General features: G+C 57.0%; 58 protein-coding genes, 1 pseudogene and 6 riboswitches (2 of these 65 only partly in view). Of the genes and pseudogenes, 29 read left to right on the top strand and 30 right to left on the bottom strand.

Translation table 11 applies throughout. The features are described 5' to 3' along the window. The 9 genes from ISS99_RS04405 to ISS99_RS04365 all read right to left on the bottom strand — a co-directional run. Nucleotides 1-948 carry the 5' portion of an SAM-dependent methyltransferase gene (locus ISS99_RS04405; RefSeq protein ID WP_425490429.1) on the bottom strand. 138 nt of this gene lie to the left of the window's left edge, so 948 of the gene's 1,086 nt are visible here — the first part of the coding sequence; the start codon lies at nucleotides 946-948; its stop codon lies beyond the left edge, outside the window. After that, on the bottom strand, nucleotides 945-1,745 hold the full coding sequence (locus ISS99_RS04400) for a DUF1295 domain-containing protein (RefSeq protein ID WP_204630373.1): 801 nt from the start codon (nucleotides 1,743-1,745) through the stop codon (nucleotides 945-947). Before ISS99_RS04400 ends, ISS99_RS04405 begins: the two co-directional genes overlap by 4 nt. After that, on the bottom strand, nucleotides 1,742-2,302 hold the full coding sequence (locus ISS99_RS04395; RefSeq protein ID WP_204630372.1) for a DUF2878 domain-containing protein: 561 nt from the start codon (nucleotides 2,300-2,302) through the stop codon (nucleotides 1,742-1,744). The genes ISS99_RS04400 and ISS99_RS04395 overlap by 4 nt, the downstream gene beginning before the upstream one ends. A gap of 12 nt (nucleotides 2,303-2,314) precedes the next feature. After that, entirely contained in the window at nucleotides 2,315-3,577 is a 1,263-nt protein-coding gene (locus tag ISS99_RS04390; protein WP_204630371.1) for an SAM-dependent methyltransferase, read from the bottom strand. Then, the gene (locus ISS99_RS04385; RefSeq protein ID WP_204630370.1) at nucleotides 3,574-4,377 is read right to left on the bottom strand and encodes a DUF1365 domain-containing protein; all 804 of its coding nucleotides are present in this window, start codon (nucleotides 4,375-4,377) and stop codon (nucleotides 3,574-3,576) included. Before ISS99_RS04385 ends, ISS99_RS04390 begins: the two co-directional genes overlap by 4 nt. Next, the gene (locus ISS99_RS04380; protein ID WP_204630490.1) at nucleotides 4,377-5,645 is read right to left on the bottom strand and encodes an NAD(P)/FAD-dependent oxidoreductase; all 1,269 of its coding nucleotides are present in this window, start codon (nucleotides 5,643-5,645) and stop codon (nucleotides 4,377-4,379) included. Before ISS99_RS04380 ends, ISS99_RS04385 begins: the two co-directional genes overlap by 1 nt. A 2-nt stretch (nucleotides 5,646-5,647) precedes the next feature. Next, nucleotides 5,648-6,610: an acyl-CoA desaturase gene (locus ISS99_RS04375; protein WP_204630369.1), complete on the bottom strand. Its 963-nt coding sequence runs from the start codon at nucleotides 6,608-6,610 to the stop codon at nucleotides 5,648-5,650. 85 nt (nucleotides 6,611-6,695) lie between these two features. Continuing rightward, a complete protein-coding gene (locus ISS99_RS04370; protein ID WP_204630368.1) occupies nucleotides 6,696-7,463 on the bottom strand; it encodes a hypothetical protein in 768 nt (255 codons plus the stop codon). A gap of 200 nt (nucleotides 7,464-7,663) precedes the next feature. Continuing rightward, the gene (locus tag ISS99_RS04365) at nucleotides 7,664-8,557 is read right to left on the bottom strand and encodes a LysR family transcriptional regulator (protein WP_204630367.1); all 894 of its coding nucleotides are present in this window, start codon (nucleotides 8,555-8,557) and stop codon (nucleotides 7,664-7,666) included. 139 nt (nucleotides 8,558-8,696) lie between these two features. On the opposite strand from ISS99_RS04365, the gene ISS99_RS04360 reads away from it, so the two are divergent. From ISS99_RS04360 to ISS99_RS04345, 4 genes are all read left to right on the top strand, one after another. Continuing rightward, nucleotides 8,697-9,572, top strand: a complete 876-nt coding sequence (locus ISS99_RS04360) for an arginase family protein (RefSeq protein WP_204630366.1) — start codon at nucleotides 8,697-8,699, stop codon at nucleotides 9,570-9,572. Nucleotides 9,573-9,866: 294 nt separating this feature from the next. After that, nucleotides 9,867-10,322, top strand: coding sequence for a BP74-related protein (locus ISS99_RS04355; RefSeq protein ID WP_204630365.1), 456 nt, complete (start codon nucleotides 9,867-9,869; stop codon nucleotides 10,320-10,322). A 566-nt stretch (nucleotides 10,323-10,888) separates the two neighbouring features. Next, entirely contained in the window at nucleotides 10,889-11,728 is an 840-nt protein-coding gene (locus tag ISS99_RS04350; RefSeq protein ID WP_204630364.1) for an AraC family transcriptional regulator, read from the top strand. Nucleotides 11,729-11,794: 66 nt separating this feature from the next. Then, nucleotides 11,795-12,736: a DMT family transporter gene (locus ISS99_RS04345; RefSeq protein WP_204630363.1), complete on the top strand. Its 942-nt coding sequence runs from the start codon at nucleotides 11,795-11,797 to the stop codon at nucleotides 12,734-12,736. Between the two features lie 409 nt (nucleotides 12,737-13,145). On the opposite strand, the gene ISS99_RS04340 is transcribed toward ISS99_RS04345, so the two are convergent. Continuing rightward, nucleotides 13,146-13,244 (bottom strand): hypothetical protein, encoded by a 99-nt coding sequence (locus ISS99_RS04340; protein WP_284343808.1) that lies wholly within the window; start codon nucleotides 13,242-13,244, stop codon nucleotides 13,146-13,148. Nucleotides 13,245-13,435: 191 nt separating this feature from the next. Beyond that, nucleotides 13,436-14,242: an AraC family transcriptional regulator gene (locus tag ISS99_RS04335; RefSeq protein ID WP_204630362.1), complete on the bottom strand. Its 807-nt coding sequence runs from the start codon at nucleotides 14,240-14,242 to the stop codon at nucleotides 13,436-13,438. 194 nt (nucleotides 14,243-14,436) lie between these two features. Between ISS99_RS04335 and ISS99_RS04330 the strand changes: the two genes are divergently transcribed. Next, nucleotides 14,437-15,180 carry an SDR family oxidoreductase gene (locus ISS99_RS04330; RefSeq protein ID WP_204630361.1) on the top strand — a complete coding sequence of 248 codons (744 nt, stop codon included), beginning with the start codon at nucleotides 14,437-14,439 and terminating at the stop codon, nucleotides 15,178-15,180. Nucleotides 15,181-15,662: 482 nt separating this feature from the next. On the opposite strand, the gene ISS99_RS04325 is transcribed toward ISS99_RS04330, so the two are convergent. After that, nucleotides 15,663-16,325, bottom strand: coding sequence for a hypothetical protein (locus ISS99_RS04325; protein WP_204630360.1), 663 nt, complete (start codon nucleotides 16,323-16,325; stop codon nucleotides 15,663-15,665). A 49-nt stretch (nucleotides 16,326-16,374) separates the two neighbouring features. Continuing rightward, nucleotides 16,375-16,441, top strand: a riboswitch (Fluoride riboswitch). A 459-nt stretch (nucleotides 16,442-16,900) separates the two neighbouring features. Here ISS99_RS04325 and crcB point away from each other — a divergent pair. Next, the gene (gene crcB / locus ISS99_RS04320; RefSeq protein ID WP_204630359.1) at nucleotides 16,901-17,332 is read left to right on the top strand and encodes a fluoride efflux transporter CrcB; all 432 of its coding nucleotides are present in this window, start codon (nucleotides 16,901-16,903) and stop codon (nucleotides 17,330-17,332) included. 118 nt (nucleotides 17,333-17,450) lie between these two features. On the opposite strand, the gene ISS99_RS04315 is transcribed toward crcB, so the two are convergent. The 5 genes from ISS99_RS04315 to ISS99_RS04295 are packed head-to-tail and all read right to left on the bottom strand — an operon-like array spanning nucleotide 17,451 to nucleotide 21,767. Beyond that, nucleotides 17,451-18,911 (bottom strand): DUF2971 domain-containing protein, encoded by a 1,461-nt coding sequence (locus ISS99_RS04315; protein WP_204630358.1) that lies wholly within the window; start codon nucleotides 18,909-18,911, stop codon nucleotides 17,451-17,453. Between the two features lie 53 nt (nucleotides 18,912-18,964). Continuing rightward, nucleotides 18,965-19,627 carry a hypothetical protein gene (locus ISS99_RS04310; protein ID WP_204630357.1) on the bottom strand — a complete coding sequence of 221 codons (663 nt, stop codon included), beginning with the start codon at nucleotides 19,625-19,627 and terminating at the stop codon, nucleotides 18,965-18,967. A 38-nt stretch (nucleotides 19,628-19,665) separates the two neighbouring features. Continuing rightward, nucleotides 19,666-19,923 carry a hypothetical protein gene (locus ISS99_RS04305; protein ID WP_204630356.1) on the bottom strand — a complete coding sequence of 86 codons (258 nt, stop codon included), beginning with the start codon at nucleotides 19,921-19,923 and terminating at the stop codon, nucleotides 19,666-19,668. 26 nt (nucleotides 19,924-19,949) lie between these two features. Further along, nucleotides 19,950-20,684 (bottom strand): YoaK family protein, encoded by a 735-nt coding sequence (locus tag ISS99_RS04300; protein WP_204630355.1) that lies wholly within the window; start codon nucleotides 20,682-20,684, stop codon nucleotides 19,950-19,952. A gap of 42 nt (nucleotides 20,685-20,726) precedes the next feature. Beyond that, nucleotides 20,727-21,767 (bottom strand): DNA-binding protein, encoded by a 1,041-nt coding sequence (locus ISS99_RS04295; protein ID WP_204630354.1) that lies wholly within the window; start codon nucleotides 21,765-21,767, stop codon nucleotides 20,727-20,729. Between the two features lie 305 nt (nucleotides 21,768-22,072). On the opposite strand from ISS99_RS04295, the gene ISS99_RS04290 reads away from it, so the two are divergent. Further along, entirely contained in the window at nucleotides 22,073-22,948 is an 876-nt protein-coding gene (locus tag ISS99_RS04290) for an SMODS domain-containing nucleotidyltransferase (RefSeq protein ID WP_204630353.1), read from the top strand. A 19-nt stretch (nucleotides 22,949-22,967) separates the two neighbouring features. After that, a complete protein-coding gene (locus ISS99_RS04285) occupies nucleotides 22,968-23,507 on the top strand; it encodes an SLATT domain-containing protein (protein WP_284343807.1) in 540 nt (179 codons plus the stop codon). 132 nt (nucleotides 23,508-23,639) lie between these two features. Here ISS99_RS04285 and ISS99_RS04280 read toward each other — a convergent pair whose 3' ends face one another. The 8 genes from ISS99_RS04280 to ISS99_RS04245 all read right to left on the bottom strand — a co-directional run bounded on the left by ISS99_RS04280 (nucleotide 23,640) and on the right by ISS99_RS04245 (nucleotide 29,018). Next, nucleotides 23,640-24,344 carry a hypothetical protein gene (locus tag ISS99_RS04280; protein ID WP_204630351.1) on the bottom strand — a complete coding sequence of 235 codons (705 nt, stop codon included), beginning with the start codon at nucleotides 24,342-24,344 and terminating at the stop codon, nucleotides 23,640-23,642. Further along, nucleotides 24,341-25,003 (bottom strand): hypothetical protein, encoded by a 663-nt coding sequence (locus tag ISS99_RS04275; RefSeq protein ID WP_204630350.1) that lies wholly within the window; start codon nucleotides 25,001-25,003, stop codon nucleotides 24,341-24,343. Before ISS99_RS04275 ends, ISS99_RS04280 begins: the two co-directional genes overlap by 4 nt. Before the next feature lie 41 nt (nucleotides 25,004-25,044). After that, nucleotides 25,045-25,392: a hypothetical protein gene (locus ISS99_RS04270; RefSeq protein WP_204630349.1), complete on the bottom strand. Its 348-nt coding sequence runs from the start codon at nucleotides 25,390-25,392 to the stop codon at nucleotides 25,045-25,047. Between the two features lie 74 nt (nucleotides 25,393-25,466). Beyond that, a complete protein-coding gene (locus ISS99_RS04265) occupies nucleotides 25,467-26,207 on the bottom strand; it encodes a DUF6602 domain-containing protein (protein ID WP_204630348.1) in 741 nt (246 codons plus the stop codon). 21 nt (nucleotides 26,208-26,228) lie between these two features. Then, on the bottom strand, nucleotides 26,229-27,131 hold the full coding sequence (locus ISS99_RS04260; RefSeq protein WP_204630347.1) for a CBASS oligonucleotide cyclase: 903 nt from the start codon (nucleotides 27,129-27,131) through the stop codon (nucleotides 26,229-26,231). A 2-nt stretch (nucleotides 27,132-27,133) separates the two neighbouring features. Beyond that, nucleotides 27,134-27,637 (bottom strand): HORMA domain containing protein, encoded by a 504-nt coding sequence (locus tag ISS99_RS04255; protein WP_204630346.1) that lies wholly within the window; start codon nucleotides 27,635-27,637, stop codon nucleotides 27,134-27,136. Then, complete coding sequence (locus ISS99_RS04250; RefSeq protein ID WP_204630345.1) at nucleotides 27,634-28,107, bottom strand: hypothetical protein; 474 nt, start codon at nucleotides 28,105-28,107, stop codon at nucleotides 27,634-27,636. Before ISS99_RS04250 ends, ISS99_RS04255 begins: the two co-directional genes overlap by 4 nt. After that, the gene (locus tag ISS99_RS04245) at nucleotides 28,104-29,018 is read right to left on the bottom strand and encodes an AAA family ATPase (protein ID WP_204630344.1); all 915 of its coding nucleotides are present in this window, start codon (nucleotides 29,016-29,018) and stop codon (nucleotides 28,104-28,106) included. Before ISS99_RS04245 ends, ISS99_RS04250 begins: the two co-directional genes overlap by 4 nt. 329 nt (nucleotides 29,019-29,347) lie before the next feature. Continuing rightward, a riboswitch (Fluoride riboswitch) is annotated at nucleotides 29,348-29,413 on the top strand. 82 nt (nucleotides 29,414-29,495) lie between these two features. Between ISS99_RS04245 and ISS99_RS04240 the strand changes: the two genes are divergently transcribed. The 4 genes from ISS99_RS04240 to ISS99_RS04225 all read left to right on the top strand — a co-directional run bounded on the left by ISS99_RS04240 (nucleotide 29,496) and on the right by ISS99_RS04225 (nucleotide 32,984). Continuing rightward, nucleotides 29,496-30,803, top strand: a complete 1,308-nt coding sequence (locus tag ISS99_RS04240) for a voltage-gated chloride channel family protein (RefSeq protein ID WP_204630343.1) — start codon at nucleotides 29,496-29,498, stop codon at nucleotides 30,801-30,803. Between the two features lie 21 nt (nucleotides 30,804-30,824). Continuing rightward, entirely contained in the window at nucleotides 30,825-31,175 is a 351-nt protein-coding gene (locus ISS99_RS04235) for a DUF190 domain-containing protein (protein ID WP_204630342.1), read from the top strand. Between the two features lie 183 nt (nucleotides 31,176-31,358). Then, nucleotides 31,359-31,592, top strand: coding sequence for a CrcB family protein (locus tag ISS99_RS04230; RefSeq protein ID WP_204630341.1), 234 nt, complete (start codon nucleotides 31,359-31,361; stop codon nucleotides 31,590-31,592). Nucleotides 31,593-31,733: 141 nt separating this feature from the next. Then, a riboswitch (Fluoride riboswitch) is annotated at nucleotides 31,734-31,799 on the top strand. Nucleotides 31,800-31,856: 57 nt separating this feature from the next. Further along, nucleotides 31,857-32,984: a PilT/PilU family type 4a pilus ATPase gene (locus ISS99_RS04225; RefSeq protein ID WP_204630488.1), complete on the top strand. Its 1,128-nt coding sequence runs from the start codon at nucleotides 31,857-31,859 to the stop codon at nucleotides 32,982-32,984. Nucleotides 32,985-32,997: 13 nt separating this feature from the next. Here ISS99_RS04225 and ISS99_RS04220 read toward each other — a convergent pair whose 3' ends face one another. Next, nucleotides 32,998-34,746, bottom strand: a complete 1,749-nt coding sequence (locus ISS99_RS04220) for a dynamin family protein (RefSeq protein ID WP_204630340.1) — start codon at nucleotides 34,744-34,746, stop codon at nucleotides 32,998-33,000. Nucleotides 34,747-34,755: 9 nt separating this feature from the next. Continuing rightward, nucleotides 34,756-35,640: a prenyltransferase/squalene oxidase repeat-containing protein gene (locus tag ISS99_RS04215; RefSeq protein WP_204630339.1), complete on the bottom strand. Its 885-nt coding sequence runs from the start codon at nucleotides 35,638-35,640 to the stop codon at nucleotides 34,756-34,758. A gap of 97 nt (nucleotides 35,641-35,737) precedes the next feature. Continuing rightward, a riboswitch (Fluoride riboswitch) is annotated at nucleotides 35,738-35,799 on the bottom strand. A gap of 236 nt (nucleotides 35,800-36,035) precedes the next feature. On the opposite strand from ISS99_RS04215, the pseudogene ISS99_RS04210 reads away from it, so the two are divergent. The 4 genes and pseudogenes from ISS99_RS04210 to ISS99_RS04195 all read left to right on the top strand — a co-directional run. Continuing rightward, nucleotides 36,036-36,164: pseudogene (locus tag ISS99_RS04210) on the top strand (IS5/IS1182 family transposase); the annotation flags it as partial. Beyond that, a complete protein-coding gene (locus ISS99_RS04205) occupies nucleotides 36,142-36,510 on the top strand; it encodes an SDR family NAD(P)-dependent oxidoreductase (protein WP_204630338.1) in 369 nt (122 codons plus the stop codon). The pseudogene ISS99_RS04210 and the gene ISS99_RS04205, both read left to right, overlap by 23 nt. 233 nt (nucleotides 36,511-36,743) lie before the next feature. After that, nucleotides 36,744-37,175 carry a hypothetical protein gene (locus ISS99_RS04200; RefSeq protein WP_204630337.1) on the top strand — a complete coding sequence of 144 codons (432 nt, stop codon included), beginning with the start codon at nucleotides 36,744-36,746 and terminating at the stop codon, nucleotides 37,173-37,175. A gap of 564 nt (nucleotides 37,176-37,739) precedes the next feature. Beyond that, the gene (locus ISS99_RS04195) at nucleotides 37,740-37,886 is read left to right on the top strand and encodes a hypothetical protein (protein WP_204630336.1); all 147 of its coding nucleotides are present in this window, start codon (nucleotides 37,740-37,742) and stop codon (nucleotides 37,884-37,886) included. 825 nt (nucleotides 37,887-38,711) lie between these two features. Here the strand turns inward: ISS99_RS04195 and ISS99_RS04190 are convergent. Next, nucleotides 38,712-39,185 (bottom strand): DUF1203 domain-containing protein, encoded by a 474-nt coding sequence (locus ISS99_RS04190; RefSeq protein ID WP_204630335.1) that lies wholly within the window; start codon nucleotides 39,183-39,185, stop codon nucleotides 38,712-38,714. A 275-nt stretch (nucleotides 39,186-39,460) separates the two neighbouring features. On the opposite strand from ISS99_RS04190, the gene ISS99_RS04185 reads away from it, so the two are divergent. The 5 genes from ISS99_RS04185 (at nucleotide 39,461) to ISS99_RS04165 (ending at nucleotide 44,603) form a co-directional block, all read left to right on the top strand. Continuing rightward, nucleotides 39,461-41,056, top strand: a complete 1,596-nt coding sequence (locus tag ISS99_RS04185) for an ATP-binding protein (RefSeq protein ID WP_204630334.1) — start codon at nucleotides 39,461-39,463, stop codon at nucleotides 41,054-41,056. Continuing rightward, nucleotides 41,053-41,742: a response regulator transcription factor gene (locus ISS99_RS04180; protein ID WP_204630333.1), complete on the top strand. Its 690-nt coding sequence runs from the start codon at nucleotides 41,053-41,055 to the stop codon at nucleotides 41,740-41,742. The genes ISS99_RS04185 and ISS99_RS04180 overlap by 4 nt, the downstream gene beginning before the upstream one ends. Nucleotides 41,743-41,891: 149 nt before the next feature. Continuing rightward, entirely contained in the window at nucleotides 41,892-42,107 is a 216-nt protein-coding gene (locus tag ISS99_RS04175; protein ID WP_204630332.1) for a hypothetical protein, read from the top strand. 223 nt (nucleotides 42,108-42,330) lie between these two features. Further along, nucleotides 42,331-43,074, top strand: a complete 744-nt coding sequence (locus ISS99_RS04170) for a DUF4336 domain-containing protein (protein ID WP_204630331.1) — start codon at nucleotides 42,331-42,333, stop codon at nucleotides 43,072-43,074. A gap of 83 nt (nucleotides 43,075-43,157) precedes the next feature. Beyond that, nucleotides 43,158-44,603, top strand: coding sequence for a chloride channel protein (locus ISS99_RS04165; RefSeq protein ID WP_204630330.1), 1,446 nt, complete (start codon nucleotides 43,158-43,160; stop codon nucleotides 44,601-44,603). A gap of 207 nt (nucleotides 44,604-44,810) precedes the next feature. Here ISS99_RS04165 and ISS99_RS04160 read toward each other — a convergent pair whose 3' ends face one another. Continuing rightward, nucleotides 44,811-45,767 (bottom strand): tyrosine-type recombinase/integrase, encoded by a 957-nt coding sequence (locus ISS99_RS04160; protein ID WP_284343805.1) that lies wholly within the window; start codon nucleotides 45,765-45,767, stop codon nucleotides 44,811-44,813. On the opposite strand from ISS99_RS04160, the gene ISS99_RS23760 reads away from it, so the two are divergent. From ISS99_RS23760 to ISS99_RS04140, 4 genes are all read left to right on the top strand, one after another. Further along, on the top strand, nucleotides 45,718-45,963 hold the full coding sequence (locus tag ISS99_RS23760) for a phage virion morphogenesis family protein (RefSeq protein WP_369418050.1): 246 nt from the start codon (nucleotides 45,718-45,720) through the stop codon (nucleotides 45,961-45,963). The genes ISS99_RS04160 and ISS99_RS23760 overlap by 50 nt on opposite strands. Nucleotides 45,964-46,026: 63 nt before the next feature. Beyond that, nucleotides 46,027-46,272: a hypothetical protein gene (locus ISS99_RS04150; RefSeq protein WP_204630328.1), complete on the top strand. Its 246-nt coding sequence runs from the start codon at nucleotides 46,027-46,029 to the stop codon at nucleotides 46,270-46,272. A gap of 9 nt (nucleotides 46,273-46,281) precedes the next feature. Further along, nucleotides 46,282-46,527 carry a hypothetical protein gene (locus ISS99_RS04145; protein ID WP_204630327.1) on the top strand — a complete coding sequence of 82 codons (246 nt, stop codon included), beginning with the start codon at nucleotides 46,282-46,284 and terminating at the stop codon, nucleotides 46,525-46,527. A gap of 85 nt (nucleotides 46,528-46,612) precedes the next feature. Further along, a complete protein-coding gene (locus ISS99_RS04140; RefSeq protein ID WP_204630326.1) occupies nucleotides 46,613-47,092 on the top strand; it encodes an SIR2 family protein in 480 nt (159 codons plus the stop codon). 27 nt (nucleotides 47,093-47,119) lie between these two features. Here ISS99_RS04140 and ISS99_RS04135 read toward each other — a convergent pair whose 3' ends face one another. After that, nucleotides 47,120-48,469, bottom strand: coding sequence for an Hsp70 family protein (locus ISS99_RS04135; RefSeq protein ID WP_204630325.1), 1,350 nt, complete (start codon nucleotides 48,467-48,469; stop codon nucleotides 47,120-47,122). A 114-nt stretch (nucleotides 48,470-48,583) separates the two neighbouring features. Continuing rightward, a riboswitch (Fluoride riboswitch) is annotated at nucleotides 48,584-48,653 on the top strand. Between the two features lie 170 nt (nucleotides 48,654-48,823). Between ISS99_RS04135 and msbA the strand changes: the two genes are divergently transcribed. The 4 genes from msbA to eno form a co-directional block, all read left to right on the top strand. Further along, nucleotides 48,824-50,596 (top strand): lipid A export permease/ATP-binding protein MsbA, encoded by a 1,773-nt coding sequence (gene msbA / locus ISS99_RS04130; RefSeq protein ID WP_204630486.1) that lies wholly within the window; start codon nucleotides 48,824-48,826, stop codon nucleotides 50,594-50,596. 48 nt (nucleotides 50,597-50,644) lie between these two features. After that, a riboswitch (Fluoride riboswitch) is annotated at nucleotides 50,645-50,714 on the top strand. A gap of 194 nt (nucleotides 50,715-50,908) precedes the next feature. Then, on the top strand, nucleotides 50,909-51,298 hold the full coding sequence (locus tag ISS99_RS04125) for a universal stress protein (RefSeq protein WP_204630324.1): 390 nt from the start codon (nucleotides 50,909-50,911) through the stop codon (nucleotides 51,296-51,298). After that, nucleotides 51,295-54,660, top strand: coding sequence for a DEAD/DEAH box helicase (locus ISS99_RS04120; protein WP_204630323.1), 3,366 nt, complete (start codon nucleotides 51,295-51,297; stop codon nucleotides 54,658-54,660). The genes ISS99_RS04125 and ISS99_RS04120 overlap by 4 nt, the downstream gene beginning before the upstream one ends. 30 nt (nucleotides 54,661-54,690) lie before the next feature. Continuing rightward, nucleotides 54,691-55,780, top strand: the 5' portion of a protein-coding gene (gene eno, locus ISS99_RS04115) for a phosphopyruvate hydratase (protein WP_204630322.1). Its footprint extends 188 nt past the window's final position; 1,090 of the gene's 1,278 nt are visible here — the first part of the coding sequence; its start codon is at nucleotides 54,691-54,693; its stop codon lies off the right edge, out of view.

Genomic DNA, 55,780 nt, shown 5'->3' with positions numbered 1-55,780 from the left:
GACCAGGGAGCGCATCACTTCGGTTTTGTTGGCGTCCTGGTTGGCCAGCCAGCCGTTGGCCGTGCGCTGGTAATGGCGGCCGTCCACCTTCCAGCGTTTTTCCAGGCTCAGGTCGCGCTGGAACCACAGCAAGGTATCCACCGATGGCATCAGGCCGCCGGTAAAGAAGTGACGGCCCATCCAATTGGTGTCGCCCTCCGTCTCGAACGGGTAGAGCAGGGTCCGGTGCGCAAAGATGTGTACGAACAACTTGCCACCCGGTCGCAGCCAGCTCGCAATACGGGCCAGCAAGGTTTCGTAGTTGCGCACGTGCTCGAACATTTCGATCGAAACACAGCGGTCGAAAGCTTCGACATCGATCGCCAGCGTGTTCACGTCGGCAGTGATGACCGTGACGTTGGAAAGACCGCGCGCGGCGCATACCGTCTGAATGTGCGTGCGTTGGGAATGCGAGTTGGATACCGCGGTGATGCGCGCGCGTGGATAGCGCTCGGCCATCCATAGCGTCAGCGAGCCCCAGCCACAGCCCAGTTCCAGAATGTCCTGTCCGTCACGCAGTTCAGCGCGTTCGCCATACAGTTCCAGCATCGCTTCTTCCGCCTGTGCCGGCGTCTCGTTGCCGGTGGGGTAGTAGCACGACGAGTATTTCATGCGCGGTCCCAGGCATGCCTGGAAGAACGCGGCGGGCAATTCGTAGTGCTGCGCATTGGCCGCGTCGGTGTGGATAGCTATCGGGCTGTGGCGCAGCAAGTCGATGCGCTGCTGATACTGCGCCGACTCCGCGGTCGAGCCCTGCGCAGATTCGTCGCGCAGCCGTTGCGCACAAAGTCGGCGGATGCCCAGGCGCACCACGGCATCCGGCAGCAGCCGGCGCTCAGCCAGGCCCAGCAAGCCTGCTGCCGCCTGTTCGGGACGCGGCATGTCTTGGACTGCGGCGGTGGTGGTCATGAGGCCTCCTTGGAAGAAGTAGGGGATCTGGGAAACCACGGCATGAACATCGGCGTGGTGCGTTGATAGTCGCGGTAGTCGTCACCCCGTTTGCGCAGGGCCTGGGCTTCCGTAAAGGTCACGCCGCTGATCCAGCGCAGAAACACATACGTGACGATCGGCCCCGACCATGCCAGCCACGCCAGCGGCGATCCCCACGCCAGCGCGACATAGGCGAACCAGTGCAGCCATTCAAAAAAGTAATTGGGATGCCGCGAATAGCGCCACCAGCCTTCGCGACAGGTCTTGCCGCTGTGCATGGGGTTGCTGCGGAATCGGGCCAGCTGCCGGTCGGCGCTGGTTTCGCCGGCAACAGCGATGATCCAGATGATTACGCCCAGGATCAGTGGGGGCGTCACGGCGTTTATGGGATTGCGTGCAACCGCGGTAAACGGCAAGGCGAACAGCACCACCAGTACGGCCTGGCCTTCGAAGAATAAAAAGAACTTCCCTTGATGGCTTTGCCAGTGCGAGCGCAGATGGCGATAACGCCCGTCCTCTGCTTCATGCAGCACGCGGCGCGCCAGATGCCAGGCGAGCCGTGCCGCCCACGCAGCACCGAGCAGCGCCATCGTGTATCGCGGCCATGGTTCGCCCGCACCACTCCATGCCATCCACACAGCGCCGAAACCGACGCCGATCGACCACAGCACATCCACGATGCCTGCATTGCTATGGCGCTTTTGCCAGCGCCATCCAAACGCCATGACGATCACCATGACGGCAAGCAGTACGCTTAGTTGCAGCGAGATGCTCATCGATGATGGGCTCCGGCAGAAATATGTGCGTTGCGAGTGGCCAAGGAAAATCGGCGAGCGCAGAGACCTAGTGACGGCAAGGCGATCGCCCAGCACACGCTCAACCAGATCAGTCCGCGCCACGCGGGATGCGGGAAATCGACGGCGCGCCATCCACGCTGCGCTCCCAGATATGCCAGCGGTGCGCCGATCGCGCCGAAGGCTAATGCCAGCCACCACCGATCACGAAGATAGGCCAGGCTTTGGTTGATGGTCATCGCAAAAGATAACCACAACACCAGAATCCACATCGGCGCACCGTGTGCAGGAATGGAGGGTGACGGCGTGGCGTAACATACCCAGTCCATGCGCACCGCAACGCCATCGATCAGCATGCCAAAGATCAGCGCCATGCCGAGAAGGCGCCATTCCGTTGAGCGCTTAGGCGCCAAAACCAACTGTGATGCCACAAAGGCCACTCCGACCAGCAAAGCAGGCCATATCCGGTCATGGGCGGCGCCGATAACGGCAACGAACCACACAAGCTGATAACCGATGATGTTAATCCAGCGCATCATGCGAGCGACCTGTCAGGTCCAACGCGGCTGCGAAGGCCGCGCCTGGGGTCGCGCCAACAGAAGGTGCGATACGCCGATCGAACGTTCGCGAAAACCACCCTCGCAATACGCCAGGTAAAACTCCCACAGGCGGATAAACCGTTCGTCGAAGCCCTGTGCACGAACGCGATTCAAGGATCGCCGGAAGCGTTCTTGCCATGCATGCAGGGTATGCGCGTACGAGAGACCGAAATCTTCCTGATGGACCAGCGCCAGGTCGCTGGCCTTGGTCTTGGCTTCCAGCATGGCCGCGATGGAAGGGATAAAGCTGCCGGGAAACACGTGCCGCTTGATGAAATCCACCGCTTTGAGCGCTTGCCGGTAGCGATGGTCTTCGATAGTGATGGCCTGGATCAGCGCCAAGCCATCGGGCTTGAGCAGTTGGGCGAGCTTGGAAAAGTAGGTGGTGAGGTACGGCGCACCGATCGCCTCGATCATCTCAATGGATACGAGGCGGTCGTAGCGGCCTTGCAGGTCGCGGTAGTCCTCCAGCAGTAGTGTGACCCGCTCGCTCAGCCCGGCTTCGCGTACACGCCCGGCCGCGTACGCATGCTGCTCGCGGGAAATCGTGGTAGTGGTGACGCGGCAGCCGTAGTGCCTGGCGGCGTGAATGGCGAAGCCGCCCCAGCCGGTGCCGATTTCCACAACGTGCATGCCTGGTTGCAAGCCGAGTTTGCGGCAGACGACATCGAGCTTGCGGGTCGACGCCTGCTCCAGCGTATCGCTGGCGCCCGCCCACAACGCAGACGAATACATCATGTCGGACGAAAGAAAGCACCGGAAAAAGTCATTACCGAGATCGTAGTGTTGCGCGATGTTGCGGCGGCTTCCGGCATGGGTATTGCGCCGCTTTGCATGCCATAGCTTGAGCACCGCGCTGCCCAGGCGAGCCAGGCCACTTTCCATGCCGTCCAGCAGATCGCGATTGCGTACGAGCAGGCGCACCAGCCCGACCAGGTCATCGCAGTGCCAGAGGCCGTCACCGTAGGCATCGCCTGCGCCCACGCTGCCTTGCATAGCCACGGCGCGGTAGAACGTGGCGTCGCTGACCGTTACGTGCACGGTCAGCGGATCATCGGATGTGTTGCCAAGGTCTACGTCGCCCCACGCATCGTGCAGGACGAGTCGGCCATGGCGAAGGCCCTGCAGGCTGGCGACGAGACGGTCGCGCAGAAAGCGGCCCTGTGCTGGTGCGGTGGTGGATGAGCGAAGTGCGGAAGACGCGATCTCATTCATGGGAGATCCCTGAGCTTGGAAGGGGTGTTAAGTGCTGCGGTGTGAGCGGGATGGTCGTAAACCGGATTGCGTTTCAGCCAAAGCCGCAGCGCCTGCCAGTGGATAGCGCCGATAACTTGCGCGGTCATTAGCGGAAAACGCCACAACACGCGTGCGAGCGAAGCGCTGTCCAGCGGACGGCGCGTCAAGGCCAGCGTGGCGTCGAAATCCGGCCCTTCATCGGCTAACACTTTCATGTGTACGCGAAGATCGTCGGCGGGTGGTGTAAAGCGCCAGTCGTAGCGACGCTTCATCGCCATGAAGGGCGACACGTGGAAGTCTTTGTTGAAACGCCAGTGCAGTGCGCGGCCGTGTTTATCGGCCTCGTCCATCGGCAATACATAGGCGTACCGTTCATGCCATGGCGTATTGGTGATTTCCGCCACGATGCCATCCAGCGTGATGCCATCGCTGGCATAGCAGTAGTAGAACGCGACCGGGTTAAAGGCGTAGCCTGCGTATCGCAGATGGGCAAGCATGCGTACCGGACCACCCGGCCTCTTTCCAGTACGCTCGGCGAACCGCTGCCTGACTGCTTCGGCAAGGGGCAGGTCGGTCGGTCCCAGATAATCGCTGCGCCGCCACTCGGCGAGATTGGGACGATCCGACGACCACAGGCGATGCCCTTCGAACACGTGATCCAGTTCGTCCAGATCCAGGTAGAGCTGTGCCATGCGATAGGTGAAAGCATGGGCATGCGGTCGATGGCGCCGATGCGTCACCTGGCCTTCGTATACGGCACTGGCGAGTGTCGAGGTCATCACGCGGCCGCCTGCACCTGAGCAGCAGCACCCATGCGCTGTATCTCGGCTACGGCATCCGCCGCACTGCGCATGCCGTCTTCATGGAATCCCCAGCCCCAGTAAGCACCCGCAAACCAGGTCCGGCGCCGGCCCTGAATCTCCGATTTGCGCCGTTGCGCGGCGACCGCAGCTGCGTCGTAGACAGGGTGGTGATACGTCATCCGGTGCAGGATGCACGTTGGATCGATGGCCTCGGTGCGGTTGAGCGTGACGACAAACGGGCGGGGTGACGAAATGCCTTGCAGCAGATTCATGCAATAGCTGACCGTGCAAGCCTGATCTTTGCCCGCTGGCACATACGCATTCCACGCCGCCCAGGCATTGCGACGGCGAGGCAGCAGGGAGGCATCGGTGTGCAGCACCGTATCATTAGCCTGATAGCGGATCGCGCCGAGCACATCGCGCTCGGCCGGACTGGCATCGGCGAGCAGCGCAAGCGCCTGGTCGCTGTGGCAGGCGAGCACGATGTGATCGAACGATTCGGTTCCGTAAGGTGTGGCGACATCCACCACATCGTCGCGGCGTCGTATGGAAGTAACTGGACACGCAAGGCGTTCGTGCACACGCCAGCGTTTTCGCATCGCGGTGACATAGGTGTTCGAACCGTCTTGCACGACGCGCCATGGTGGCCGCTCGGCGATCTGCAACATCTGGTGATTGGCCATGAACTGCACCAAGTAGAGCACCGGAAACGACAGAATCTGTGCGGAAGGCGACGACCACAGCGCCGAGGCCATTGGCACCAGATGATCGTCACGGAAGGCCTCGCCATAGCGATGTTCGGCGAGGTAATCGCCCAGAGTCTGGCTTGATCGCACCTGCTCCAGCAATGCCGGCGCTTCGCGATAAAAACGCATCAGGTCCCGCACCATGCCGAGGAAGCGTGGCGACCACAGATTGCGCCGCTGGCAGAACAACTGGTCGAGAGTGCCGGCGTTGTATTCCAGGCCGGTAGCAGCGTTCTGGACGGAGAAGCTCATTGTGGTGGGCTGGCTTTCCACGCGCAGTTCGTCGAAAAGCTGGCTCAGCAGCGGGTAGTGTGCGCGATTGAAGACGATAAAGCCGGTATCGATGCGATAGGCTTGCCCGTCCTGCTGCACGTCGTGCGTGTGGGTGTGCCCACCCAGATAGTCGTTGGCTTCGAACAGGGTGACGTCCTGCGAGCGCGACAACATGTAAGCACTGGCCAGCCCGGCGATGCCAGATCCGATCACGGCGATACGCATGCTCAGTACCTCGCCTTGCGCGCGATCCAGGCAGGCACTGGCTTCAGGTTCCATACCAGCCCGATTGCGGCGAGCAGCCGCAAGCCGTACCAGGTGAGATCGATTTCCCACCAGCGGAAGCCTTGTCGTGCGGAGCCCGGATAGAAGTGATGGTTGTTGTGCCAACCTTCGCCGAACGTGATCAGCGCGAGCCACACGTTATTGCGGCTGTTATCGCGCGTCGCAAAGCGGCGTCTGCCGAAGCGGTGCGCCAAGGAGTTGATCGTCACCGTTGCGTGAAACAGCACCACGGTGGAGATAAAGAATCCCCACGTCAGCATCTGTCCACCGCTGGTGCCCAGCATCGGCGCGTAGCGATGCAGCAGGGTACCGACGAGATATAGCAGCACGGCGAGTGCAACGGGTACGGCGGTATCGTAGCGATCCAGCCAGCGCAGTTCGGGGTAACGGCTCAGGTCGGGAACGCGGGCAAGGTCGGTGTGGAAGGCGCGTGGCGTCAGGAACCAGCCCATGTGGCTCCAGAGAAACCCGAACACCGTGGGCGAGTGAGGGTCCAGTTGCGTATCGGCGTGGCGATGATGGTTGCGGTGATGCGCGGCCCACCAGAGCGGCCCTCGCTGTACGCAGGCCGCGCCGATCACTGCAAAAGTGAATTGCACCGCACGCGAGGTCTGAAAGGCGCGATGCGAAAAGTAGCGGTGATAAAAGCCGGTCAGGGCGAACATGCGTAGCGCATACAGCGCGGCGGCCACCGCCAATGCAACCGGCGATACGCCCACCCAGAACACCGCCAGACAGGCCAGATGAAGGATCACGAACGGCGTGGCACGCAGCCAGTCGATGCGTGAGCCCAGTGCGCCGGCCTGATCCGGACTGCCTTGCGTGTCGAACCAGTTGAGCAGGGATGCAAGCGTGCTGGGCGATGGCCGATCCACCGGGCGGGCAGGGAGCTCAGACCGTTGCATGAGGGTGTCCAGAAAAGGGGGGCTCACAGAGATATACGGAGCAAAGCGCCGGACGGATGCAAAAAACTTTTGCGGCGGCGTGGGGTCAGGGCGGGCAGCGATTCACCAGGGGAAGGTCGGCGGCCTGCCGTATGTCCTGCACCGTGGGTGCAGGCTGTTCCGCCGAGGCCGGAAACTCGATCCGCACGGTCTGACTACCACCGTTTGCATCGTGGATATTGCTGATGCCTTTGAATTGCATCAGCCGCCGGTCGGCCGTGTCATAGATCAGGTCGATCGAGGGCGCGGCAAAGCTGTACCAGGCATCGAGACTCAGGCGGATGCGACGCGTGCCAGCATCGGACGATGTATCGGCGAGGCGCAGGCCCAGATAACCCAGCCGGCTTGGCACCAGAAAGGCTAGGCGGACCTGTGGGTCGAGGCTGTCGAAGTGTTCGCGTACATAGGCATCAAAACCTGCATCGATGACCGCGTTAACAGGCATATCCAACGGCGCCGATCGCATCGGCGAATGGTCGTTTTCCTGGACGTAGACCTTGCGTGCCCCAGGCGGGCCGGATACCCCTTCGCGGTAGCCAGTACGCGCGTCAATCAGGTCGAAGTCGGGAGCGGATGCCGACGACACATCCCGCACCCATTTGCGTGCAAACGGCTGACCGGACGGACAACGATAAAGAACCAGCCGCGTGCGCTGATCGTTTTGGTCGAACACGAAGTGCTCTTCCAGATACAGTTTTTGACCGCCGTGGGCGTCGTATGCAATACCAAGATAATGCAGATTATCATTTGCAGTGGCTACCCATGAAAAGGCAGCAAAGATGGCGATCCAGGCTCCGCGTAGATAATTCCGCATGGCTGGCCGTACTCCGACAGGGGCTATATCTACCTATACGGAGCGGTGATTGCTTTGGATGCACCAGGGGAGGGGGGCTATCGTTGCCGGCCACGGAGGCGATGAGGGGGTTTAATCGCTTTCAGCTTTGCTGCGAAGAGGCGTCGTGACGCTCCGATGGTTAGGGGTGGTTATCGCGCGTAGTGCATGGCCGTCTTGAGCTAGCCGATCTTCTCCAACTCCGACATGACGACTTGCAAGACCGGAGAAGTGGCGACGGCGGTTCGCAGCACCGCGTAGATGTGCCGTCGAAGTGGCATGCCACGGACGGTATGGATCGTCACGGCTTTTGTATTGCTGAAGCGAAGTCCCAGGGTAGGTACAAACCCCACGCCAAGACCCGCAGCAACCATGCGAAGAAGCAGATCGTAGTCGTCTACCGTGTGGGCCATTTTAGGTGCGAAGCCGGCAGCAGCACATGCTCGCTCAGCCAAAACAAGATCATCGGTTTGGCGGCTGCCGACGATCCATTCTTTATCTGCAAGACTTTTCAAGTCGAGAGGACCAGGCTTCGTCTGCCAGCACTTGGGCAAAGCTAGAACGACGGGTTCATCCGCAAGTTTGCGTGATGTCATACCCGAAAGGTCGGGTCGAGGGACCAGGTCGTAGGTGAACTGCACCGCAATATCACACCGACCCTCACGCAAGGCCTCGATGGCATCGGGTGTTTCGAGTTCGTGAATGCAAATCCGCAATTCGGGAAAACGCATCTTGAGACGGGACGCCACCGGAACAAGGTGTGCTTTCGCGAAACTCGAAAAGCAGGCGATAACGCATTCGCCATAGGGTTTTCCATGAGCTGTCTGAAGATCGTGCTCCGCCACTTCGACCGCTTGAAGAATAGTTTCGGCATGCAAAGCAAGCCGCGCGCCGGCGTCAGTCAATTGCACGCGTCGTCCGATGCGATCCAGCAGGATCGTTCCCGTCTCTCGCTCTAGCGTTGCGAGTTGTTGTGATACCGCGGACGACGTCATCCCGAAAGCATCGGCCACGGCAGTCATCGTGCCACGGTAAGTGAGTTCACGAAGTAGACGAAGGCGGGTCAAATCAATCATAAAGATATTCTTACATATTATCTAAGTTATATGAAGTAGACCTAATTAATTTGGCGACATATGCTCGAACTCAAGCTCAAATTGCGCACTGGAGTCGCGCGAAGGGCTATCCGATAATTCGACAAGACGAGACACAAATATGACCGCCATCTCTCTGTTAGGCATTCCTCATGACGCCAACTCTTCTTTCATGCGGGGATCCGCTAGTGCGCCCGCATACATACGGCGTGAGTTGTTTAGCGATGTGTATAGCTCATGGAGCGAAACGGGCGTAAACCTCGGTGCGCCAGGCAGATTGGTGGATCGCGCCGATATCATCTTCGATGAAAAGTCCGACCCTTGGGATCTCATCGAGCACGCGGTAGCTCAAATAATGGAGTTGGATGGTCCATTGATCTGCCTTGGTGGTGACCATGCCATCACTCACCCAATCATGCGGGGTGTTCGCCGGCACCACCCTAAGTTGACGATACTGCACATCGACGCACACCCTGATATCTACGATTGCTATCAAGGCAACCCGCGGTCTCATACTTCTTCTTTCGCACGCATCATGGAGGAGCGTCTTGCGGATCGCTTGATACAGGTAGGTTTGCGCACCATTAACGATCATCATCGTGCGCAGTTTGAGCGCTTTGGTGTCGAAGTGATCGAGGCAGGGCGCTGCCACGACGATTTGCGACTTGATATTGCTACTCCGATCTACTTGTCGATAGATATCGATGGGCTCGATCCCGCTTACGCGCCAGGCGTCGCGCACAGAGAGCCGGGCGGCCTATCTCCGCGCCAGGTCATCAACCTCATTCATCGCTTGACGTCGCCCATCGTGGGTGCCGACATTGTTGAGTACAATCCCAGTTGCGACATCGCCAACATCACTGCCACCGTAGCTGCGAAGCTGGTCAAAGAAATCGGCGGAATGATGATAATGAACGCAAATGCACAACTCACTCCCAAAGCGAACGTCGCGGAGACAGCAACCGATGGCGTTTCGGTGCTGGGGGAGGAGGGTTAGCAATTGTTATCGAGGGTAGGGCAACGGAGGTTTACCGCGGGTCTGGGCAGAAAGTCACGGCCAGAGGCGGCAAAATCCCAAATGAAGCCGGCGATCTGGATTGTCACGCGCGAGCCACACGTGACGTGAAATCCGCGTTGAAGTGACACCCCAAAAACCAGGGATTCCCGATGGCCTGCGGATCGCCATAATCGTGCCAACTCGCGTACGCCGGACCTTTCACTTCAGGGTGGATCACGTTCCGTGAAGCATGGCTGCGATTCGAGTCGACCAAACAACCGAATGGGGAAGCTCATGAACAAGCTACGTATGATCTGTGCTTTGGCAGTGGTTGTTTCAACCGTATCGATGGGGGCGCAAGCGCAGGAGCGTTACTTCCGCATGTCTGATGGACATCCAGCGAACGATTTTATTTTTATGCTCAAGGATCCTGCAAAAATCAAACAGGCAGAATCCATTATCGCTTGCTCCAAAGATCCCGCTTGCAGGAGCAAAGGCTTGCCGCACGTCAGCGGCACCATCGTCATATCCAGTGCTCCGTACAATTCGCGCTGGGGCTTTCATTACGAGCCAAAGACGATTGCTTTCCCAGATTTTTCCGTAGAAGTCTGCGACGCCAATACTTCATATGTGCAGGAGCATCTTGCCGAGGTTGGCGGCCATTTTCTTCCAGGTAATCGCTGGTGCCCCTGGGGACAGCGCGTCGTTGAAGACGTGACGGCGACGATATCGTCATCGGGCGGAAACTGAAAAGTGGCCCAGGGCAAATGGCAGGATTGACCAAGACTTATGGCGGCTTCGGCCCAGATTTCTTCGTCGTAGCCCGGCCACCGTATAGCTGGCTCGGGCTATGGCGTTCCGAGCGCCATGCACCCGAGGTAGTTGCCAGGGGTCTCTACTGACAGTTCGCGCAACTGACGACCGATGAGACGGTAATCAGATGAGGGGACAGAAAGCACTTTCGCCAGGTCACCGTCGCGAGCTTCCCGAATTGCGTTGGCGACTTGAGGTTTCGTCTCGGCGATGAGGGACAGCGTCTGATCGCTAATCACGTGCCCATGTCGTCATTTTTTGCATCCGCCCGTTGGGAATGCGCGTTTTTGGCGCCCATCTGAATCGACTTTGCCATGTGGCGAGTTCAGGTGGCGCTATCGGTGAACTTTGCCAAGGAATAGACCAATATGGCTGCGCGTTCATTCCAGCGTTTGCCGCGCAGAGAGGATATTTAACTTGATTTTCCAGGTAGACACTGTTTCCTGGTATTTAACGAAGGTACGCTACTCATGCGCGGGGCTAGGGCGGAAGAGATCCGATCAATGGCTAAGGCGAATCGCTTAACGACATCCGGCATCGCCTTTCACGAAGTTGCAATCAGCGGCATCGATGCCATGACGGCGGATACGGACTGGTCGTTTGGTCGCCACACCCACGACCTTTACGGGATCGGTGTCATTGACCGCGGGGGCCACAATTCGGCCAGCGATAGACGGCGCGTGGAAGCTGGCCCCGGCGACATGATCCTGGTGAATCCGGGCGAGGTTCACGATGGGCGGCCGGTCGGCGATAACGGTCGAGCCTGGCGAATACTATACGTCGAGCCGAAGTTGATCCTTGGCATCCAGGACGATGTCACCCTCTCTAACGGCAGGGATTTTCCGTGGTTCTCACCGGTTATTACCGAGGCTGAAGCCCCTGATTTGCAGGTGGTTTTTGATGCTTTCTTCCGGCACGTGGTTGAATCGGACAAGGAAGCATCCGAAGCCAGCATGCTCGTGCTTATCGCGCGGTTGCTTGGGGGGCTTGGGCACCGCATACCGGTGATAACTTCGTCGGCTACAGGGATCCTGCGAGCGAAAGAGCTGATCCTCGATGATGTCGGCGCAGAATTGTCGCTCTCACGGCTGAGCGAGGTTACCGGTCTTAGCCGCTATCAGCTCCATCGCGGGTTTCTGCGTGAATTCGGGCTTACTCCGCATGCCTACGTGACCCAAGCGCGCATAGCGCACGCGCGGCGCCTGATTCGCGCTGGCATGCCGTTAGCCGAGGCGGCTGCGGTGGTTGGCTTTTGCGATCAAAGCCATCTGAACCGGTTGTGGGGCAGCCAATTCGGCATTCCGCCAGGTGAATACGCCAAGCGGCACTCGCCCGCACATTGATCCAAGACCTTCGCATGCGTGGCCCACGACGATCACGGCCGTACCCATTGCCGCGGATCGGCGCTCATGAATCGACAATACATAGGCCGATTGTACCTGGCCCTCGCCATGATCACGGTGGGCAGCACCACCGTCGCTAGCAAGCTTATCGGACAGGGGTTATCCCCGGTCGTGGCCACCGCGCTACGCTTCTCGCTTGCGTTCCCGATCTTTCTTGTGCTGATGCGACTGACACGCAGCAAGCTCACGATTGCGGGGTGGCGGGATGGACTGCTGCTTCTGGCGCAGGGGGCCGCCGGTAGCGTCGGCTACAGCATCCTGCTTATCGGGGGCTTGCAACACACCACCGCGACCGATGCCGGCCTGATCCTTGGGTTGTTGCCAGGCGCATCTGCGCTGTTGTCTATGACGTTCCTGCGTGAGCGGACTTCACGGCTCGTCCCTGTGGCAGCCGGCCTCGCCACGTTGGGTGTGTTGCTGGCATCCGTCGGTACCATCTCATCTGGCGCCGCTCATCGTACGCTGGAAGGCGATGTAATGGTGTTCGGCGCCGTCGTTTGCGAAAGCGCTTTTATCCTGCTCAACAAGCGGCTGCGCCAGCCCCTTGCGCCACTCGTACAATCAACGGTGATGTCAGGATTGGGGCTGTGCCTAACGCTCCCATTCGCAGCGTCGACGCTCAAACACGACGTGCAAATGGCCGGATCAGAACCTCTTCTGGGCGTTCTCTACTATGCCATCGTGCCCACAGTCGCTGGGTTTTGGTTGTGGTATGCAGGGTCGTCTCGTGTCAGCGGCTCCGAGGCGGCAGTCTTTACCGCGCTTGCACCGTTGAGTTCGGCCGCCCTGGCTTACTTGTTCCTGCACGAGCCTCCGACGCCCGCGCGTGTTGCTGGCTTAATTCTGGTTGTTTCAGCGATTCTGTTGCTTGGATTAAAAAAACCTTTTGAAAAAGACCGTCGGCAGGATCCAGCCCGCGTGCCAGGTGAGAGCGGGCGTCAATGCTGAGCACACTCGTCTTGGCGGCAGCCATGGGGTTGTGATGGGAATGCGGTGCGCCTGGGCCACTTGCAGTGAGTCCGTGCACGGAGCCGGTATGACACGTCCAGTTGGAGGGCGACGTCATCAGCGCCGAGATGTTGCACTCGCATGCAGATACCTCCGACGATAAGGCGCTTGGACCTGTGGTGTTCAAGGTGCCGGTCAACGAGGTTTTGGACCGGGCAGATTGTACGCGCAGGCCGGGGGCAGGGGCTGCGGTAACCAGGCTCAGCAGCTCGGCAGCATCCGCTACACGACTCTGTTTAATCCAGGTGCTGAATGATCGTTTTTGGCCGTGGCTAGGCGCCAAGGTGCGCGATTAGGGGCTGTTATCGGAGGTAAGGCGCGTATTAACTCCCAGCCCAAGAAAAACAAGTCAAACAATCGAACGCACCACTCCTCCATCCGCGGGCGCGGCAGCGGCGGTCGTGGCGGATGCTTGCTCTGACGCAAGATACGTACTCAGGTTGGCCACTTCTTCTACGGTCGCCAACCGCTTGATGAGTGATGTGGGGCGACAATGAAATCACGTTCGACTTCTGCTTGCGTCACGGCCTTTTTCTAAGCCACCCCGATGGCCAAGACCCTGGCTGGCAGGTCCAGACGGTTGTTGACGATGGTCTGCCGAGGCAGAACTGGCTTGAAGGGATGGGCAGGGCTTCGGCATCAAGCCGAAGGTCGCAGCAATGCCAGATCGTTGCTCGGCGCAACGCCAAAGCACTTCTTATATTCGCGACTGAACTGCGAAGCGCTCGCATACCCGGTGGCGAATGCAATCGACGTCACGTTGCTGGATCCCGATGCGAGTAGCCGGCGCGCATCCAGAAGCCGGATGTAGCGCTGATATGCCAGTGGGGCATAGCCGGTGATGGCTTTGAAGTGGCGATGGAACGAAGTGACGCTCATGCTGACGGATTCGGCCAGGCGATCAATGCGCATGGGTTGGTCGGCGTGATCTGCGATCCATTCGGCCGCTTTCCTGATTTGCCCAAGCCGCGCGCCATGGCCTCCTATTTGGCGAAGCTGAGTCCCCATGGGTCCTTGCAGGAGCCGGTAGCAAAACTCGCGCTCAAATTGCGGAGCGAGCACTGCAATGTCGGAGGGTGTGTCGAGCAGGGAAAGCAGGCGAGCCAGGGGGTCCAGCGTGCGCTCATCCGATTGCATCACCGTAATGGTTTTGGCCGGCGAGGTAGTGGGTGGATCAGGCATGTCGATCAGCAGGCTCGCGATGACCCCGGCATCGAGCCTCAGTACGAGGCCAATATAGGGTTCGTCCGCCGAGGCCTCGACAACCTCGTGCGAGAACGGCAGTCCTACCAGGGCGGCCGCGCACATCCCGGGCCGGAAGATGTGGTCCAGTCCGGCGAACGTCAGGCGCTTTTCGCCTTGAAGCAAGAGATAAAACGAGGCTTCAAAGAGGCCCGGAGCATAGGTGCCGGGCTCGCGCGCCGACCTGATCGTCAGGCTGGGCACGATCGTGGGCTTTCCTGACGAGCTGAGGTGGCGACAGGCGATCTCGGTGAGTCTGGTAAGCACGGCAACCTCGATGTCCGGGTTTACAAACTAGTCGGATTGGTAGGATCAGGCAAGCCTCTGGAGTGATGATGGATGCTGCATGAGCGGTGTCAGCCGATAGTTGTACGGGATCCCCACTCAACGAGGCTTTCATGTCTTCCAAAGAAATCGCGCTCATCACGGGCGCAAACAAAGGTATTGGCCTGGCGGCCGCTCGCCAGCTCGGCGAACAGGGCTACACCGTCTGGCTGGGGTGCCGGGATGCGGCACGTGGCGAGTCGGCGGTGTCCGAACTACGCAACACTGGGGTCGACGCGCACCTTTTGGTTCTGGATGTCGCCGACACGCAAAGCGTGGCCGCAGCCAAAGGGAAATTTCAGGAGCAAGCCGGCACGCTGGACGTGCTGATCAACAACGCAGGCATCAGCCTTGGCGGCGTGCCGGTGCGTGTTACGGAAGAAACCGTGGATGACATGCGCGCGATGTTCGAGGTGAATACGCTTGGACCGATGCGTGTCACGCAGGCGTTTTTGCCGTTGCTGCGGCGTTCAAAAGCTGCGCGCATCGTGATGGTAAGCAGCACGCTTGGATCCATTTCCGACACCATGGACACGGCAAGCCCGATATGGAGCGCCGGCTATGGTGGATATTCGGCGACCAAGAGTGCGCTCAACATGCTTACCGCGAAGCTGGCGAAAGAGTTGTTGCCCGAAGGCATCAGAGTGAACGCGGTGAATCCCGGGTACACCGCCACCGATCTCAATGACCACAAGGGCTATCGAACAGTGGAGGCGGCCGCGAAGGTGATCGTTGAACTCGCAGCCTTTAATGTCTTGGGGCCAACGGGCGGCTTCTTTCATGACGGCCACAGCCACCAGAATCGGCATCCGTGGTGAGCGTGGGGGCCTGCCGCTGAGGCGACAGGCTCACCTCTGCATGATTTTGACTTCAGCCGTTTTAAGGGTCCAAATCCAATTTTACATAATATACATTATGCGCAATTATGGAGAGATCAAAGATCGGGCTAAACGGCTTGGCGCCTGGCTTGTCAGGCTATCCGCCCTGCCGCACAGATCCTGCAAATGGCGCCTCGGCACCACCTACTGGAGGGACGGCAGGGAAACGGCCAAAATCCGGCAGTTTGACCTATAACCGCATGATTTCCTTAATTTTTTACAGTTGCAGGTCTGAGCCTTGCATCGCTGCATCCTGAAGCTGAAACGAAACCCTGGCCCGCTGAAATAGTCGTTTCGCAGGCACGCAGATAATTTGGGAGGCCGAATGTGAGTATGAGGCGACCTGCCCTTACTCAAACCAGAGTGCCTGTCCCTTAAAAATAGCTCTGACCGGTAAAGAGAAGCTCTAGCTGGCGACCATTTCAGAATGGCAGTTTGCTTGGATTGACCCAAGAGTCGAACTTCTGGGCGCCACGGGCCCAACGGTCACCCTTGCGCGCAGCCGTCTGCAATGAATCGGGCCCTTTTAGCTCCCAGCTCTCATTCTTTGCTTTACTGGGGGTGGTCCGGTCTCTGGATTCGCAATGAGCAAGGAAGCGCACCATGCGCTCCATCATGTCGTCTGCGACCTGCAGCTTTGTGCCAGGGGGATATCGGGCCTTTTCCCGGTAGCGTAGATAGTTCGGCAGTTGGACCTCACGAGGCCAGCAAATGAGTGGCATGTTAGCGATGGGCCGTCGTGTATCGCGGGGTAGATAATATGGCCCGAGATCAATTATGACATCCATGGTTTCTACCCAGAAGTGCGCGGGGACACCCGGCTTTTCGGTTTTGAAGCCATCCATTCCTGGCTGATTGTCTTGGGTATACAGGACGAAGCACGCGACGTCACCGGCAACAATGTCACTAGCAATCCCCTCCTCCTTGAGCAATAACTGCAGACCGAACGCAGCGTACATGCAGCGTTTCCAGTAATTGTCGGGAAACATTTCTCGGAGTGACTGATCAACAACGGACATGCTGAGGCGGATGTGCTCTGGAGTAGAAACCTGACGGGGACGTTGCGGCGTATGGTCCGTTGGCATGAATCAAATCCGTGTTCTATGGAAAGGGCATCGACCCTGATACGATAACCGGCAATTCGGAGATGGCATTCCTCCGCTAACCGCCGACAAGATCGGCTGATGATGCCTACGAGCGCCTGGACAAGGCGGCCGTAGGCTTTTTTATGCCTGTCGAGCCTCTCGTTCGGGTTTGATCACCTCAAACCTGGAAGACAATGAAACCAGATAGCAGCCTTAGACCAGGCCCAGGGCAGCTGTCTTGGGCAGCAGCGATGGCCATGGCCGCGCTGGTGACATTCTCCCGGCAAGTATCCATCGTAAGCATATTGGGAGGGTGTGGTTGTTTACTGTATGCGTGGTCGTTGACGTGCTATCCAGTGGCTGGCTTTCGCGCAGCTCCGCGATCCAGTAGGGGGACTCATATTCTCCGCGACATTTCGCCCTTGTTTGTAACAGGTGTGATGATGTTGGGCCTTGGGTTAATGGCAGTGTCTGTGGTCGTCATGCTCTTAATCTGACAGCCTTAAATATTCCTAACTCTACGACAGAGATCATTAGGCCGTCTCTTGGCCGAATCACCATACGGGGTAATCGAGATGAAAGGGCTGAACTTCCGGGGATTTGTTGCCGTTGGCGTCGGCGGAATCATGGGGTGCTGGCTTCGCTATATCTTATCTGCGATGTTCAATTCCCTCTCCCCTCACCTACCGCCCGGCACTCTGGCTGCGAACTGGATTGCTGCATTTTTTATCGGATGCTTGGTGGGCGTATTTCAGCGCTTCGAAACACTGCCAATAGAACTGCGCTTATTTACTACGACTGGCATCCTGGGCGGACTTTCAACTTATTCGACCTTTTCGGCTGAAGCTGTGGGCCTCCTGCTTGCAGGACACTACCGGTGGTTCGCGATACATGTGGCTAGCCACTTAATAGGTTCCCTCATGTTGACACTGTTGGGCATGTATCTCGTTCACGTGCTTCTTCGCAAGCGTTACCGCGACATGGACAATCCAGAGCCCGAGAAGTGACTATTTTCGACGCAGTAAATTCTTTAGGATCTATCCGCTACCAATACGCGCATCAGATTAAATGCATCACGCGGCCGATCGACAACGCCAATTGCTTCTACTCCTCGGCCAAAGCTAGCTAACGCGGTGGTTCCTTCAAGATTGTTTCGATGACGCACATCTCCGCGAATTTCACCTCATTGCGATTGTTCGAAAAATACGCCTGATAGAACTTAAATTCTTTCCTGCCGTGCTTGCGGCAAAGCTCTTCGATCACGCGTATAACGGCGATTTTTTGCTCAGCCAGTACGCGCACACCAAAAATGATAGCTTCGAGCGCTGAGAATTCGTAGCCTAATTTCCGATCTTCGGTACTCAAGTCGGACAACATCGAATACAGCACTAGGCGCTGCTCCTGTTCGGCCTCCCAGGTTTTCGTCTTGGTCGTTGCCGAAATTAGATACTTCTGCCAATACTTCTCCCTCCATGCGCTACGCCCTTCCTCGTCGCGGATAAGCAGAGGACTGATTTGTCCGTTTTCCCCGCTATACCACTGGGAATTTACTTGGGGGGTGGGGGCGGCGCCGAGTGATTCGAAAAAATTCATGACCGCGTGCTCGGCGCGATAAATGACGGGTTTGAAATAGTGCTTTCGCATCGAGCGAAAACTACCGCCCCCATTCCACCCTACTATCGTGTTGAGATTGATATAGGGTCCATTCTCATCCTTTTCAGCTCGGTATTTCAGGCATATGCCTTTGTGATTGTCGCCGTAATAGGACCACATTGATGGTGCGTCGCATTTTTCCATGAAACATGCAGCGTGCCAAGGCACATGCATGATCGTGTTCAGTTGTCGCACATATGCAATGCAAAAGTCATTGAATATGAAAATGCGATTCGCGTCGTTTAGGTCTAGCGCTTTGACATAGTAATTTAATAGGTCTGTGTCTTCTTGCTTGCACAAGAAATATAAATATGCTTCCTCTATTTTTTCTGGAGCATCCGCGAAACTTCTCTCGTACGCATCAAAAAGTTTGATTGAAGCTTCAATCCTCGTCAATTCAATTGCCGCGCCCGATGGAGTATCGGAGGTCGTACCAGGGTGTAGCATTTCATGGTGACGTCGGAAATTCTCATATACGAGAAACACTACGAAATAGTGTATCGATCGAAGATGTGCGGTGAGCTCAATTCGCCCGATGCGACGTTTTGAATTGATGATACGATCAATGAATAGCGCGATGGTTGGATTTTCGAAGAAATCTCTTTCGAGTTCATCGTGATTTTCGTGGCGACCAGCAATCAAAGGGTCTTTAACGGGTATGTCGCTTGGACCGATCTTTCTTTCGGTTTTAAATAGCGACCACAGTCCGAAAACAAATGCAACGCAGAAAAGGTAATTTTTAAAAAGATTTCGCCAGACTACCGGGTCACCCTGCCAGTACAAATTGATATGCCCTTCGAGTGGGTCATTAAGTTGATCAGGTGACGCAAAGAATACATATTGGTTGTACAGCTCCTTTCGCGCGCCTATCAGGTTTTCAATGGTTCTAAACCTATAGAAGAACGTTGAGTCGCTTTGCGCTTTTGCGTCCATGTTGTTCTCAAAAGGGTGGCAGCGTTGGATTAAGTATTGCCCTCAGCGATCACTTACTTGTCTGTCAAGGCGTCACAACGCCAAGCAGCCTCCTCGATTGCGTCTCTAAGGCATACACTTTGAAGTTGTCCCGTCAACGTGCCCCAATTTCCGTGGGCAAAGTTGTTCCTTACCTCACGAAAAGTTCCGATTGGAGTCAGGAGGCTCTCTGGCTCGTTGAGTTTGAGTCCTGAGTGAACAAGATAATTTAAGTGAAACTGTATATCGCTCATCGAGCGATCCGTCTTCTTGGGGACGTGACCGAATAAACTGTATGCAAGATGCTTTAGACCCCACTCCGTAAGGCTGGCAAGAAGAATCAGTGGGGCTGCCTTCGCAAAGGTTGCCACGTTGTCTTCCCATCCAGGGATGGCTTCAGAGTAATAATCCAGCGCTTCAGCGCCGACAGAAGCTTCGCCGATGACCTTCACACTTTGATGCTGAAGTTTCATCAGCGTGCCTTCCGAGGCAATCAACTGGTTGAAGCAGTAGTCGTTAAGCTGCCCAAGCTTGTCGAAGAGAATCCAGAATGGCTCCCAAAATCGCGAAGGTCGATAAAGGTAAGATCCATTAACAAGTGCTCGGCCTTGCTCGTCTTCCATCGTTGCCTGCGCCCAATACAGGTGATATTTTTGCGCGACTGCCAACTCATGATCGCCATCACATTCATCTGACATGAATCTTCACCCCCCCCCTTGAGGATTCATCTGATCAACTAAACGCGCACATACGTCCAGCTTTTCAGCCCAAAACGCTTGGCCCATTCTTTGGCCGTTGCTTTGTCACCCGCTGGAAGCAGGCGGGTACGATCGAGCTGATCGATGAAGGAGAATGGTGTCATACCCTCAGAACTGGGTTCATCAAAGAGGTAAAAGCGGATGATGTCAGTCGTTGTTGCCAAATAGTATTGGGTATTGCCGGGGGCCTTGTTTCCCGCGACATGTGTGTATGTAATGGTCCCGCGTTGTGCCATATTAGTTTTCTCCATTGACCAGTGGCTTAGCGAACCAAGAACTGCTTGGCGTGTAGGTGAGATCGAACTATTGCATTTCCCGCCATTGCAAAGAGTAGCGCGGCAGTAGCAAAAAGAAGTTTTGTGCCGACTGACTGGTAGATCACCACGCCGGCAATGCCGCCTGCTAAGAAAGATACAACCGTCTGAACGTGCAGGCGAAGCTTTGATCGATAAGGCGCTGCTTCGGCATTGAGTTCACGCCCACGAGCAATGTCGAACAGCATACTCAATTCGATGCCAATGTCTGTGGACATCCCCGAAATGTGTGTGGTGCGCACTCGCGCATCTGAAATACGCGTAACAACGGCGTTCTGGATGCCCATTAGAAAGCTAAGGCCGAGGATAAGAACGGGGCCGCGTTCAAGCGAGGGGATGAAGAGCTCGATCCCACCAAGCAACACCATTAGGATGGCCTCGGCAAGAATGCCGATGGCGTAAATGCTTCGGATGCTTCGTCGACGTCCCGCATTGATCAGCAACGTCGACACCGAGGCACCGAAAACAAATGCCATAACAATGGACAAGTAGAAAGCACTGATCCACCACTCACCGGCTGCGGCATGATCGGATAGTGAGGACACGTTTCCGGTCATATTGGCCGAGAAAAAACCTACGGCATGGAATGCTGCCGTGTTCAGTGCGCCCGCGATGGCGGCAAGTATGCAGGCAAGTCGACGATCGACGCCGTCGCTGCGAGCCTCCCCCTGTCGTAGCAGCATGGTAAGGGTGCTTGGTGATGATAGTAGGGCTAGTGTATTGCGTTATGGTCCCGACGGCGGTTTTGCACTAGGCGCAGCCATGTGCGGCGCAGTTTTAAGACTCGCCAAGAGCCCCTCAATGGCCTGCAGACGTTGGTCGTGACGTGCCTGTTCTTCGCGTTCCTGATGCCAAGCAATACGCTCCGCCTCCCAGGCAGCCTCACGGCGCTGGAATTCGCCACGGAGTTGCTCCAATTCGGTATGGGTCTCCACCCATTGTCGGGCTACAGTTTCAGCCTCTCGTTTTACGGCAGCCAGCTCCTTGACGGTGGTTACAGCCTGATCGTGGTGCCGCTGGAGTTCACGCAACGCTTTGTCGCGCTCAGCGTACTGCTCGCTGAGGCGTGCGTTTTCACGATTGAGATGCAGCACGTCCTGGCTTTTGCTCGTGAGGATATCTTGGGCTTGGCGCAGCTCCACCTGGAATGACTGCACTTGGTGCTCATGGCGGCGCAGCTCCGCCTCGCGCTGTTCTCGCGACGACTGGCGGAAATGCTCCAGGGCCTCGCGGGCCTGCTGGTGTTTGGATTCCAATGAGGCAACGTGTGTATCCCGTTCCTGCAGCCGGGCTTCCAGGCCGGCAATGCGTTCGATCAGGGTGGCTGACTGCGTGCGCTCTTGATGCAGCTCCTCTTGGGTGGCTGCGTGCGCCTCCCGCTCATCGCGCAATCGGGTTTCGATGCGTTGCAGCTGATCGCTGAGGCTCCTTCCCTCTTTGGCCTGTTCAGCCATAGCTGCTTGGGCCTGCGCGACGGTCGCATCACAGGCGGTTTGAGCTTTGGCGATGCGTTCGTCCGCTTCCGTACGGAGCTGCTCAGCAAGTTGCCCCACCAGATGCTGGAGGGCGTCACTCACGGCCTGCCCGGCAGCGCCTCCCCTTTCCTCTTCCGCTTCCAGTTCTTTCATGTGGCGATGGATGGTCGAGCGCGACCCGGTATTCCCCAGGGCGACGCGGATGGCGTCAATGGAGGGGCTTAGGCCCTGAGCCAGAAGACTATCTCGGGCTTGCTTGACCTCGGATTTATAGATGCCGCCGCGCGCCATGGGCCTCTCCTCACTATTTCGTACTGTATTACGTAATATGTATATACATACTATTTTGAATGCCGTCAAGGGCCTATCGCGGGTAAATATAAGGCGGAATAATCTTGGATTATCCCGCCTTAGGGCCAGTCAGCACGCGTTTTGCCGCAAAAACAGTACGAAAAGCGCGCGGCTGACGAGAGGGGCTTGGAAAGTCTGGCGCGGAGGCGCGCCGGATGGGCATGGCGGATGCCCCCCCCTACGGCGAGACGGGGCCGGTATGATCAGCTCAGTGCAGGTACGCCAAAAACAGGGAGCTCACCGCCATGGGCGTCGGCGAAGACTTCAAAACCTTCTGCAGCAATCTGGCGATTGCCAAGCGGGCAACGATCTCCGATCGCTATGAGCTGATCACGCGCCGATTGAACCTGGAATTTTGGAATACCGACTCGAAGACCTATCACAGCATTCAGGCCGGTTCCTACGGGCGTGGTACCGCCACCGTGAAAACCAGCGATGTCGACATGGTCTTCTGGCTTCCCTATGCGGATTACGTCCGCTTCAACGGTTACGCCGGGAATGGCCAGTCAGCCATGTTGCAAGAAGTGCGTACCGCGATCAAAAAGACCTACTCTGTTACGAACGTAGGTGGTGACGGTCAGGTCGTGGTGGTTCCTTTTGATGACGGAATTATCTTCGAGGTATTGCCGGCGTTCGAGAACGGAGACGGCGGCTTTACCTACGGGGACGCCAACGGCGGTGGAACTTGGAAGATCACTAATCCGCGCCCCGAGATTGCTGAGATCAATACTATGGATGCCACTTGCAACGGTAACCTAAAAGCGTTGGCTAAGATGGCACGGGCATGGCGGCACGTTTGGGCGGTGCCAATCAGCGGCCATCTTCTGGACACGCTGGCGTATCAATTTATTCGATCCTACGAGCACAGGAATAAGTCCTACCTCTACTACGACTTTATGAGTCGTGATTTCTTCGCGTTCCTCAGCGATCAGAGCGAAACGCAGCAATATTGGCTCTCACCAGGTGCAGGTCAGTACGTCTGGAAGAGTGGTAACTTTCAATACAAGGCCAAGCAGTGCAGAAACATTGCCATGACGGCCTGCGAATATCAGGCGGATCGTTACGGTTGGGCCGCACGACAAAAATGGCGCGAGATCTATGGCACTAAATTCCCCGGATGACTTGGACGCGCAGGCCCTCGTGGCACAGATACGCGAGTGCTACGGCCGTGTTGTCTATGCCACTAAAACCCATGAAAAGTGCGCAGATCTATGCACGCGTCGCCTTGGTCACTTGAAAATCTGGCAGATCATTTTGTCTGCAGTGACCACGAGCGGCCTGCTAGCCGCCTTGTTTGGTGGTGACAAGGTGAGTTACCCCGCCACCCTAGTCGCTGCACTTATTTCGTTATTGCTTCTGGCGCTCAATGCATATGCCAAAGACATCGATCCTGGTCAGCAGGCTGAAAAGCATAAGAAAACCGCCAGTCAGCTATGGGATGTTCGCGAATCATACCTCTCGTTACTTGCGGATCTGCATGATCAGCGCCTGACATCGGAAAAAGCCAGTGCCAAGCGAGACGAGTTGCAGGCGCGTTTAGTGGCGATTTACGGGAGCGCGCCTCGGACAAACCCCAAGGCCTACGCTGACGCGAGCAGGGGGCTGAAGGAACAGGAAGAGCTGACGTTTTCGGATGCCGAAATTGATGCTTTTCTTCCGCCAAGCCTACGCTCCAGGTAACAACTCGCGCCTCGCCTTGACGCTCATTCGTGAAAGTTTGAGGCAAGTATTCCGCATCGCTCGCGCAATAGTTGTCTATTTCACGTTATCGTATTAGTACGCGTCCTTGGCAGATTGCGTTTGGGCGGCCCGCTACAAACCCATATTGTGTTTGGCAGCCCCGAAGTTTGGCGCATAGTTCATTCGCACCGCCAGGAAGTCGGCAGCAATGTCGGATGACAGGTGGGATCCGGCCGAAACGTAGTACTCGTTCGTGTTGGACGATGCAAAGACGATGGGGGCTGTAAGTCCCGCCGTCCTGAGCTCTTGCGCGGCTTCGAGGTACGTTTCAACAACCACGCAATCCTTCATCGAGTCCTTACCTTTACGTGCCGGCGTTCGCGGTGCATTGACCCGAGCAAAAGCGCGCGCCGTGATGCCGTCGTTCCCGGGCGCAGGTTTAGCAACGGCAACCCATCGATCCAAGGCCGCCCTAGCACGCACCACGTGACCGTGCAGGTGCTGTGTTTGCAAGGCGCCGCTAGCACCGAACTCCGTAGCGATGTCATGGATACGTTGCGCCTGCACCCGAAAACGCGTGAGCTTGGTAGCCGCTTCTTGTTCGATCTCGGTCAAGTGAACGTCCAATTCGGCCATCACTTGATTGGCCACAAGCACAACAAGATCCTTGCGCGTCTCCGCTGAAGCCAGCAGCGCAAGACCCGCCTTGACGTCATGTATCTTGATGGACTCACGCGTGATATCGCGCATCACATCGAGAATCGTACAGGTGTCGACGCACAAGATGGGCGCACCCAGGCCCACGAGGTCCGTGATGTCCCCGGCTGCAAGGCTCATGACTGAAAGGCGTCATACGTTTGGAGCAACGCACTTGCAAACTCATACTCCACCGCCAGTTCGTGAGCGCTCTCCTCTGGCCAGGCATCTACCTCCCTAAGCCATCGCGCAAGATCACCGGGACTCATCCGTGCGGAGGAACGATGGGCGCGAATCAAAAATTGAAACCACCGCTCCTGATCCAAAGGGTGCGCTGCGCCTGTGGACTTATTGGCCGCTCCCGAGAAACGGCGCAACGCTGCGGCCGTTCCAGCGTCGAGCCAATCCGCGAGCGATCGTTGGGCTGAGGTCAGCTCAACACGAAAGGCACCGCTGCGCGAGGCTGGCGTGGCGATGCACGCCACAAAATCTTGGAGAATGGTGTTGTATTGCGCGATGCTAAGCTGTCCAACGCTTTCTGGCACGATGTTGGAGACGTAATAGCCATCTGCGTCCTCCCACAACACGAGGGCTGATCTATCGATGCCTTCGAACGGTTCACGCACTAGAGCAATAACATCCTTACTATGCGATCCAGCGCTTAGAAGAACCTTCTCCTTTTCCATTGCATGGCGCCACGGCGCGCGTACCTCGCCCAAGATGGCTTCGCGGACGGATGCTCCGCCGGGCAAGGTTTGCAACCTTAGATCCTGGAAGACCTCGATGCTGGTTTCTGTCATGGTGAAATTTCCAATGATCGACCTAGTGGCTATTGCACTTGTCACGCAACCCGGTCACCAATGCGCGGCGATGGCGTTGCAGTGGCACTCTCGAAGTCATGTGCGAAGTGATTGATAAAGGTTTCAATCAAGTGGCCATGATAATAGGCATAGACGTCCGCCGGAATCGATGCATTTTCAGGTTTGATGATATTGAACCGTAGTAATTCATCATCGACGGTTGCTCTAAAAAACGCTTTGCCAGCCCATTGCTGTGCGACATGCGTGTAGTAATCCAGTTTCAAGCGCCGCCAAGTAGTGATCTTGCCTTTCGCTTCGTGTTGATCGATGCGGGTATTGAACGCGTCGAGTAGCATCTGGGCTTTCTTGGTGTGGAAATAGACAGCCATAAAACCTCTCCTGGGTTGTCCGAACGCGACAAATGCGGCACGCCAACGGGCGCGGACCGCTACCGGACGAATCACTAACGATGAATGATGGCGGCATACGCCGCCCAGTCGATGGCTGGCACCGTTCCGAGCGACTGAAGCTTGGAAAGCAAGCGGAAGAGAAAATAGATCAGTGCACCTTCACTACCGACGATCTTCAGCTCCCCGTCGAACGTATCGAACGCACCATGCTCCAATGCACAGCCACAATCGAGCAACTCCAGTGCGTCGGCAGGCAGGTTCTTATGAAAGGTGCCACCCAGACCATCGGCCCAGCTGGACCTTGCGGCAACAATCCCTGAGACGATGCTGGCGTGAGGTTTCGGTGGATATGTACCGCCGGCGTGGGAAATGGCTACCGATGTACGATGAAGTTTTCGGACCGACGCCGCTTTCTGCCCCGCGTACACGAGATAATCCTTGTCGAAGTGCGGCTTGGATTCCAGCACCGCATAAACCGCTTCGGCGGGAATGTATCGATGCTTCTGCTGATCCAACAGCGTGGGCGTGTACTGGTGGTCGAAGACGACGATATCGATTTGGTCGCTATGCCCTCCCTGGCTATCGATGACGATCCCAGACGACACCTCATAACGCCTGGGTAAGTAAGCGCGAAGAATTTCGATCCAATGATCTTCGTTGACCGCGCCTTTGGTACCTGCGTGTTCAATCGACTGGAATGCGCGTTTTAACTTCAGTGCAAGTTCGGCTTGCACGTCGACGAAGGCTGATCGCATCCAATCCGTATCACTCTTCGGTTCTTGATGAGTTGGCATGGCTGACGTCCTACCTTGGGTTCACGACAACGGAAACATGGGGCCAAACAATGTCCGCCAGGCGCGGAGTGCGTCACCATTTCGCCCCTGACGAGCAAGGTTGATTGCCAGACTGGCCTCCCGGCCGGCCGCCTGCAACAGCTGCTGCGCACGTTGCTTGCGCGCGGCATCCATGTCGTTGCTAATGGCGGGACCGAGGCCGGCAGGATCGGACCACATGTCATGAATGCGGTCAGCCAAGGTGGCAAAGAACGCTTGAATTTCGCGGTCAAACGAACCACCCCAACCCCCATGGAGGCATTCCATGGCCATGACCTCAATCAAGAAGGACGGCTTGACCGGTTTGTCGGTGCCGTGCTTGGGGTTGTTGTTCCAATATTTCACCATGCGCACTAAGCCCTTCCACTCACTGGAATAGGCCTTGTGGGCTGCCACCGCTTTCTGCGCGTGGATCTCGGGATCCGTCTTGATCCATTGCCCGGACGCCGAGTCGGGAATCTCGTACTCCGTCCCCGTGTCGAACGCGGGAACCGCATCCACACTCACGACGCGGTAATCGGTTTTGTCTTCGGCATCCACTACGACGCCGAAATCGATATTCACCGAGCGTGCTTGCTTGCGAACGCAATCTTTACCGTACTTTTCAACGAGAGCCTGATAGAACGCATCCAGCACAACATTCGCCGGTTTGTCGCGGTAGTGCCTCTCCGAATCCTTCAGAACGAAGAAGATGTCGATATCCTTCAGCGGCTTCGTCTTGGTGTGTCGTGCGTAGGATCCTGTCAGGAAACTACGTGCAATACCGAACTTGGTTTCCAGGTAATCACGGACTTCGTTCTGCCGTTTCGAGGCATTAGCCTGCTCGCGGTCGTTGAGTTCCAGTCGCGATTTGAATTTTCGAAAAGCTTCGTCCAGCGTCAACATGGTTAACGTGACCTCCAGTACGCGGTTTGGCCGCCGAGACCGCTGTGTTCGACGGTCGTTCCCAAGCTTTGTCGCACCATGCTGTCCGTTGAGCGTGCGGTTACAGGCCCCCAGCCTGTAACCGTAGGCGCGTTGGGTTTGGTGTAGAGCCTTAGGTCGTAGAGTGCGCTGGACGGCAAGACGCCGCTTTTAGCAATGGCATAGCGAAGTTGGTCGGTGTCGGTCCAGAAGCTTCCGTCGCCATCTGCCGACCACGCATAAACAACCTCGATGTCCCAACGTGTAATCAGCTTGTTCGTGTTGGGGTCGTAAATTTCTAAGGTCACTTTGTCGAGATGTTCGGACTCGAGCCAGGTTTTAACCGCGCGCTGGTTGCTATCCCAGTTGGCCACGAAATGGCTGGGATTGAGGCCGCTAAGGCGAATGATGTCCTTCAGACTCTTGAGGACGTTGTCCGTGACGTAGGTGACCGAATGCGTGCGTGAGTAGGTGGCAACAGCGCTCATGATTGGCTAAACCCCGCGATGTCCAATGTCAGGGATGTTGCCGACGTCTCGGCCGCCGCCTCCGTCACGAAGCCGGCCGCCTGGTCGCGTGCGGTAATGCGCGAACTATGGCGTTCGAGTGCGGCTTGGACCCATGCCAAGTTGTCTTTCGGGCATGGCAGCGATACCGACCACTCCCCATTGAGGGGATCGAAGCCCAGGCTGTCTTCCTTGGCGTCATCACCGTCTCGCGCTTCCTCGCCATAGAGGCAATAGATACGTGTGCGCGGGCCATCGCACGTGACAACGATCGGTGCCTGGCGCGGTGCCTGATCCGCGATCAAACTTGAAGCAATACCGATCACCGCATCGAGTTCCTGGCGTGCGGTACCTTCCCTCCCCTGCGTGAGTAGCGCCACGATCAGTTGCCAGGTGTCACTGGCAGTGCGTTCTGGGGTGCTGCGAATCGTGCGGCTGACGACCGTAGTCATGCGCGTTTCCCTTGCCGAGGGCGGTTGGCTTTTGCGTCGGTGATGGCTTTCAGCAAATGATCGATCGTGACGCGGTTGGGATCGGTCGCCGTCTCGCGAGTGGCGGCCAATGCGTTTGCGACGACCTTGCGAATGGCACGGCCGTCCAATCCTTCGCATGCTTGTACGCAATCGCCAAAACGTGGCGCGTTGGTGAGCTTTCGAATGTCCGGAAAGGTGTTGGCGAGACCGTGCAAGCACGCTTCCAGAATCTGTCGACAAGCCTCCCGATTGGGCAGCGGTATTTCCATCACGAGGTCGCAGCGCGACACAAAGGCGCTGTCGATGGCTTCGGGGAAATTGCTCGTGGCGATGAAGAGCAAGTTGGGATACTTCTCGGCCAGCAGATCCAGTTGCACCAGGACTGCATCGGTCGCGCGATGAACGTCGATCGGATTGGCGTCCAGGCTCAGCTTGGAGCGGTCGACAGCGAGAGTTTCCACTTCATCCAGCAGCACGATGAGGGGTCCGGCGCTTGCTGCTTCGGAAATGGACTGGGCAAAGAGGTCCGAGACCGCTCGCTGGGTCTTGCCTAGCGACGAACTGGCTAGGGAGTGCGGCTCCACCTCCAGTAACCGCATCCGGCAGCTGGAAAAGGATTCGGCAACACGATGCGCCAAACCCCGGGCCAGTGAGGTCTTCCCCGTCCCTGGCGCCCCCACGAGCAAAATCACCCCGTGCAGAGGGAGGATGCTCCGGTTTACCCGAGGGCGCACAGTAAAGTTGACGACCGCCTGCGACAGCAGTTGGGTCTTCTGCACCTCATCCATCACGATGGACTTCCACAGTTCGCCCAATGTCGGGTTAGGAAGCGCCCATTCGCGATGAATACCCTTGGATAATGCGTTCGTTGCGATCAACGGACCGGTCATAACGTCCCTGTGTATTGGGCCAGTGGAAGAAATACAGTCCGCTGCCCCTGTTTTGGCCCCAGACCTATGACCCCTATGGGTAGTGATTTGCACATTTTCAATAGCCTGCGTCACAGATTCCAACATTTGCGGATAGTTTGCGTGCCCGCCGTCTCAATTGCCGAGACAGAAAGGATGGGCATTCCATCCCACCGATGAGCACTCGGTGCTCGCCAAAGTCAGGTCGGGCCCAACCGAGACGCGCGCGAGACCTCGAACCCTGATCAGCGGTGAATAAAAGCGCCCATTTTCTTTCGCTGTATTGCGCCGCAGCAATCATTTGTTATACTTCTGTGAACGGAGATGGCATTCCTCCGCGAACCGCCGAGCGATCGGCTGATGATGCCTACGAGTTCCCTGACAGGGAGGTCGTGGGCTTTTTTATGCCCACCATTTTCCGTCTGTCCGGGTCTGATTCATTTCACACTTGGAGACTGGATGAAGCGTGTAACAGTGCCCGAGCAAGTGGCCATGGTGCCCTTTCTCGGACGGTGGTTGATCTACTCAGCCATAACGGGCGGCTTGATTGGCTGTGCCTCCGCCCTCTTCCTGTGGTCCCTCGAATGGGCCACGCAACAGCAAACCACCCATGCGTTCATGCTGGCGTTGCTACCGGTCGCCGGCCTCGTCGTCGGTTGGGTGTACCACCGCGTTGGCAAGGACGTCGAGGGCGGCAACAACCTACTGATCGATGAGATTCACGATCCGCAAAAACTGGTGCCCAAGCGCATGGCGATCCTCGTCTTTGCTGGCACGGTCATTACGCATCTCTTTGGCGGTTCGGCGGGACGCGAAGGTACGGCTGTGCAAATGGGCGGCACCATAGCCGATCAGATCAGCCATCGCTTTGGCCTAAACAAGGACGACAGGCGCATCCTGATGATGGCGGGCATCAGTGCGGGCTTCGCGTCCGTTTTCGGCACTCCCGTGGCGGGCGCCATCTTCGGACTTGAAGTGCTCGCCATCGGCAAAGTTCGTTATGACGCGTTGCTGCCTTGCATGCTGTCTGCCGCGATCGCAGACCAAGTGACGCTGCATCTGGGTATACACCATGCCATCTACAAGGTGCCGGTGATTCCTCATATGAGCTGGCAAGGTGTGCTGTCGACCATCGTGGCCGGCATCTGCTTTGGCGTTGTCGGCATGCTCTTCGCCAACGCTACACATGCGCTGTCGGCCTTCTTCAAGCGAACGATCAAATATCCGCCGTTACGGCTCTTCGTAGGTGGCTCCATCGTGGCGGCTGCCACATACGCCATTGGTTGTCGTCAATATCTGGGATTGGGCATTCCCACTATCCAGGCCGCCTTTGCGCATCCCTTGCCGGCCTATTACTTCGGCGGCAAGTTCGCGTTCACCACTATGACGCTGGCTTCCGGGTTCAAGGGGGGCGAAGTCACGCCATTGTTTTATATCGGCGCCACATTGGGTAACGCCTTGGGTTACATCCTCCCGCTGCCTTTCCCGCTGCTCGCCGGCCTGGGCTTCGTCGCTGTTTTTGCCGGCGCCGCGAACACGCCGATTGCCTCGACCATCATGGCGGTCGAGTTATTCGGATCTGAGATTGGAACCTACGCCGGCATGGCCTGCGTGGTGGCTTACCTCTTCTCCGGCCACACGAGCATCTACCGTGCCCAACGCGTGGGCCATGCCAAGCATTTGCATTGGCCCGAAGGCATTCGTCTTGCGGACATCCCGGCACTCCGCCGTACCCGTCAGATCACCACGTCTACCAACAAATCCTAATCATCTTTCATGAGTCCAACGATGAATAAGCTAGTTGCCCTGCGTCTTTACTTCCACCACGCCGAGAAGGTTCAACACGAGCGCTTTTGGCACCATTTTACGCGCCCGAGCTTGGCCTCTCACCTCATGAAATCTGCTCACAGCAAGGGCATTGAGCAAGTGCTCATGCATCAGGTGCATGGAGGATATCTCGCTGGTGGCAAACCTCAATTGCATCATGTGGAGCACCCCCATCCTCATTTGCCGCACTGCATTGAGTTGATCGATATTGAAAGCAAGTTGCGAGCATTCTTGGATGATCATGCGCATCAATTTAAGAATGTCAGAGCACTATTCCTTCCTTGTGAACCGGTGGCGGAACCGGTCAACTAGGCGGTGACTGAAGCAAAGGATTGGAGGATTCCCGGCATCGGCCGGGAATCTCTTGCGAGGGACTTGGGCTGATGGCAATGTCTGCGCTCATGTTCTTTATCCGACAGCCTTAAATATTGCTGACTTTGTACATTGAGATCATTAGGCCTTTTCTTGACCTAACCCTCATACGGAGCAACTGCCATGGAAGCACTGAACTTACGCGGATTTTTTGCTGTGGGTGTTGGCGGAGTGCTAGGGTGCTGGCTGCGCTATATCTTGTCTGTGACATTCAATTCTCTCTTCCCTCATCTGCCGCCTGGCACGTTAGCCGCGAATTGGATTGCAGCTTTTCTTATCGGCTGCCTAATCGGCATCTTTCAACGCTTCGAAGCGCTTCCGATAGAGCTGCACCTGTTTACTACGACGGGATCCTAGGTGGCCTGTCGACTTATTCGACCTTCTCAGCAACCGGGCCTTGCTCTTTTGCGGGCCGATAAGAAGAAGCCATTACGGCGATTGTCGACGCTTCCGAGACAAAGCCCCTGCAGTTGGCGTCTGCATCGTTTCTGCGGTACTGTTTTCTCGGGAGATGGCATGCCTCCCTTCATAAAACGCCATGTGGCTGATGATGCCTACCATGTGTCCCATCCGGCTTACTTGATGGGATATCGGGCATCATCTCAAGCCGAGGGGCGAATTATGGATCTGCATACCTTTCTTCATCTCATGGTGGAAAAACGCGCTTCCGACCTTTTTCTTAGTTCCGGAGGCCGACCCAGCATAAAGATTGATGGACAGACCCATCATATCGGCGAGGTAAGACTGACCGCCGAGCAAGTGCATGCCATGGCCTTTTCGGTCATGAACGAGCGGCAGCAACGCGAATTTGAATCCATCCTGGAGATGAACTTGGCCATTAATCTGGCCGAGGTGGGCCGATTTCGTATCAACATCTATCGGCAGCGCGGTGATGTCGCCATGGTGGTGCGCTATATCACCAGCCAGATTCCGTCCATCGAAGCCCTGAATCTTCCTTCCATCCTCAAGGACCTTGTTGCGCTTCCTCGCGGACTTATCCTGGTCGTCGGCGCTACCAGCTCGGGCAAGTCCACCTGCCTTGCCTCCATGGTGGATTACCGCAACAGCACTCGAACCGGTCATATTTTGACGATCGAGGAACCCATCGAATACCTTCATTTGCACAAAGAGTCGGTGGTGGATCAACGCGAAATAGGCCTCGATACGCTCAGCTACGCCAATGCACTGAAAAACGCCATGCGTGAGGCGCCTGATGTCATCCTGATCGGGGAAATTCGCGACCGGGAAATCATGCAGCAAGCGATAGCGTATTCCGAGACCGGGCACCTGTGCCTGGCAACCCTGCACGCCAACAATGCCTCTCAAACGCTTGACCGCATCATCAATTTCTTTCCGGAAGTGGCGAGGCAGCAGTTGCTTATCGACATGTCACTGAATCTCAAAGCGGTTGTTTCCCTGCGCCTGTTGCGAGGCACCGATGGAAAGCGCATTCCGGCGGTCGAGTTGATGCTGTCCACCCCCTATGTGTCCGATCTCATTGCCAAAGGAGAAATTCATAAGCTCAGAGACGCCATCAAACAAGGGAAAGAGCAAGGAATGCAGTTGTTTGACGACGCACTTTACCAACTACACGTGGTCGGCCGTATAAATTATCAGCAAGCACTAGAGGCGGCCGATTCACAAACGGACTTAGCGCTTCGGTTTCGCCTGGATGGGCTGGCTCCCGCCGATGACTCCAGCTCGCCTCGACTCGACGATTATGTCGAGGGATTAGAGACGCCCCATTGAGTGAGCGAGTCGTTCACGCAGCCACTTTGGCGTATCCGAGTAGATGCTTTTTGACGCAGTCAATGTCTACCCTGAGTGTCGATAGCTCCGCACGGCGAATCATGACCTCGCTCTCCGTCAACGCTTTGCTTTGCATACCGGCGCGTATGGATTTTTCAATATTTGATCCAATAGACTCATAGCGGCCATCCATTTCTTGCTGAAAGCGCTTGGCATCCTTCGTTATGTGCTCTTCAAAATCATGACGAAGTCGACCGGATTGCGTTTCCACCAGCTCGTCGGCGCGCATTCGTGCATGCCGAAGCAGTATCGGATAACTAAGCACGGTCGGAAGCAACCTTAGAAAAAAGCTGCCTAGCAAGCTTAGTCCGCTGGGCTCGTACCAAAATTTATACAAGAAGTCTTTTTCACTTTTTTGCCGCGCACCTGGCTTGATAGGCGTGAGCGTCACCTCGAAGATGGACGCGGAATACTTGGCAAGTTCAGCGATGTGGTTGCACATTTGCCCCCAAAACTGCGTGTACATGGCCTCAAGCTCGACGCCGAGCACGATCCCCTCGTCCTTTCGCCATGCATCAAAGCCACCTCTCACGTCATCGACGATAAGCTCCTCAAGGCCTTTCTGAAGTGCGATGGAGCCATCCTGGCGCAACGACGCGGCCCATTTATTCAAGTGGTCATGCAATTGAAGCTGGAGACGAGCCTTGAGAGCGGCGAGGTCGGGTTCCAACCGCCCCTTGATGATTTTCTGGCAGTCACTCAGGAGCAAGCAGTCCATGTTTTCCCGCGCCTTTAAAAGCTCCGCCTTCTTCTTGGAAAACGCTGCCAGGCGAACTTCGAGCTGTTCCAGGGGCAACTCCATGGCGCGAATTTCAAGATCGTTTGACAGTTCTCGTTCCGTCAAACATTGCAGAACTTGTCGACGGATGGAGTCTATCCATACGCGTTCACTCTCATTCCTTAAAAAGTGATGAAGGGCATATTCGAAATTTACCAATCCACTCTTTTCACGCAGAGCGTGGCAATCGGACTGATAGGCCTCCAAGGCCATGCGAGCTGATATGGGAAGAATGGGAATTTCATCCCCAATAGTCTTTCGCAGCACGCCTCCAGTAAATGCAATCGACTCCTGCAATTCAGAAGACGATAGCAGATCAACCTTGTTGAGAAGGCAGAAGACCTTGCCGGCATACCCCCGTATGCAGGCAAGAAAATCCAGCTCGTTACGACTGAGCGGCTGATCGGCGGAAATGACAAAGATGACGGCATCCGATTGCGGCAGATAGTGATGCGTCACCTCACTGTTTTGCTCGTGTACGGACCCGACACCGGGCGTATCAACCAACTGCACCCCGGTGTTGAGCCAGTGACTAGGGTGATACACCGTCACGGACTTTACGTCCTTGATGTTTCCCGGATTCCCGCGCTCGGTGGCGTACTCGGGAAGTTGCGACAGAGGAGCTTGCTTACTATCGCCGTTAGCGAATTGTATGGTGATGGACGCCGACAGCCCCGACCTCACCATGGTGATAACCGATGTCAGCGGGACGACACCCATGGGGAGAACGTCATCGCCAAGCAAGGCATTGATGAATGTGCTTTTCCCTCGCTTAAATTCTCCCGCGATAACGATATTGAAGAGGTGCTCGTCTACCCTTTTTTGAAGGGCAGCAATGATATCGGCGGGTATGCCCGCGACGCCTGACGCTTCCCTGAGGATTGATGAGAGCTCCATCTGATCGGACTGATACATCGTGCTCATAGATGAACCTCACGCGTGACAGTCCAATTCCTTGAGGCTTTGGTAATGCGGCAAATCCCCCAGGTGCACTATCAATGTCGTGAGTGCCATGTGCGTTAGCGCGAGATCGGGTAAGGCACCGGCCGTACGCGAAAAGCCACCGTTCCCCGTCTGACAACTCAAAATGAAGGCAGTGGCATCTTTTGCATGAAGGACGGACTTATTCGTACGAGAACAACCAATGACGCCTGCACACGTCGTCTCCAGATTGGGAGACAGTGATCCCGCTGTCAAACGGAACCCGAATCCGGGTGCCGCCATGCGTTGAAGAAATTCACCTGCACCGGCGGGAATGGCACGACTACTGAGTTGCAATACACCGATGGCGGTCTCGGTATCCAATACATTGGGGGGCGACCCAAATCCGCCTGACGCATCTTCCGAGGCTAATAACGTTCCGATGGTTTCTTCGGCGTCTATGAGCAAATGGAAGTGCTTTTTTAGCCATAACACGCAACGTAAACGCTGCAGGTTGGTCGTAAAAGATACATGCGAGGGATCGAATCGATAGATCTGCAGGGCGCTGACCGCCAATTTGACCTCGATCTCCATGGGGTCATCGACATCCAGGGCATGGAGCGCACGCACACGGTAATACAGCGCAAAGGGTTGCGGCTCGATCGGCTGCCCCAGAACGAAAGCGGCGTGCGTATCGGGTTCGCTCGGTGAAATGCCCAACAACGTTAAAGCCGCAAGGCTGTGCCACGTGTCCGCCAAGTTGGGCTCTTCGACGTAGTAACCTCGATAAAAGCAAAAACCGCCACGAGGCGATTGCTTGCCCAACACATAGGTCTGCGCCCTTTCAAGCGCAGCAGTCATAGGGCTTTCGGATGCGATCCGCGGTGCGGTGGACATCAACGGACCCTCCCGTAGAAACGATCTACAACGGGAAGGAACACGGAGGATGAGAGCACAAAGATAGGCATGACATAACTCCTGATTGGCGAAGACATAACCAATAGGAGTCATTAGCCCGAGGGGCGGTTTTAGGTGAACTCCATCACCTGGGCAATAACCTATCATGTTGGAAGGGGGGCTGAAAACTGCCCTGTTTCTACGGCGAGGCGATGATGGTAAGTTATTGAATAATAAAGGTGTTAATTCACGCTTTTTTGCCATGGCGTGGGATGCTTTTGCAAACCATTACGGCCCCTTTCTGATCGTAGTGGCCGTTGAGATTGTCTAGGGACACTCTGAATTATTCCCCACATCGTGCATCCTAGCGTCATCCCATCGAACTGTGCCCGCCCATGAAACAAACCACCTTCGCCTCATTGACGTTCGACGCCAAGAAGAAGCGCACGCGCCGTGAAGTATTTCTGGCGGAGATGGACCAGATGATGCCGTGGTCGATGCTTGAGGCGATCATCGAGCCTCACTAGCAGCATCATCTTCACTTCTTCGCTCGCCGCGCGCGCTGCGGTGGGTAATCTGCTTGCTTATGCCGCGACCAAGGGTGCCATCGACACTCTGGTCAAGCATTTTGCCGTGACACTGGGTTCTCGCAACATCCGCGTGAACGCCGTTGCTCCAGGGGTAGTGGAAACGGACATGTCCAATTTCACCAAGGCCGAGGAAGGCCGCGATGCGACGCCGGACATGCAGGCTCTCAAGCGCATCGCACAGCCCGATGACATCGCTGGTGCCATTGCATTTCTTGCCTCCAATGAGGCGCGATGGATCACCGGTGATACCCAGCAAGTAGACGGCGGCTCGAAGCTTTAATCGCTAATCCTCCATAACACGGGGTAGCTCACCCTACCCCTATGGGCGAGCCATCGTGACGATAGGTCCTTGATCGAGGTCATTGAGTCCCACTTGACGAACCCCCTGGCCACGGCTTCAGCCTTCTCTTTGAGCAGGCGTTGCGCCCCAGCAGACATTATCTCTACGATCCACTTGGGGTTTTCAACCAATATCTGCGGGGAGTTCCTAAATCACCCCATACGGAGGACACCATGCAATTGCTCACGAAAGACAATATCGTTTTTGTACTCGCCATCATCGCAGCCATTCCAGTGTTCAAGATTGGTGTCCTGTCACTTGCTGCATGGAACCAACAGTGGTCTGTGAAACTCCTTGAAAAGGAAATGGTGCTGACTCATCGGCTTCACGATGACCCGCGCGCCTACTACACGTTCATCGCTAAATACATGTTTATGGTTTTCGCGTTGTTAGGTATTAATTTGATGTTCAGCGCCATCGGCATAACCGACTTTGCGCAGAAACTCTATGGCGTGGAACGCTTTGTCTCCGGCTGCACCGCTTATTTCCTCGCCGTCTTTGCGCTTGGCACGGTCGTTCGCGTGGAGCAAGCCGATGAAACGATCGCTAGGATCGAAGCAAGGTTGCGAAAGCTTCGTGGTGGCGATTTCGAGCCCCGCAGCTAATAGCCGCCAGCTTTGATATCCGCTAAAAGATTGGCCAAGTGCAGAGTGTGGCGAAATTGAACCCACCCTTAAAAATCTTTCCGCAATCCACCCTGTATTCCGCGCAAGCCCGATAGTTTGCGTGGCGACGTTTAGCACTGTCATGGGGAACGTCGCACCAGTACAACAAGCAGATGTTTACGTCGCTAGTACCTTCCAAACGAAGAGAGTACGATCCATCAGAGGAGGTACAACCCAGTAAATGGCAGGGCAAAGAGAACATCCGGGGACAAATGGTGACGTTGTACATAGTTCTTGGCCTCGCAATGCCGGCCACATTTGCCGTCCTTATCGTCCTATTGCTCGTCAAGCGAATCGGTAGCCATAAAGAGCTCTATTTTTCGTGCCTGACGTTATTGCTATATCTTTTGTGCGCCATCACTTGCCTTCCAACGAACATCAGCGACAAAGCTGTCTCGGGCCTCGTGATTATCTGGAGCGCTCTTGTTGTTTTTTTCGCGCGACATTACCGAGAAACGGGTGCCCCCACCTCGCATTGAACTGCTTATCCAAGGAGTAATGCACATGGCGTGTCCCAGCGATCTAAAACCCAATATTCTCCAATTCGACGCTCATCCCGATGCGTTCTGGTCGGCCTTCGCGGCAAAAAAATTCACCAGCGCCAGGCTGTCCACTCGGCGCCGCGGAAATATTGCTAAGGATGCGCTTTGAGAAAATATATGCCGAAGTCTTCGCGCCGCTCGCTGGCTCCGGGCTCAATGCTTACAATCTTCCTGACGCCGCGAAACAGGATATTCGCCTCGCCATGCTGACCTGAAAACTCACATAACAGGACCGGCTGCCACGATATGTCGAATGCGACACACCGTAAGGTTGTCGCGCAGACTCAGGAAATCTTCCGGCAATCCGTTTTGATACGCCGCGCGGATCTGGCAGTCACGCGCGGCGATTTTTTCCCAGCCAGCTTCGCCGATCTTGACGGTGTCAGCCTCGCACCTGATCTTGTTTCAGCATATCCCGAGACTGGGCGTTGGACTGACCTCCCTGAGTGCGACATCGCGTGGGAGGACAATTGTCCCAGCGGCCCACTGAGTCACTCCATACGACTGGATTGGCCAGAAGAAGATGGAAAGGAATAATGTCGGTACGGGTCTTCGTCATCATCCATGCCTCCAGAAGGGTTGTCTGCCAGGTCGCAGGAGCTGGCAGGCCATGAATTCGCATTGAGCTGGTACTCAGGTGGGTACGTCCTGTAATGCGGGGCAAGAAACCACGATGGACCGGCGAAATCGTCGTTTAAAATAGGACCGAGCGCAAATATTGCGTGGCCTGATCAAGGAGCCCCAACTCCATCTGAAATAGCAAGACATCGAACGGAAGCGCGGCTCTAACGGCTTTGCCCTGAACGGTCAGGGGCCGAGCTAAAGGTTTGTGCGCCCGCACAAGGGTGACCTCGACGGGCAAACAGCTCAAGGACTTCGTAGAGGATGACAAGATCGCCCTCTCGTTCGACGATCTTGCCAATGCGGTCCGCAGCTATTCGGCTACCCGGTCGATACGAGCTAGGTAGCAGCCGTACTTTGCATTATGTGCGTGGAGGTAGACTGCGCGCTGATCCGAAAACAGACGCTCAACCAAAACCTCGATTTCATCACCAGTGGCCAAGTCCGCATGGATGAGCATGTTGTCCTTATCGAATGCGCGCAGCGCAATGATCCTTCGGCGCAGTACATCCGGGACTTCGTCCACCACCGAACAGGCCTCCTGCGCGCCTTCGCGAATGTAGATCGCGTATCTTGAGTTGTACGGATTGTTGACCGGCAAGTGCGCGTAGTTCACCAGCAATACCGTGTCGTCCACAGAGGCATCCCGGAGTTCGATTCGTTCAGGGTAGCCTGGAGATTTATCGACGACATAGCGAATGGCGCCATGCGCCTTCAGTGCCTCGTCGGCAAGCCCGAATAGATGACGGAATGGTTCGGGAGAAAGGCCACTGATGCGGAATGACATACGAACTCCAAATGTTTTCTGGGGGTCCAATGTAGTTGAGCACCGGTCGAAAAAATATCCGTATCTTGCGATTCGAGTTCGTGGCGAACCAGCACGCTATTTCTAAGCTGGATCAGGTGCCGTAAGCTCTGCCCGTCACATGCGGAGGCTGTCTACAAAATGTCTATGCCACGCGACCTGTAATGGAGCCCAACGTGAGGCGCGTGTAAGGATTTTATAATGGCACCGGGTTCGGTTTCCCACGTAAGTTGACGGTTCTTGAGATTCGATCCATCGTGCTGGCATGGCATTTCGGCGACATATCGTTTCCCCAATGGTTACCACTTGTTCACCGCAACAGCGTGCCCCTGCCGATGGCTAGGGAAATGCCACCATGGCTTGAGGTCGCGGCACCCCACATGCCAAGCTTTCGTGATTTTGCTTGGGCGTTCCTGACGATCCTTGTGCCAACGCTTGTCGGTTTGATTTGGGTTGAGCGGCTTGGCGCCCGCAATCTCTCTCTGCTGTTCTTGGTCGGTATTCTTTATGCCGGTGTCCGGCATGGCATGTGGCCTGCGCTGTTCGCTGCATTGCTAGCGTTCTTTTCCTACAATTTTTTCCTCGTGGCGCCGCGTTTCACACTGCACATGGCGCCGGCCGACATTCTCGCGTTCACGACGTTTTTGATTGTTGCTTTGTTGGTCGGCGGACTTGCGGGACGTTTGAGCGATCGCGCGCGTGAAGCAAAGCTTGGATTGCACAACATCACATCGCTGTTCGAGGCAAGTCGCGACTTGTCAGGCGCGATCGACCCTGCGGTGGCGGCGGCGCGTCTGCTCCGGCACCTAGAAAAGGCAGGGTGCCGGGCAGCGATATGGATCGCCGATGAGGGCGACCTGTGCGTATACGTCCGCTCACATGATCTCTCCATCGGTTCCATCGACAAAGCGCAAATGTGCTTCTTGGCTCCCGATTGGGTCGACGAAATCGGAGCCGTGCGCAAACGGTTGAGATTGCGAACCGGTGACCGCGTACTCGGAGGAGTGGCCATCTGGCCATTGCCACACGAGCCGGCTGTGCGTCCTGATCAGCATTGGATCCAAGCCCTCCTCGAATTGGGGGCTGTCGCCATCGACAGGGCCAGGCTCATGACAGAGATCGCGGACGCGAGCATCATTGCGGAGAAGGAAGGTTTACGCACGGCACTCCTTTCCTCGCTGTCCCACGATCTAAGGACGCCGATCGCGACGATCCTTGCTTCGGCGAGTTCGCTGCAGGAACACGATGGGAACTTCGATGCGGCCACGCGCCTGGATCTGCTCGGCACGATCCAGGATCAATCCGAACGCCTAAACCGCTATGTGCTCAATCTCCTTGAGATGACACGCCTGGAATCCGGCGCCCTGCAATTGAATTGCGCGTTGATCGACCCGGGTGAAGCGATGGCGTCATCGCTGAAGCATCTTGAACGGCAGCTCAGTGAGCATCGGCTGGTGCGCGCTTTTGACAATGCGCGGCAGCGCATTTACGTCGATCCGGTGCTGATCGAACAAGCCTTGGTAAATGTGATTGAAAACGCCATCGAGCACGCGCCATCCGATTCGACGATCGTGGTGAAAGTCTGGACCAACGCCGAACATGTCGTGCTCAGTGTCGAAGACGAAGGACCCGGCATACCCCCAGGAGAGATCGATCAAGTATTCGACAAGTTCTTCAGAGGCCGCAGCGATCGGCGCGGCGCGTCGGGCGTCGGACTGGGTTTGTCGGTGACGCGCGGGTTGATCGAGTCGTTCGGCGGCACTGTCGAGGCCGTGAGTCCCGTCGCGGGCAATCGCGGCACGCGGGTCGATATTCGCCTGCCTGCCCATCCAGCACTGGAGACCATCGAGTGAATGAGGTTGCACCGAGCGTCCTGGTGGTCGACGATGAGCCATCGATCCAGCGGGTGCTTAAGCCCTCGCTGGCAGCTGCGGGTTACCAAGTGTCGGTGGCCGGCACCGGCACCGATGCTCTTAGCCAAGTCGCGCGTGCGATTCCCGATGTCATCCTGCTCGATCTTGGCTTACCTGACATGGACGGTAAGGATGTGATTGTCTCTTTGCGGAGTTGGACGATTGCACCGATCATCGTGCTGTCTGCGCGTAATGATGAGGCCGAGCGTATCGCTGCGCTTGACATTGGTGCGGACGACTATGTGATCAAGCCGTTCCATATGGGTGAATTGCAAGCGCGTGTTCGCGCCGCCTTGCGCTATCGCCAGCGTAGGCAAGTGAAACAAACGACATTCTCGGCGGGTGGTTTGCATATTGACTACGTTCAACGCAGCGTCACCGTGTCGGGTCAACCCGTCAAGCTCACGCGCAAGGAATACGACCTGTTGCGCACGCTCGCACAGCATGCGGGTCAAGTGGTGACGCATAAGCAATTGCTCGCTGCTGGCTGGGGTGCAGCTGTAACGGATACGCAGTTCGTGCGCGTCTACATTGGCCAGTTGAGGCAGAAAATTGAGGAGGACCCTGCCACACCGCGCTTGGTGCTGACCGAGTCTGGCGTCGGTTATCGGTTGATCGGCGATTGATGGAAGGCAGGCTGCCCAGCAATGCCGTGGTGATTCGTATGGTAACGGACGATACCCGCGGACCACAGTTCGCGCATGACCAAGTTTGCGACGGATGAAAGGTCAACTTTAACTGTCTTGAAGGTGATGAGCAGCAGGGGGGTGTAAGCGTGGCCCAATTCAACGCGACAATCGGCGAACTCCATTTGGAGGTGGCCTACTCCGAGGACGAGCATGCGATCGCTTGGAACTGCGTGGTCCGTCGTGCGAGTCAGTTGTCGGGAGCCTTGGGTGGCACGGCCAATCTTGCCGACCGACAAAGCGTTCAAAAAGCCGTGGAAGACGCTGTCGGTGTCGCGATTCGCGCCAAGTATCCCTTGGGTTGAATCCTCACCAAATGACGGCAAGCCGAATGGAACTCAGTCTCAACACACTCGCGTTCTTGTTGATAGCGGTTGCCCTCGTGGTGACCGCCGCCACCCGTCTTCGCTTGTCGTATCGCGCCGATGAGGGGGCTGGCAGGCATGGCATTGGCTTCGCTGCCGATCCTCATAAACGGTTTGGTCTGCTCCGGGCCGATCCTGTGACGTCAAGAAATGGACATTCACCGTGACCCATCCAACACTCTATCCTCCACTGAACACCCTCAAGTCGGTGGCGCCGGGCATTTGGACAGTGGATGGGCCATTGGTGGGTCTGGATGCCCCCTTGGGCCTGCGTGTCGAGTTTCCGACCCGAATGACGGTGGTTCGGCTGTCTGGCGGTGGGCTGTGGTGTCATTCGCCCACGGCACCCAACTCCGACCTGTTTGCTGCGCTCGATGAGCTTGGTTCCGTTGAGCACTTGATCTCACCGAACAAACTGCACTATGCGCACATCGCCACATGGAAGCTGCGATACCCCAGTGCCGTGACATGGGCCTCACCGGGCGTCTGTGAACGCGCGGCGAGCAAACGTGCTCAGGTCGTTTTCGACGCAGACCTTCATGACGACCCACCTCATGCTTGGGCGGACGATCTGGCCCAACTGCGCTTTCGCGGTAGCTCGGTGATGGAAGAGTTCGTCTTCTTTCATTGCGCCAGCCGAACGCTCATCCTGACCGACCTGATTGAAAATCTCGAAGCGGCAAAACTGCCCCCTTTCCTACGTTGGATCGGACGACTGGGTGGCGTGCTTGATCCCGACGGCAAGACTCCGCTGGATTGGCGCATGACCTTTCATAAGGCCGATGCGCGGCCCTGTTTGGCCCGGATGCTGGCCTGGCGTCCGCAACAAGTGATCCTGGCCCATGGGCGCTGCTACTCAGAGAACGCCGAGGCCGAATTGCGCAGAGCCTTCCGTTGGCTCAATTGAGGGAAGATCGTTTAAGGTTGCGGTAGACGTATTTTCTCGCGCCTCATTCAAGGGCGCATTACATGATCTGCAATAATTTTAGGATGACTCGCCCCTTGATCCCTTCTTCGAATCCACGTCTGCAAGCTGTCCTCGGACATACGTTTTTTGCACCCCAGCAGTGGCGTCGCCGCATTGCCTTGTGGGTCGGTGCCGTTGTGGTGGCGTTGGCCTCCATTCTGTTCGCCAAGACAAGTGATTGGGCCTATCGGTTGTTCCAACACATCCTGAGCTATGGCACGTGGATTCCACTGTTGCTGACGCCGGTGGTGTTTGGTCTGCTCGCCCGAGTGACCGAAGGGCGTCTTCGCGCCACGCGTGGCAGCGGTATCCCTCAAGTGATTGCCACGTTGCACATTGAGGACGAAAGCTTTCGCGCACGCATGCTGGCCTTGCCGATCGCTGTGGGGAAAATGCTGCTAACCCTTATTGCCCTGGCAGTGGGCGCCTCCATCGGCCGTGAAGGACCTACCGTTCACGTCGGTGCGGGGCTTTTCTATTCACTCGGTCGGCGTTTTGGCTTCACCGACCCCAAAGCCGCATCACGTTTCATCCTGGCGGGTGGCGCATGCGGTATTGCTGCCGCGTTCAATACGCCACTGGCCGGCGTAGTCTTTGCGATTGAAGAGTTGGCGGGCACATTTGAACATCGGTTCAGTGGTTTGTTGCTGACCGCCGTCATCGTCGGTGGTGTGGTGTCACTCGGCATTTTGGGTAATTACGCGTACTTTGGTGTCGTGCAGGCCAATCTGCCGCTGGGCCATGCCTGGCTGGCGGTGTTGCTCACGGGCGTGATCTGCGGATTACTCGGTGGGCTGTTCGCGCGTTTGATCCTCCTTAGTCAGCATGGACCATTGGCGATGATCGGTCGCCTCCGTGGCCGCGCACCTGTGTTGTTTGCCGCAAGTTGTGGTCTTGCCATGGCCATCATTGGCGTGCTGTCTCACAACACGGTGTATGGCACCGGCTACGATGAAGCCCGTGCGTTCGTGCAGGGGGCCGCTGTTACGCCAGGGCAGAGTTTCGGCGTCGCCAAGCTCCTTGCCAATGTCGTTTCCTACTGGGCAGGCATCCCGGGTGGCATTTTCTCGCCCGCCTTGGCGGTGGGTGCCGGTCTAGGCCACAACATCGCTTACTTCCTGCCGGACGTGCCTGCTGCGTCCGTGGTGCTGCTGGGCATGAGCGCTTATCTGTCCGGCGTGACGGGTGCGCCGCTGACGTCAGCGGTGATCGCCATGGAATTGACCGACAACCAAGAGATGGTGATTCCCATCATGGCGGCGTGCTTGTTGGCGCGCGCAGCCGCTTCGATCTTCTGCCCGACGCCGGTTTACAAGGATTTCGCCGAGCGCATGGTGCAAGATTTTGAACGGCAACGATCGAAGGAGGGTGAAACCTCTGACAATGCACAAGCATCGTCGCATGTAGGAGCTACGAGCGCCTTCGGTGAACCCACCGTCCCGAGCAATGATGCGGCCGAAAAGAGTTAAGCGCCCTCTGTCGATCGAGAGACCGCCAGGACATTCACCGGAGCTGCCTGCCTCTCCCTTAGCTTAGCTATCTCATACCAACTCGGCAGTCGGCGGTTTGATTCGGAGCCAAGCGACCAGCTCCTGACGATAACTTTGACGGTAACAAGGAAAACCTAACGAACAAAAACGGCTTAGCTATGCGATTTTAAAGCCAAGATTCGACGCCTATTTCCGCAACCAAGGCTTGTTGCGTGGGAGCATTCTTTCCAAACTCACCACGCGAACAGGCTCAGCCTGAGCTTCCGTATTGTTGGTTATATTCTGTTGATCTATGGGCATACCCCGTGCAGGAATGGATACCACACGCGAAGGTTCGTTCTGAGCAACACCCGGCTTGCTGCTGTCTTCTTTTACATGATGCGCTTTTGAAGGTGTTATGACGTCTGTCTGTTGCTCGTCCTTCATGGAGTTAGGCTTGCTGTTTACTACTTTAAGTGCATGGAGATAGTCGGCCCACGCTTGCATCATATCCTTGCGAATATCCAGATACTTAGCAGCGTAGTTATAGGCGCCCTTCACCTCATTAGGCTCTGCATGAGCTAGCTGACACTCGATAGCTCGTTCGTCCCAGCCCATTTCGTTCAAACGGCTAGATGCCATAGCACAAAAGCCATGACCGGTCATTGTGTCGCCATCATAGCCAACGCTGCGCAACCCAATATTCACGGCGTTCTCGCTCATGTGCCGGCTTGCTCCACGCAGACTAGGAAACACATAACGCCCCTGGCCTGTCAGCAATTGTAAATCACGCAGAATGGCCACAGCCTGGATAGACAGCGGTACCAGATGATCCAATTTCATCTTCATCCGTGCTCCAGGGATGTGCCACACCGCACCTTCCAGATCAAGCTCTGACCACTCCGCTCCGCGCAGTTCACCAGCGCGTACAAAAACAAGCGGTGCCAGCTTGAGCGCTGCATGGGTAACGGGCTGACCAGTGAAACCGTCGATATCACGCAGCAGTTGCCCGATCTTCATTGAATCAGTGATCGCGGCATGATGCTTGTGCTTTACGCGCTTGATCGTGCCACGTAACGCGATAGTAGGGTCGGCCTCAGCTTTGCCTTCCAGAATGGCCCAGTGGAATACGTTGCTGCGCACCGCCACATGGCTCAAGGCCACCGCCACTCCGGACAGTGCGAACGTAGGATTTTTCGGGCGCGTCGCGCGCCTGGCGCGGGTCCATCAGGAAGGAGCGATGAATCGCGTCACGCCCGGCGGGAAAAGGTTCCGATACCCGCAGCGCCCACTGCTGGGCTTCTCTCCGGCCGACCGAGAAAGGATTCGGGATCGCCTTCTCGATTACCTCCATCCCTGACGGCTGCTAGGATGGGCCATAGCAACTGGATGCTGGGCCGTCCCGAGGGGGGAGACAGCCACCATGGATATCTACGATCATTTCCGCATCGCCGCGCGTGTCGTGACGAACCATTCCACCTATTCGCCCCAGCGGCAGGTACGCATCATCTCTGTGCCACGCATCAAAGACGTGGTGCGCCAGAAGATAAGAAGCGTAGACACCAGCCTGCCCATGGCGGATGCTGTATTGGAAGAAAGTGCGCAGCGGGGGTTTTGGAAAATGGACTTCGATCAGGATGACGAGCTGGATATCGTCATCGTTCGATAAGCTCGCACCATGTATACCGACGAATTTCTCAACCTGATGTGTCGCGCCATGCGACGGCACGCCTCGCAATCGCCCACGCACGCTGCCTGGGTTATTACCATCGCGCATTTCGAATATGTATTCCTGGTGGAAGGCCATTACCTCCCACCGCGGTTTGCCTCCCTGCAAGAAGCTCTTGAGCAAGGCGCGAAACGTGGATTGTGGGAAATGGACCTCGATCAGGATCAGGAAACGGACGTCGTTGTTTTGAAATAGCACATCGCTAATAACTAACGTTGTTCTGCATGCTGTCGTACAGAACAACAATAAGCTGCGCATTAAGTAAGCCTCCCTCGAGGGGATGCAATATCCGACCTCACCAATTATTGCGGGCTACGGGAAGACGGTTCAGCTGTTACGCCAACCGTTCATCACCTATTTCGCCCAGGCCTGCAAATTGGTCTATGAAGCGGACAGCCTGCTGTTCTTGGGCTATGGATTTACCGACCCGCATTTGAACGCCACCTTTTCCGAGGTCAGGAAGCGTCGCAGGCCCGCCATCGTGGTGACGTGGGGCAATGATGACCCTAAGCGTGGGCCCATCGACGACGCACTGGCGTGGCGCCAGGATGCGTGGTCTCACAATCTTCTGAACGTTTTGCCCACACCGCAAACAAAGATGAGTAAGCCGGGATTTTGCATCCCCTTTTCCATTAGGAACCACAAAGAGACCAACGAGTGCGAAGTTTCCAATAGCGATACCCATCCGCTGGCCATTTGGTACGGAGGAATGTTGGACGCCTGCCGTCATCCGGAAAAAATATTGTCTTACCTTCGGTAACCAGCGATGCGCATCGAGTCGCTGGGATTAAGTGCCCCTGGACGAGGCAAACGCCAAACCCGAGACCACCCCCAAAGAAGGATCACCCGCGACGACCGCCGTTGCGGGGAAGTTCGCTTGGACTTCCTTCTGCAATAGCGATGAACGAGAGCTGCCGCCCGTCAGGAAAATGCTGGCAGGCACGTCAGGCATCTCATCGCGCACTTGACCAAGCAGGCGTCTCAGCCTGGAAAGAAAATCATCGGCTGCGCGCTCAAGATCGCCTCGTCCGATATCCAGCGCCAACCCCTTCTCAATGAACGTCAGGTCCGCATCCGATACTGCGTTGTCGCCTAGTTCGATTTTTACGCGTTCGGCAGTCCGATTGAGGCGAGTCGTAGCGCCCAGCTGCTGAAGGGCGCGCAGCCGTGTACCAAAGGGCTCATCCACCAGTCGATAGTTTTGCCGCCGAAACTCGCGCTGTTTCGGGAGAATATGCACGCTCGCCGCCTCGACAAAATGATGGACCGGAACGGTGGAGACGTCTTTTCCGAAATGGGGCATGAAGCTGTGCAGGCTCACTCCTACGTCCAGATCCGTGCCGCCTTTGGAAAGCCCCCAACTCTGATGGATGACGGGATCGTCTTCGCCACCCAACTCGGCGTAGGCCACGTCTGTCGTACCGCCGCCTATATCCACAATCAACGCGTGCTGCCGATGCGCCAAGCTCAAGTGATAGTGCATCGCGGCGGCGGCAGGTTCTTCCAGGAAAGCCACGTCATCAAACCCCGCGATGGCGGACGCCTCGCGCAAAAGCTCCAGTGCCTGCTCGCCGCCTGCAAGACCCATGGAGCTTCGAAATTCCACCGGCCGGCCGATGACGGCACTTCGCACCGACACACCGAGTTGCCGAGTCGCCGTGAGACGAATGTGCTCCAGAATGTGAGCCGCAATGTTGACAATCGTGCGCCGCACCGAGGGATCGAGACGGTATCCGAGCATGGACTTGGGCGATTCGATTAAGTGACCGGTGCCCTCTTCCAAATACGCTTCAACCGCCTCTTCTCCAAATAGAGCGTCCTGAAAACTCGCAATGGAGGCGGCGGCTGTACGCGTCTGCTCTTCCATCCACTGGCGGCGCACGACGCGGAGCGCGTCTCGATGACGCTGCGCTTCCGACAAGGACGGGCTTTCCCTTCGCATACGAAGCAGCAGCGCCTCCACTTGCGCCTCCAAGGCCGGGGTCAAGCGAAAGTCATCGGGATTGGGGAGTACCTCGGGAAAGAACACCGCGGTGCGAAATTGAGATGCATCGCCGAAGCGAATCAAGGTCAATGCGCCATTCACCATGGCCGCCGCCGCCGAATAGCTGGTTCCAAAATCGATTCCAATACGCATACGGCGCTCACAAGACAATTAGGCCTATCAAGCCGCCCATCATGGCACCTCCGGGAGGTTCGCATGAACGCTTGGGTGGGGCTGCGCTTGCTGCCCGGCAGAACCCGCGCTATTGTTTCCACGGGAGATGGCATTCCTCCTCGCGTGACGAACCGCCCCCGCGGCTAATGATGCCTACCGACTGCATCGTCCTTGTGCTGGCACTTATGAAGTGGCGGGCACACGGTGTGATGCCGATCGATAGGGTGTCATCACCGCCGCATGAGGAAGTCTTCGGATTGCTCCGCGGTGATCGTAGCCTTGCCCGGCGCGTCACCGGGCCGATCGTCAGTCTGTGACGCCGGCGGCCTGAACATGCTCTTCTCCCCTGCTACCCGTATCGTCTGGCGTACCTATCGGCGATTGCTTGGATATACCGCATCGCACCGTCGCATGGCGACCGTGGCCATGCTCGCCATGGTGGTGGACGCCTTGTGCATGACGCTCTTTGCAAAGCTTATCAAGCCGCTGCTTGATCGACTTTTCATCGACAGAGATCCGTCGACTATTTTCTGGATGCCACTATGGATCATCAGCATTTTCGTAGTTCGAAGCATTGCGTCATTTGCCAGCGATTACGCCATGGCCTACGTCGCAAGGAGTGTCGTGTACGACATGCGTAACGACGTATTTACGGCGTACATGTACCTACCCGTGGACTACTTCAATGCGGAGAGCGACGGGATGCAAATCGCCCGGGTGAGCTATACCTGCGAACAGGTTGCGCAGGCGGCCACCGATGCCGTTAAAACGATTCTGATTGATGGCTTGACTGTTATCGGACTTGTCGCCGTCATGATCTATTACAGCGCCGAACTGGCGCTTGCTTTACTGATCATGGTCCCTACCGTGGCTCTGATTGCCACCAAAGTAAGTCAATCCTATCGACGATCGAGTGCGCTAATGCAACTCGCCATGGGGACCATCACGTCCGTCGTCGCGAGTGCCGTGACCAGTTATCGTGAAATAAAAACATACAGTGCGCAGCTGCAAGAAAAAAAGCGTTTCTTTGTCATTACCGAGCGTGTTCAGCGCTTGAATCTGAAAGTGGCGGCGACCAGTGCGCTGGCCACTGCCTTGGTCCAGCTAGTGGCGGCAGTCGCTTTAGCTTTTCTCATTTACCTCGCCACACGCCCTAACCTGCTCTACAGCATGACACCTGGGACATTCTTTGCTGTCATCATGGCCATGGGCGGCATACTGCCGTCACTCAAACGACTTACTGGCGTGCAGGCCGCGATGCAGCGGGGCATGGTGGCGGCTGAAGATTTGTTTGCGGTCATCGATGCGCCCGCAGAACCTGACGAGGGCCAGCTCCTCGCGGATGGTATCCAGGGGGAGCTTGAGTTTCGCCACGTGCAATTCACCTATTCCGCAGCGCCGACACCCGCTCTGCGAGACATCACATTGCGGTGTCGGCCCGGCACCGTTACGGCGTTAGTGGGGCGCTCAGGCAGCGGCAAGAGCACGCTATCCAGTTTAGTGCCGCGCTTTCACGATCCGAGCGGCGGGAGCATTCGGCTCGACGGGATCGATCTGCGGGACTATCGGCTCGCGTCGCTTCGCCAGAATATTTCCTGGGTCGGCCAATCGGTCGTGTTGTTCGACGATACGGTGGCGGCCAATATCGCCTACGGGGAACTGAGCAGAGCCAGCGAGCAGGACATTCGAAAAGCTGCCGAGGCCGCCAACGCGTGGGGCTTTATTGAACAGCTGCCGCAGGGCTTGCATACGCCGATCGGCCGCGATGGCGAATTGCTTTCAGGCGGGCAGCGTCAGCGGATTGCGATCGCGCGTGCGGTGCTAAAAGATGCGCCTCTCTTGATTTTGGATGAAGCGACCTCCGCGTTGGATACGGAGTCGGAGCAATTGATTCAAGAGGCGTTGCAGCGGTTGATGCACCGACGCACCACTCTGGTCATAGCGCACCGCCTCTCCACCATCCAGCATGCGGACCAAATTGTCATGATCGATCGGGGACGCATCATCGAGCATGGGACCCACGCCAGCCTTTTGGCCGCCGATGGCGCGTATGCCCACCTGTATCGGCTGCAGTTCTCGCAATCGGGCAGCCGGCAACCCTCCTAGGGGCGGACCATGCGCTCTCTTGATGGCGCGCCGCCCTTCCAGTAATGTTTTTCCCTGGGAGATGGCATTCCTCCCCGATCGACCCAACCGCCGTAAGGCTAATGATGCCTACCGAATGTGCCATCCGGATCGTGATGGTTGGTAGGCATGACTTTCCTTCCAAAGTCCGACCCGGAGCGCGCTTTTGTCAGGTTTGCGCTACGGAGGTCGTCATGCGTGTTTCCCGTCTAAAAGGTGTTTCGCATCGTATCGGTGCATGTCCACCCACGCCGTCTGCCGGATGTGGTGGCGGCCTAGGGATCGAACCGCGCCATGGCTAACCGACTGCTGGTTCTGTATGACGGCTCGGCAGATACCCGCAGGGCGGTCGAGGAGGCACTGGAGCTCGCGGCAGAAGTTCACGCCAGCCTCTTTGTCCTGGCGATCCGACTGGAAGAAGAGGCGGTATCCGCGGTCGAAGTGGGAGAGCGGCTCACCCAGGACCTGGTGGGGTTCGCCCACCAGGGGACGCCCTTGGGCGTCGATGTGGATGCCAGCTACCTGGACGCCCCCACTCCCGATCTGCTCCAGCAAATACTGCTCGCACACGGGATTGATCGCATCATCATGGGCCGGCCTGAAGGCGGTGCGTCGCGCACCAACACCCTGTTGTTGAAGGCGCTCCACGACGATTGCTCCATTCCTATCACCGTGGTCGGATGAGCGAGGCCGTTATGACACCGCGTCCTCATGCTCATGCGCCCAATCGGACCGAAGAGGCGCGCCGCTCATTGATGGACGCCATTCGTGAGCTGCCATTAGCCGCTCACTTTGGTCGCCCCACGCTCAAAGCGGCCGAAGCGCTGGCCTTGCGTAGCAAGGACTGGCAGAAACCGCTCGCTTGGTTTCAACCGGAAGGCAGCCAAGCGCAAGCATTGCAATGCAGCGTGATGGACATGGATGGCGGCTTTCAGTGCGTGACCGTGTACCTGTTCGCACTGTTCGGACAGATCCAGTTGGATGCTCAGTGCAGTTGTGGGCTTGCGCAGTGCGTGCACGCGGCTGCGATGCTCATCCGACTTCAGCAGCTGCTGGATTGGCCGCGGGCCATGACGCCCTTGCAACGGTGGCAACAGAGCGTTGAGAGCTGGCATGAGGTGCCTGAAACCTCGGGTACCGTCCTTCCCAAAAATGAGTCCTGGCGACTGGTTTGCCTGCTGCACGCCGAGGGGGAGCGCCCGCCTTTCAAAGTGGCCGTCCAATTGCTGCTTGCCCATGGACCAGAGCCCGAGCGCTGGATGTCGGTCGAACAGCCGAAAGCGCATCCTCACCTATCGCGGCAGGCCATTTTGTGGCAATCGCAGCTGGCCATGACACAGAAACGCCGGCGCACCCATGACACCGCCTTTGTATTGCATGGCACCGCCGGCGCCCATCTGCTGACGGAGTTTCTGGACGCGGGGATATGCATGCATGCGCATGCCTTGCAGGAAATCCACGCAGGCAAACCGCGTCAGCCCGAGTGGGAATGGTCGCACGATCGCCATGCCAATGCCCGTCTCGCACTGCGTTGGGAGACCTCCCACGAGGTGCAATTGATCGAATTGGCGGGCTTGCACTACCTGGATCTCTCCACGGGCGAGCTGGGCAGCCTGGCGCTGTCGAAAATGGCGTGGGACATCCTTCAACAAATGCCGCCTGTGGGCACGCGAGAGGCGGAGGCGCTTACGCATGCGTGGCCGCCTCATCCCCTGCTCATCCATGTACCCCACCCTCCGCCTCCCCCTACTCTTCGCCACGTCGACGCATCGTGTCATCCGGTGATCGTCATCCGTGCTTCACGGCACGACCAACGTGGTGATCACGTGTTTTACGCGCAGGCGTATGCCGACTACGCTGGCCATCGACTAGAACTGGCGAGCGATTTGCATCAGCAGGAATGGGTTGCCCAAGCCGGCCACGAATATGTGCTCTTACAGCGTGATGTTGATCAAGAGGCCCGTGCACGAAAAGCTCTCCATGCCCTCGGCTTGGTGGAGATCGCGACACTGGTGCCGGAGGCGCGTCGTGTACTGACGCCTACGCCCGACCTCGGCGCCCTTGCTCACCGCGATTGCCACCATGGGGGTGCCGAGACGTTTTCGGCGCTCGAAACGTTGCTGCAGGCATTGGGAGATGCCGGCTACACCATCGAGTACGACCCGGAATTGCCCTTCACCGTCTTACCGCATGACGTCGAGTTAAGAGCGATCCTGGACAAGGGAGAGCGGCCCGGCTGGACACAATTTGAGCTCGCCGCCACGATCGACGGCGAAGACATCGATGTATTGCCGATTGTGCTGGGCGGGCTTGCTCGGCGCGCGTTTTCATTGACCCCGCTCCCCAGCGAACCTGCCGGTGCGCATTGGCTCGCCCCCTTGGGGGCGGGTCGCTGGCTTCCGCTGCCGCTTCATCAGCTACGGGAATGGATGGCGCCGCTGCTTGAATGCCTCGACCGCCCGACGGCGTCGCAGGAGCGCCATCTGAACATCTCGCGCTCACAAGCCATGGCATTGAGTAGCTGCTTGCAGCACCAGGGCGTTAGCGTAGAAGGCAGTCAAGCGTCTCATATTGCGCGAACCCTTGCGGCGCTTCGCGCGGCGGTCACGCTGTCTCCCATGATCACCGTTCCGCCGTCCTTTCGAGGAACGCTACGCGGCTACCAACACGAAGGCCTCCAGTGGCTGCAGGCTTTGCGACAGAGCGAGCTCGGGGGCGTTCTTGCCGACGACATGGGGCTTGGAAAGACCGTCCAGATCATCGCCCACCTTCTGATGGAGGATGAAGCCGGGCGATTGGATCGGCCCGCCCTGATCGTTGCGCCAACCAGCCTGATCTTCAACTGGCTGGACGAAGTGGCGCGCTTTGCGCCGACGCTTCATTACGTCAACTTCACCGGCGCAGCGCGAGCGTCGTTGCATGATGCGCTTCCCGGTGCGCACATCATTATCACCAGTTACGCCTTGGTTGCTAACGACCTTCCCATCTTGGAGAAGATCGACTACACCATGCTGGTATTGGATGAAGCGCAGTGGATCAAGAATCCGCTAACGCAGACGGCCCGCGCCGTACGCCAGTTGCACGCCACGCATCGGCTTGCCGTAACCGGCACGCCTCTTGAAAATCACCTGGGCGAATTGTGGGCACACTTTGATGCCGTACTACCGGGCTATCTGGGTGACTATCGTTCCTTCAAGCGAAGCTTCCGCCAACCGATTGAGCAGTACGAGGATGATGTCCGGAAGGCCATTCTGCGGCAAAGGATTGGCCCATTCCTTCTGCGTCGCACTAAAACAGCCGTTGCGCCCGAACTCCCTCCAAAAACGGAAACCACCTTGCGCGTCGCCATGGGTGAACGCCAACGGACTCTGTATGAGTCGCTGCGACTGGCCCAAAACGAGCGCGTACGTGAAGCCTTGGCCAGCTATAACCAGGAACAATCGCGGATTGTCGTGCTATCGGCGCTGCTCCGTTTGCGCCAGGTTTGCTGCGATCCACGTTTAGTTGAATCGTTGAGTCAACCGCCAGATTCGGCCAAGCTTGAGGCTCTGCTGGAATTGATCCAGTCGCTGCGCGAAGAAAATCGTCAAATTCTGGTGTTCAGTCAATTCACCTCGATGTTGGCCTTGATCAGCGTGGCCCTTAAGGGAGCAAACGTTCGTCACACGATGTTGACAGGCGACACCGCTGATCGGGCAACACCGGTGCGCGACTTCCAATCGGGCGCCTGTCCGATCTTGCTGGCGAGCCTGAAAGCGGGTGGCGTCGGGTTGAATCTCACGGCCGCTGATGCGGTGATCCACTACGACCCGTGGTGGAACCCTGCTGTCGAGATGCAGGCCATCGACCGCGCCCATCGCCTAGGCCGAGAACACCCGGTGTTTATCTACAAGCTGATCTGCGACAACACGATCGAAGAAAAGATCGACGCCATGAAGAGTCATAAGAGCGATCTGGCCGGCGCTATGCTGAGTGAAAGTACGGCTCCGCTAGAACGCCTGAACGATAACGATCTTCGTGAATTGTTTGACCTCGCCTCTCCTTGATGCCACCCCTTACCCGCAGGAGCACGTCCCATGAAGATCACCCACATTGACGCGATAGAAGTACTCGACTCGCGTGGCAATCCCACCGTCGAAGCTGTGCTGCGGCTGGAAGACGGTTCCGAAGGCCGTGCCATCACACCATCCGGCGCCTCTACCGGCATGCATGAGGCCGTCGAGCTGCGCGATGGCGATCCACACCGTTATGGTGGGAAAGGTGTCCAAAAAGCGGTCGGTCATGTGCGGCGCGAGATAAGTGGCGCCGTGCTTGGCAAAGATCCCGGCGATCAGCGTGCCTTCGATCATCTTTTGTGCGAGTTGGACGAGACGCCCAATAAGAGTCAACTAGGTGCGAACGCCACCCTTGCCGTATCGATCGCCTATGCACGCGCGACGGCCGCGTCGAGGAAGATGCCTCTTTACCAGCACCTGGGGGGCGATGATGCGGTCATCCTGCCGGTGCCCTGCCTCAACGTGATCAACGGGGGACGTCACGCCGACAACACCGTGGATTTTCAAGAGTTCAAGATTGTCCCCCATGATGCCGAGAGCTTTGCCGAATCCATTCGCATGGGTGAAGAAGTGTTTCATGCGCTGCGTAAGCTGCTGCAAGAGCACGGACTCTCGACCGGCGTGGGCGATGAAGGCGGATTTGCACCGAATTTGCACAGTAACGAGCAGGCCATCGAGCTCATCGTCGCGGCGATCAAATCAGCCGGTTATCAGCCTGGCGAACAGGTGTCACTGGCCCTCGACCCCGCTGCGAGCGAGATGTGGCACCACGGCCGCTATCGTTTTTTCAAATCCACCCAGTCAGAGCGCGAGAGTGCCGCGATGATTGCACTCTGGGACGACTGGCTGCAGCGCTACCCGATTGTCCTGCTGGAAGACCCGCTTTCAGAACATGACTGGGAAGGCTGGGCTCAGTTGACCCAAGATCTTGGTGATCGCGTAGAACTCGTCGGTGACGACATCTTTTGCACCAACCCCGAGCTTCTGAAACGGGGAATTCGGGAAGGTGTGGCCAACTCGATCCTCATCAAACCCAACCAGATCGGCACCGTCACGGAAACCCTGGACTGCGTACAGCAGGCCAAAGCTGCAGGGTATGGGTGCTACGTAT

Origin of the sequence: Dyella mobilis (assembly GCF_016904945.1) — a bacterium.
Classification (GTDB): Bacteria; Pseudomonadota; Gammaproteobacteria; order Xanthomonadales; family Rhodanobacteraceae; genus Dyella_B; species Dyella_B mobilis.
This window is presented reverse-complemented; position numbering and strand designations above follow the sequence as displayed.

Coding starts and splice junctions, on each gene's coding strand:
- ISS99_RS04400 (WP_204630373.1), bottom strand. CDS start 1,745: ATGAGCATCTCGCTGCAACTAAGCGTACTGCTTGCCGTCATGGTGATC.
- ISS99_RS04255 (WP_204630346.1), bottom strand. CDS start 27,637: ATGAGCGCTGTTGCCACCTACTCACGCACGCATTCGGTCACCTACGTC.
- ISS99_RS04290 (WP_204630353.1), top strand. CDS start 22,073: ATGGGCGTCGGCGAAGACTTCAAAACCTTCTGCAGCAATCTGGCGATT.
- ISS99_RS04385 (WP_204630370.1), bottom strand. CDS start 4,377: ATGACCTCGACACTCGCCAGTGCCGTATACGAAGGCCAGGTGACGCAT.
- ISS99_RS04270 (WP_204630349.1), bottom strand. CDS start 25,392: ATGGCTGTCTATTTCCACACCAAGAAAGCCCAGATGCTACTCGACGCG.
- ISS99_RS23760 (WP_369418050.1), top strand. CDS start 45,718: ATGGCCCAGTGGAATACGTTGCTGCGCACCGCCACATGGCTCAAGGCC.
- ISS99_RS04345 (WP_204630363.1), top strand. CDS start 11,795: ATGAATCGACAATACATAGGCCGATTGTACCTGGCCCTCGCCATGATC.
- ISS99_RS04215 (WP_204630339.1), bottom strand. CDS start 35,640: ATGTCCACCGCACCGCGGATCGCATCCGAAAGCCCTATGACTGCTGCG.
- ISS99_RS04265 (WP_204630348.1), bottom strand. CDS start 26,207: ATGCCAACTCATCAAGAACCGAAGAGTGATACGGATTGGATGCGATCA.
- ISS99_RS04135 (WP_204630325.1), bottom strand. CDS start 48,469: ATGCGTATTGGAATCGATTTTGGAACCAGCTATTCGGCGGCGGCGGCC.
- crcB (WP_204630359.1), top strand. CDS start 16,901: ATGAAAGGGCTGAACTTCCGGGGATTTGTTGCCGTTGGCGTCGGCGGA.
- ISS99_RS04220 (WP_204630340.1), bottom strand. CDS start 34,746: ATGAGCACGATGTATCAGTCCGATCAGATGGAGCTCTCATCAATCCTC.
- ISS99_RS04120 (WP_204630323.1), top strand. CDS start 51,295: ATGAGCGAGGCCGTTATGACACCGCGTCCTCATGCTCATGCGCCCAAT.
- ISS99_RS04250 (WP_204630345.1), bottom strand. CDS start 28,107: ATGACTACGGTCGTCAGCCGCACGATTCGCAGCACCCCAGAACGCACT.
- ISS99_RS04245 (WP_204630344.1), bottom strand. CDS start 29,018: ATGACCGGTCCGTTGATCGCAACGAACGCATTATCCAAGGGTATTCAT.
- ISS99_RS04225 (WP_204630488.1), top strand. CDS start 31,857: ATGGATCTGCATACCTTTCTTCATCTCATGGTGGAAAAACGCGCTTCC.
- ISS99_RS04360 (WP_204630366.1), top strand. CDS start 8,697: ATGACCGCCATCTCTCTGTTAGGCATTCCTCATGACGCCAACTCTTCT.
- ISS99_RS04195 (WP_204630336.1), top strand. CDS start 37,740: ATGGCGTGTCCCAGCGATCTAAAACCCAATATTCTCCAATTCGACGCT.
- ISS99_RS04295 (WP_204630354.1), bottom strand. CDS start 21,767: ATGGCGCGCGGCGGCATCTATAAATCCGAGGTCAAGCAAGCCCGAGAT.
- ISS99_RS04365 (WP_204630367.1), bottom strand. CDS start 8,557: ATGATTGATTTGACCCGCCTTCGTCTACTTCGTGAACTCACTTACCGT.
- ISS99_RS04310 (WP_204630357.1), bottom strand. CDS start 19,627: ATGTCAGATGAATGTGATGGCGATCATGAGTTGGCAGTCGCGCAAAAA.
- msbA (WP_204630486.1), top strand. CDS start 48,824: ATGCTCTTCTCCCCTGCTACCCGTATCGTCTGGCGTACCTATCGGCGA.
- ISS99_RS04305 (WP_204630356.1), bottom strand. CDS start 19,923: ATGGCACAACGCGGGACCATTACATACACACATGTCGCGGGAAACAAG.
- ISS99_RS04280 (WP_204630351.1), bottom strand. CDS start 24,344: ATGAGCCTTGCAGCCGGGGACATCACGGACCTCGTGGGCCTGGGTGCG.
- ISS99_RS04375 (WP_204630369.1), bottom strand. CDS start 6,610: ATGCAACGGTCTGAGCTCCCTGCCCGCCCGGTGGATCGGCCATCGCCC.
- ISS99_RS04350 (WP_204630364.1), top strand. CDS start 10,889: ATGGCTAAGGCGAATCGCTTAACGACATCCGGCATCGCCTTTCACGAA.
- ISS99_RS04165 (WP_204630330.1), top strand. CDS start 43,158: ATGACTCGCCCCTTGATCCCTTCTTCGAATCCACGTCTGCAAGCTGTC.
- ISS99_RS04370 (WP_204630368.1), bottom strand. CDS start 7,463: ATGCGGAATTATCTACGCGGAGCCTGGATCGCCATCTTTGCTGCCTTT.
- ISS99_RS04260 (WP_204630347.1), bottom strand. CDS start 27,131: ATGTTGACGCTGGACGAAGCTTTTCGAAAATTCAAATCGCGACTGGAA.
- ISS99_RS04300 (WP_204630355.1), bottom strand. CDS start 20,684: ATGCTGCTACGACAGGGGGAGGCTCGCAGCGACGGCGTCGATCGTCGA.
- ISS99_RS04190 (WP_204630335.1), bottom strand. CDS start 39,185: ATGTCATTCCGCATCAGTGGCCTTTCTCCCGAACCATTCCGTCATCTA.
- ISS99_RS04395 (WP_204630372.1), bottom strand. CDS start 2,302: ATGATGCGCTGGATTAACATCATCGGTTATCAGCTTGTGTGGTTCGTT.
- ISS99_RS04140 (WP_204630326.1), top strand. CDS start 46,613: ATGCAATATCCGACCTCACCAATTATTGCGGGCTACGGGAAGACGGTT.
- ISS99_RS04325 (WP_204630360.1), bottom strand. CDS start 16,325: ATGCCAACGGACCATACGCCGCAACGTCCCCGTCAGGTTTCTACTCCA.
- ISS99_RS04125 (WP_204630324.1), top strand. CDS start 50,909: ATGGCTAACCGACTGCTGGTTCTGTATGACGGCTCGGCAGATACCCGC.
- ISS99_RS04230 (WP_204630341.1), top strand. CDS start 31,359: ATGGAAGCACTGAACTTACGCGGATTTTTTGCTGTGGGTGTTGGCGGA.
- ISS99_RS04275 (WP_204630350.1), bottom strand. CDS start 25,003: ATGACAGAAACCAGCATCGAGGTCTTCCAGGATCTAAGGTTGCAAACC.
- ISS99_RS04145 (WP_204630327.1), top strand. CDS start 46,282: ATGTATACCGACGAATTTCTCAACCTGATGTGTCGCGCCATGCGACGG.
- ISS99_RS04315 (WP_204630358.1), bottom strand. CDS start 18,911: ATGGACGCAAAAGCGCAAAGCGACTCAACGTTCTTCTATAGGTTTAGA.
- ISS99_RS04330 (WP_204630361.1), top strand. CDS start 14,437: ATGTCTTCCAAAGAAATCGCGCTCATCACGGGCGCAAACAAAGGTATT.
- ISS99_RS04200 (WP_204630337.1), top strand. CDS start 36,744: ATGCAATTGCTCACGAAAGACAATATCGTTTTTGTACTCGCCATCATC.
- ISS99_RS04355 (WP_204630365.1), top strand. CDS start 9,867: ATGAACAAGCTACGTATGATCTGTGCTTTGGCAGTGGTTGTTTCAACC.
- ISS99_RS04380 (WP_204630490.1), bottom strand. CDS start 5,645: ATGCGTATCGCCGTGATCGGATCTGGCATCGCCGGGCTGGCCAGTGCT.
- ISS99_RS04150 (WP_204630328.1), top strand. CDS start 46,027: ATGGATATCTACGATCATTTCCGCATCGCCGCGCGTGTCGTGACGAAC.
- ISS99_RS04235 (WP_204630342.1), top strand. CDS start 30,825: ATGAATAAGCTAGTTGCCCTGCGTCTTTACTTCCACCACGCCGAGAAG.
- ISS99_RS04390 (WP_204630371.1), bottom strand. CDS start 3,577: ATGAATGAGATCGCGTCTTCCGCACTTCGCTCATCCACCACCGCACCA.
- ISS99_RS04240 (WP_204630343.1), top strand. CDS start 29,496: ATGAAGCGTGTAACAGTGCCCGAGCAAGTGGCCATGGTGCCCTTTCTC.